The organism is Amycolatopsis sp. M39 (assembly GCF_001651785.1).
GTDB lineage: Bacteria > Actinomycetota > Actinomycetes > Mycobacteriales > Pseudonocardiaceae > Amycolatopsis > Amycolatopsis rubida.
Genome location: NZ_LWSF01000005.1, coordinates 1 through 53,511, shown reverse-complemented (window position 1 = coordinate 53,511; position 53,511 = coordinate 1). Strand labels below are relative to the sequence as shown.

Sequence of the window (53,511 nt, the reverse complement as noted above, 5' to 3'; positions counted from 1 at the left end):
CCCGAACCGTCAGCACAATCAACCTTCGGGGTGCCCCACGCCAGCCCCCAAAGGCAATGTCGCCCCCAGGCGACGAGCCGACTCACCACTCAGCAAGCCGATCCACAAACCCCCGCTGCCCCTTGACCAGCTTCTCCCGAGCCACCTCCAGCGAAAACCACTCCACCCGATCCACCTCGGGAAACTCCCGCAGCACCCCGGACCGAGGCGGCCACTCCATCTCGAACACCCCGGGAACCACCGCCTCAGGATCAAGCTCCCCCTCCACCGCCCAAGCGGTCACGACCTTCCCGGACTGCCGAACCTCCCCCAGCGCAACCCATTCTCCGGGAGGCACCGAGACCCCCAGCTCCTCGGCAAACTCCCGCCGGGCAGCGACCTCAGCCGCCTCCCCCTCCTCGATCTCCCCTTTGGGCAACGACCAAGCGGCCGCATCCTTCTTGGCCCAGAACGGCCCGCCCATATGCGCGAGCAGCACCTCGATCCCGCCCGCGCCCCGCCGATAAACCAACACCCCAGCACTACGCCTGACCACCATCCCCCCACCCTGCCAGCCGCACTGACCAGCCCAAACACCGCCTCAGAAAATTCCCGGCGAGGTGTCGATCCCAGCCGGCCGCGTTCGACGCGTAGGCAGAAGGCACCCCACAGCCACCCGGGAGGGACCCGAAATGACCACCACCGCCCCCAAGACCGCGGCCGCCACCACGACCGAGGCCACGAAGTCCCTGGCAGACCGAGCCCGCCCGATCGTCCTGGCCCTCTTCCGCGCCGTCGTGTCGTTCCTCTTCCTCTGTCACGGCCTGATGGGCTTCGGCCTCTTCGGCGGCATCGACAACGCGGGCGGCGCGGTTCCCTTCGGTCAATGGCCCGGCTACTGGGCCACCCTGATCGAGGTCGTCGGCGCGCTCTTCGTCTTCGCCGGCCTCTTCACCCGCGTCTTCGCGACCGTGCTCTCCGGCGTCATGGCCTACGCCTACTTCACCGTCCACGCCCCGGAAGGCCTGCTCCCCCTGCACAACATGGGCGAACCCGCCGCGCTCTACGCGTGGGTGTTCCTGGTCATCGCGGTGGTGGGGCCGGGGGCGGCAGCGCTGGACGGGCTGCGGCGGCGCTGAAAGACGTCGTGAGTGGCAATCCCGGTGCTAACCGGGATTGCCACTCACGAGCATCGCCCGCCCGAGCGCATGCTCCATCACCACAGTCAGCACCTGCTTGGTCGAATCCCGCTCCCGCGCGTCGCACAGCAGCAACGGCACCTGCGGATCCAGATCCAACGCCCCGCGGACTTCCTCGGTCCCGTACCGGTAAGCGTCGTCGAAGCAGTTCACCCCGACCACGAACGGCAACCCGCGTTGCTCGAAGAAATCCACTGCGGGGAAACAGGATTCAAGCCGTCGCGTATCCGCCAGCACCACCGCGCCGAGCGCGCCGTCGGCCAGTTCGTCCCACATGAACCAGAACCGGTCCTGCCCCGGCGTGCCGAACAGGTAGAGGATCAGTTCGGGGTTGATGGTGATCCGGCCGAAGTCGAGCGCGACCGTCGTGGTGGTTTTGCCTTCGACGCCGGACAGGTCGTCCACGCCCTCGGACGCGGCGGTGATCACCTCTTCGGTGCGCAGCGGCGGCACCTCGCTGACCGAGCCGACCAGGGTCGTCTTGCCGACCCCGAACCCGCCCGCGACGAGCACCTTCACCGCTTGCGCGGTGAGCGACCGGCGGGGCTCAGAGTTTCCGGATGCCATCGAGAACCGCCTGGAGTACGTGGGGGCTGGGGGCGTCGGTCACCGGCGTCGCGGTGCGGAACAGCACGAGGTTGCGTTCTATCAAATCGCTCAGCAGCACCTTCACCACCGGCAGCGGGAGGTCGACCCGCGCGGCCACCTCGGCGACCGAAACCGGGCGCTGGCACAGGGAAAGAATGCGCGAGTACTCCGGTTCGAGGCCGGGCGTCTCGCTCGCGGCGCGCAGCGCGACGACGAGCGTGATGAGGTCGAGCCCGCGGGTGTCGGACCGGGTCCGCCCGCCGGTGACGGCGTAGGACCGCACCAGCGGACCGGCCTCGTCCTCGTACCAGGACTCGCGGCCCTTCGCCGTCATGGCGAGGTCCGCTGGACCGCTCCGGCCCGCGGTGCCGCGGTGAGCACCGCGCCGACCCGCTTGACCATCAGGTTCATCTCGTAGGCCACGAGCCCCATGTCCGCGTCGACCCCGGCCAGCAGCGCGAGGCAGGCGCCCCGGCCGGCCGCGGTCACGAACAGGAACGCGTGGTCCATCTCGACCATCGTCTGGCGCACGTTGCCGCCGCCGAAGTGCCGTCCGGTGCCGCGGGCGAGGCTCTGGAACGCCGACGCGACCGCGGACAGGTGCTCCGCGTCCGCCTCGGACAAAGTGCCCGACCGGCCGATCAGCAACCCGTCCGCGGACAGCACCACCGCGCGGTCCGCGCCGGCGACCCGCTGCACGAGGTCGTCGAGCAGCCAGTCGAGCTCGTTGACGCCGTTGTTCGCCATCAGTCGCGATCTCCGTACCTGTTGTCGTGCCCGGGATCGGCCTCGCGGGCCCGCCGGGTGCCCTGTTGGAAGGCGCTGAGCCGGGCGCGGGCCTGCTCCGGCGAATCCTCGCGGACGTCGTCGGATTCCGCCGCCGGCCGGTCACTGCGCAGCTGCGGAACGAGGTTCTGCTGCCGGCGCCGCTGCGGCAGCGGAGGACGTCCGGGCGGACGCGGCGGCGCGGCCCGGCCGTTTTCGGCCGCCGGACGCGGCACCCGGCCGTTGTCCGCGGGCGGGCGCTGCTCGCGGTTTTGCGGCGGACGGACCGGCGGCGCCTCGGCGGCCGGACGCATCGCGCGGCGGGTCGGCAACTCCGGCCGCTGCTGCTCCGGCGCGACCCGCGGTTCCGGTGCGACCCGCGACGGCTGCGGCAGTTCCGCCTGCTGCGGTTCCGGAGGCGCCTGCTTCCGTTGCGGCGATTCCGGTCGCCGCGGGTCAGCCCGCGACGGCTCCGCCGCGAGCCGGGAAAGCTCCGGCACCCCGTCCGAGTCCGCGGCGGATTCCGTCTCGGCGGCCGAAGGCTCCGTTTCGCTGATCGGCGCGAGCAAATCCTTGCGCACCAACACGATCGCCCGGGTCCCGCCGTACGCGGATTCGCGCAGGTGCACCGAGATCCCGTGCCGCGACGCCAGCCGCGCGACCACGAACAGGCCCAGCCGCGGTTCGTCGGACAGCGCCATGATCCCGAAGTCCGGCGGGTCGGCGAGCATCGCGTTGAACTCGTCGGCCTGTTCCTGCTCGATGCCCAGCCCCTGGTCCTCGACCTCGATCACGACGCCCTTGCCGACCACGTTGCCGCGCAGTTCGACGCGCGCTTCCGGCGGCGAGAACGACGTCGCGTTGTCGATCAGCTCGGCGAGCAGGTGCACGAGGTCGCCGACGACCGGCCCGCGCACCGCGACCTCCGGCAGCTTCGCCGTCTTCACGCGCGCGAAGTGCTCGGTTTCCGCCGCCGCGCCGCGGACGAGTTCCACCAGCGACACCGGATTGCGCCACTGCCGTCCGGGCTGACCGCCGCCGAGGATGATCAGGTTCTCCGCGTTGCGCCGCGCGCGAGTGGAGAGGTGGTCGAGGCGGAACAGCGTGTCGAGCTGGTCCGGGTCCTCCTGCTTGCGCTCGGCGGCGTCCAGCACTTTCAGCTGCCGGTGCACGATGACCTGGCTGCGGTGCGCGATGTTGAGGAACACCGCCTTCGTGCCCTGCCGGGTCTTGGCCTCTTCGACCGCGGCGGCGAGCGCGGACTGCTGCGCCAGGTTGAATGCCTCGGCCACCTCGCCGATCTCGTCCGTGCCGTGGTCGAGCAGATGCCCGCCCTCGTCGAGGTCGACCGGTTCGCCCGCGCGCACGCGGCCGACGAGTTCCGGCAGCCGCACCTCGGCCGCGTCGAGGGTGTCCTCGCGCAGCCGGGCGAGCCGGGAGATGAAGCGCTTCGACAGCCGCAGCGCGACCAGCACCACGGCGAGCGCGAAGAGCACCGCCGCCGCGCCCGCGATGATCGAGTTCCGCAGCGTGTCGTCCGCGTCGGTGATCGCCGCGTTGGTCGCGTGCGCGCTCTGCGCGGCGAACATCGTCATCAGCGTGGTGGCGACCTGCTTGGCGTCGGTGCGCCACTGCTCGATCGGCACCGGAAGCTGTTTCGCGCCGGACAGCAAGGCGTTCTCGACCTGCGTCACGGTCGTCCACGCGGGACTGGAGACGAGCTTGTCGTAGTTCGCCCGCACTTCGGGCACCATCTGCGGCACCGACTGTTCGAGCTGCGCGTGGTACGCGCCGATCTGGCCGAGGTACGCGCGCTGCTCGTCGCCGGACAGTCCGCCCGCGGCGAGCCCGGCCGAGGCCAGTGCGTCGCTGCGCTGCATTTCCTCGGCCGCGGTGAAAATCGGGATGGCGGACAGCCGGGCGTAGGCGTTGTCCGCGCCGCGCGCGGCCTGCGCGAGGCCCGCGACGCCCTGGGTGAACTGGTCGATGATCTGGTTGTAGAAGGAAAAAACCTCCAGCCGCGGCACCTGCCCGGAGTCGACCCGCTGGCGCAGCTGCGGCAGTTTCGCTTCCAGCCCGGCGAACGTGGCGATGTTCTGCTTGACGCTCGCGGGCACGTTCGAGTCGCTCGCGAAGTTGCCCTGCAGCACGGAGGTGATCTGCGCGGCGGACGCGTCCGTCTTCGGCCGGGTCGCCAGCAGGGCGGCGCGCGCGGCGTCCTGTCCGGCGAGCACGCTCATCGACAGCTGCCGTTCCTGTTCCGCGGCGAGCAGGAACGGAATTCCGGGGCCTTCCGAACCGCGAATCTTCCGCGCGTAACCACGCGCCTGCGCCGCGTCGAAAATCAGGTACCCGGCGAGCGCGATACCGACCACCAGCAACGCCACGCTCGGAATCAACGCGATCGCCAGCACACGAGAGCGAATAGACGACCCGCGGCCGTTTCGCCCGGAATTCTGCTTCACCGTGATCCGTTTTCCTTCCGGCCCTGCCATGGTATTCGGGTCCGCGGTGTTTTCCTTGCACCGGTCCGACCAGCCGGATCACAGTTCACCGTGGTCTGCGTTGCCCGCGACGACGGTAAGCAACCCGGACGGGCGAGTCAAGTCCGGACCCGCGTTGCCGTCATCCTCTTGTTACCTGCTAGTAACCCGCTGCGGTGCTTGGAAAACTGATCACCACCGGACGTGACCTTGGTCGCATCGGCTCCGCCGCCCGCCCGCCGGGCTCCGGCGCGTGAGGTCCGTCACGACCACTCGCCCGCGAAAACCAACCGGAAACTTACGCGCATTTTCGCAGCAACAGCGGAATAGAACGGAAAACCGAGATCGATTTCCGGAATTCAGCGCCGGACACCATTCGGCGGCCGGTGCGCGGAAAGCCGCGGCACCGGTGCCGGGTCGGTTTCCTCCGCCCCGTCCGGGCGATCGCGGCCGAGCAGATCCTGCAGCATCTCCCGGCACGCCCACGCCAGCACCGCCACCGCCGCGATCAGCACCGCTACCAGCGTCGATTCGACCGGATAGCGCCCGATGAAGTCGCCGAAACGCGCGAGCAGGAAGCCGAGAGCCACGCCGACGAGCAGGGTCACGACATACGAGAGCGGCACTTCCCGACCGCGGGTCTCGATCATTTCGGCCCCTTCCGCCCCGGATCCGCGCGGCGGCATCGCTTCCCGATCAGCTTCCGCCCACGAAAAAACAAGCACCAAGCATACCCGCCGGGCGGCGCGCGGCACCCCCGTCGATCACCCAAAGGGGCGAGCACGATACCGATTGTTCACCCAGGACCCGCGAATCCGGCCGGATCCGCGCGAATCCGCGCGGATATCGCGCGAATTCTTTTCAGCGCACCTCGCGCAGCACAGTCACCGCCCGCAGCACCTCGGCGTAGGTCGTGTACAGCGGGGCCAGCCCGAACCGCAGCACGTCCGGCGGCCGGAAATCCCCGAGCACCCCGTGTTCGTGCAGCGCGTTCATCGTCTGCTGCCCGCCCGCGTCCCGCACCGAAACCTGGTGCCCGCGCGCGTGCTCGCGCGGCGTCGGAATGTCGGCTCCCGGCAGCAGTTCGTCCGCGCACCGGAAAAAGAAATCGCCCAGCGCCAAGCCTTTCGCGCGCAGCACGGAAAGGTCGACGCCCTCCCAGACGTCCAGCGCGGCGTCGAGCGCCAGCATCGACAGGATGTCCGGCGTGCCTGCCCGGGCGCGTGCGATCCCCGCGCCGCCGCGGTATCCCGGTTCCATTCCGAACGGATCCGCGTGCCCGGCCCATCCGGCGAGCGGCTGATCGAAGTCCGCCTGATGCCGCCGTGCCACATAGACGAACGCGGGCGAACCAGGTCCGCCGTTGAGGAATTTGTACGTACAGCCCACCGCGAAGTCGACGTCGCACGCGTCCAGCTGAACCGGAATCGCGCCGACGCTGTGGCAGAGATCCCACACCGCGAGTGCGCCCACCGCGTGTACGGCGTCAGTGACCGACGGCATGTCGTGCAGCCGCCCGCTGACGTAATCGACGTGATTGACGAGCACCGCGGCGGTCCGCTCGCTCACCGCGCCCGGCAGTTCCGCCACCGGCACGCGTCGCACGGTGTGCCCGGTGAGCCGAGCCGCCTGGTCGGCCACGTAGCCATCGGTCGGGAAGGTCGCCGCGTCGACCAGGACCTCGTCGCGACCGGGGTTCGCCCGCACCGCCGCGACGAGCACCTTGAACAGGTCCACACTCGTCGAGTCCGCCACCACGACCTGTCCGGCAGCGGCCCCGACCAGCGGCGCGATCCGCTCCCCGACCCGCTGCGGGGCTTCCCACCAGCCCTCGGTCCACGACCGGATCAGCCGCCGCCCCCACTGCTCGCGCACCACCTGGCGCACCCGCTCCGCGACGTGTTTCGGCGGTGCGCCAAGGGAATTCCCGTCAAAGTAGGCGACTTCCGGGTCAAGGTCGAACTCCGCGCGTTTCGCGGCGAGCGGGTCGGCGGCGTCGAGTGCGGCGGCCTCGTCGGCAAGGCTCTCGCCGCGCACGGCGGATTCGGTCATCGACGCTCCTCAGGCTCCGGTTCGCCCCATTCATAACAGGAGCAGGCCCTGTCTATCGAGCGCCGAGGCTGGCCGGGATTCTCTATCGGCCGCCGCGCCGACGACCTACAGTGACCTGACCAGGCACCACCGGAGGAGGTCAGCGTTGACCCAGTCGATCGCCGAACAAGCCGAGGGCCGCACCATTCCGTCGCTGCTGCGGCGCAATGCCGTCGAGTACGGGGACCGGCCCGCGCTCACCTCGCTCGATCTCGAAGGCCGTCCGACGCTCACCTGGAGCGAGTTCCGGACCGCGGTCGCCGAGGTGTCCCGAGGGCTCGCCGGGCTCGGCCTCGCCGCGGGCGACCGGATGCTGATCATGGCCCCGAGTTCGCCGGACCACCTGGTCGCCGACCTCGCCGCGGTGCACCTGGCGGCCATCCCGTGCACGGCGTACGCGACGCTCAGCCCGGAGCAGATCCGCTACGTCGCCCGGCACAGCGCCGCCCCGGTCGTCGTCCTCGCCGGCGCCGACGAGCTGTCCCGCTGGCTGCCGGTGCTCGACGACCTGCCCGCGCTGCGCCGCGTGGTGGTCATGGACGAATCCGCGATCCCGGACGGCGACGACCGGTTCGTCGCGTACTCCGCGGTGCGCGAAACCGGCCGCGCCGCGCTCGCCGCCGACCCCGAAGCGTTCGACCAAGCGTGGCAGGCGATCCGCCCGGACGACCCGCTCGCGATGATCTACACCTCCGGCACCACCNAGGGCGTCGTGCTCTCCCACCGCAACGCGATCCACGAGGGCATCGCCGTGCACACGCTGCACAAGGCCCCGATGCACCCCACGAACATCGCGTACCTGCCGCTGGCGCACATCGCCGAACGCGAGCTGTCGATCTACCTGCCGATCGTCGCGGCGGGCCACGTGCACACGGTCGGCGATCCCTCCGGTGTGGTCGCGGCGCTCGGCCAAGTGCATCCGCAGAGCTTCTTCGGCGTGCCGCGGGTGTGGGAGAAGATGGTGGCGGGCTTGAAGAACATGCTCGCCGGCGTGCCCGAGGACCGGCGCGAGGCGCTCATTTCGGCGAACGAACTCCTGCAAGAGGGCTACAAACTGCGCAGCGCGGGCGAGGAACTGCCCGCTGACCTCGCCGAGCGCATCGCGAAGACCGACGAGACCGTGCTCGCCCCGGTGCGCGGGCTGCTCGGACTCGACCAGTTGCACATCGCGTCCAGCGGCGCGGCCGCGTTGCCGCTGGAAGTGCTGTACTTCCTCGCCGGGCTGGGCGTCGAGATCCGCGAGGTCTGGGGCCTGTCCGAGACCACCGGCGCGGCGACCGCGAACAGCGCCGACGCGTTCCGTGCGGGCACCGTCGGCCGTCCGATCGACGGCGTCGAGGTGAAGACCGGCGAGGACGGCGAACTGCTCGTCCGCGGTCCGATCGTGTTCCTCGGCTACCTTCAGCCGGACGGCACGATCGAACCGGCCACCGACGCCGACGGCTGGTTCGCCACCGGCGACATCGGCACGATCGACGACGACGGCTACGTCACGATCACCGACCGCAAGAAGGAACTGATCATCACCTCAAGCGGCAAGAACATCGCGCCGACCCGGATCGAGGGCTTGCTGAAGGAACATCCGCTGATCGGCCAGGCGGTCGCGATCGGCGACGCGCGGCCGTACCTGACCGCGCTGATCGTGCTCGACGACGAGATCGCGCCCGGCTGGGCAGCGGCCAACGGCGTCGAAGCGGCCGGGATCGACGCGCTCGCCGCGCACGAGGCGGTCCAGGCGGAGATCGCGCGGGCCGTCGAATCCGCCAACAGCAGGCTCGCGCGGGCCGAGCAGATCAAGCGCTACCACGTCATCACCACCGCGTGGACGCCGGAGACGGGCGAGCTGACCCCGACGCTCAAGCTCAAGCGCCGGGTGATCAACGACCGCTACGGCACCGACATCGCCGCGCTCTATTCCTCGTAAGGTTCACGAGGCCTGCCGGGACCACTTGCGCAGCCGCGGCGGCACGCGCTTCTCCAGTCCGTAGTTCTCCAGGTGAGCGGAAAACACCTCGTCGAACGCCTGCTGCACGGTCTCGGTGTCCCAGTCCGGCCGTTCCAGGATCGGCTGCTTCAAATACGGCTGTCCCATCACGTGCAGCTGCGGCCCGTTGCACCGGATCATCTGCCCGGTGATGCCGTGCGATCCCTCGCCGAGCAGGAAAAGCACGAGGGGCGCGATCTTCGCCGGCGTGCGCTCCGGCGGGCAGGCCCGCAGCGCGCGTTCGGATTTCCAGACCATCCGGGTGTGCGCCACCGGGCACACCGCGTTCACCCGGATCCCGGAGTCGTCGAGGTCCAGTGCCCACGAATAGGTCAGCGACGCGACCGCGCCCTTGCTCGCCGAGTACACCCCGAGCTTGCGCTGCCCGAGCGACGCGCCGGAGGAGATGTTCACGATCGACCCGCCGCCGCCCGCGCCGACCATCGCCCGGATCGCGGCCAGCCCGGTGTACATCACGCCGAGCACGTTCACCTCGACCAGCTGGCGGGCCTGCTCCGCGTCGTCCTCCCAGGGCAGCGCCTCGTAGTTGAGCCCCGCGTTGTTGACCAGCCCGTCGATCCGGCCGAACTCGGCGACGCACTGGTCGACGATCGCCTGCGCCTGCGCCGGGTCGGCCACGCTGTACCCGTTCGCGACCGCGCGCCCGCCGTGGCCGCGGATGGTCTCTGCAGTGCGCTCGGCCAGGTCGGCGTCCACGTCGTTGACCACCACCGCGCCGCCCGCCCTGGCGACGTGCACGGCGAACGCCTCCCCGAGCCCGCGTCCGGCCCCGGTCACGACCACGGCCTTGTCCTGCAACAGTCTGTCCACGCTCACTCCCCGCTGGTGCGCCCGGCGCGAGGACGGCCGCTCCGCCGGGTCTCTCCCAGTGTTGGACCGTTCGGCCCAGTCGCACCGGTCGATGGCGACGAACGGTGGTCGCGCTGCGCCGAACGAGGAAAGCTGATCAGTGCCACGGATACCCCGCGGCAGGTCAGTCGGAACAGCTCCGCCTTCCGGCCACCGGATTCTTCCCGGCTGTTCACCCTGGTGTGATCGGCGGCATACTGAGGGTGCACGCCCTGGCCGGAGCAGTGACACTCCTGGCCAGGAGTGTCATCGGCAAAGGCAGAATGCGAGCAACCGGCATTCACTCGATCGGGGAGGGGGCAGTGGTCATCTCGTGACGACCGAAGCGACCTCTCGGCTGACGGCACCGCTGCGAAATGTCGAATACCGCGTGCTCTGGGCGGCCGAGGCCATCTCAAGCGCGGGCGACCAGCTGGCGAAGGTGGCGTTGTCCATCCTCGTCTACCACCGCACCGGTTCCGCGCTCTGGGCTGCCGTCGTCTACGCGCTGACCTTCCTGCCCGCGCTCGCCGGCGGGCTCGGGCTGTCCTTCCTCGCCGACCGCTACCCGCGCCGCGCCGTGCTGAGCGCGAGCGCCGCGGCGCAGGCGGTGCTGGTCGGGCTGATGAGCCTGCCCGGGATGCCGCTGGTCGCGCTGTGTTTGCTGCTCGTCGCGGTGCAGCTGGCCGCGTCGCCGGCGAACGCGGCGCAGAACGCGATCACCCGAGAGGTCTTCACCGACGACCAGTTGTACCTGCGCAGCCAAGACCTGCGCGGGATCACCACCAACACGGTGCAGCTGCTCGGCCTGGCCGGCGGCGGCGTGCTGGTGACGGCGGTGGGCACGTCGTGGGCGCTGGCGATCGACGCGGTGAGTTTCGCGGTGGCCGCGGTGATCGTGCGGGTGTGGGTGCGCGACCGGCCCGCCGCCGGAGGCGACCACAGCACCTGGTTCTCCGCGACACGCTGGGTCTTCGGGCAGCGCAAACTGCGCGTGCTGATCGCGTTGTCGTGGCTCGTGGGGCTGGCCGTGGTGCCCGAAGGGCTGGCCGCGCCGCTGGCCCAGCAGCTGAACGCGCCGTCCGCGGCGGTCGGCTGGCTGCTCGCCGCCGACCCGCTCGGCTTCGTCGCCGGGGCCTATCTGCTGTCGAAATTCGCGTCCGCCGAGGTCCGGCAGCGGCTGCTCGGCGTGCTGGCGACGACGTCGCTGGCTCTGCTAGCGCTGTTCCTGCTGCAGCCGAATCTGGTGATCGCGCTGGTACTGCTCGCGCTCGCCGGTGCGATGGGCGCCTACATCATCACCGTGACCGCGACGTTCTCCACCTGGGTGCCGAACGAACTGCGCGGCGGCGCCGGCGGGCTCTATCGCACGGGGCTGCGCGTGGCGCAGGGCATCGGGGTGGCTCTCGGCGGGGTGGTCGCACAGGCGACCGGGTCCGCCATGACCGCCATCGCGCTGGCCGGGCTGGCCGGCGTGGCTCTGGCGATCCCCACCGCGTTCTCGTGGACCCGGGTGCGGCACGCGGTCGCGGCCGGGGCCTGATCGTGGGCTACGGGACGAAACCGCGGCCGGGGCCGAGGCACCGGCCGAATGGGTCCGGATACGCCGGACGGGAAGTCGATTCACGCTTCACGGTCACGCACGGAACACACCTCCGTTCGCATGGTCACGAATCCGTCGTGGATCGGTCACGGAACTCACGCTTCACGGTCACGCACAGCTGTCCACCTCCACTCGCTGACAATTCACCGGAAAATGACAACAGCTCGATTCACGCTTCGCGGTCGCGCACGGGAAAACACCTCACTCGGGGGGACGGCGGGGACGCTCCTCCGCAATTTACTTCATGGATACAGCAGTTGTCGCGGAAGGCATCTCCGGGTTCGGAGACTACGACCGAATACAGCGTTCGAAGTCGGTGAGTGAGATGATACCGGCAACTGATAACGGCGCAGAACCGGGAACCGTCCGGCAACCGCATCCGACACCGGAGGAGGCACGGCCCGATGCCCGGAACCGAACCGGCGCGCGGTGACCGCCGCGGCCCCGGGGAGGAACCGCCCGCCGCGACGGGCTTCGCGGGACGGCTGCGCGCGCTGATCGCCGCGAATCCCGTTTCCTCCTGGGATCTCTGGACGAAACCGCGCCGGATGGTCGCGTTCCTGCTCGCCTGGGACGCGATCGCGGTGGCGCTGCTGACCGTCGGAGTGGTCGCGTCGCCGAGCCCGGACTTCGTGGACTGGGGCCGGTTCGCGATCCTCGCCGGCTGCGCGACCGTGCACATCCAGCTCACCCGGCGGCAGGAGGAACGGCGGCGCAACCGGGTCACCGCGGTCCACATCGACCTGACCGGCATCTGGGTGTTCCCGGCCGCGCTGCTGCTGCCGATCCCGCTGACCCTGCTGCTGATCGCGCTCCTGCGGATCCAGCGGTGGTTCAACTCCCGGCGACCGCCGCACAAGTTCGTGTTCACCTCGTTCACGCATGCGGTGTCGGCATTGCTGGCGCATCTGCTGTACCAGACCTTCGCGTCCGCCGAACTGGCCCGGCTTTCGCCCGCGAACTCGTTGCAGGTCTTCGGGATCCTGATGCTCGTCGGCTTCAGCTACGCGGCTTTGCAGGCCATCGTGATCGGCGGCCTGCTCGCCCTCGGCGGCACGTCCGCGCCCACGCTGCGCAACGTATTGGGCACCAAGGACGACAACCTGCTGGAGCTGTCGACGATCAGCCTCGGCACCATCGCGACGATCCTGCTCGTGAACATCCCGCCCGCGATCGTGATCCTCGTGCTCATCACGGTGCTGGGCAACCGGCTGGCGGAAATCAACCAACTGCAGTCCGAAGCGCGCACCGATCCGAAAACCGGGATCTTCAACGTGCGCGGGTGGTCGGAGTCCGCGGAGCGCGCGCTGGCGAGGGCCGCGCGCGGCGGGGAAACCCTGGCGCTGCTGATGATCGACCTCGATCACTTCAAGTGGATCAACGACACGTACGGCCATCCGGCGGGCGACGACGTGCTCCGCACGGTCGCGCAAACTCTCGACGAGATAACGCGCCCCAAGGACATCATCGGCCGCTTCGGCGGCGAGGAGTTCCTCATCCTGCTGCCCGATGCGGACACCACGGCGGCGAAGGTGACCGCGGAACGCATCCGTACCGCAATCGCCGATCAGCGCATCGTGACGACCGACAAACGCGGCGGTTCCGCATTGATCAGCGGCCGCACCGCGTCGATCGGCGTCGCATTGCTCGGGGTGAACGGAACGACACTGGAACAGTTGCTGCAAGCCGCCGACGCGGCCGTCTACACCGCGAAGGAAGGCGGCCGGAACCAGGTGCGCTTCGCGGATGCGAATCTGCCGTCCGAGTGATCCACAATTCCGCTCACCGGCACCGTTTGCGATTAATCGCGAAACCGATTCAGCAACTGTCCGCGACGGCCCGCGCCCCGTTCCTCCGCCGGATTGAACCGCCGGGTTAATTGTCGGCGGGACCGCTCACCGCGCCGGCCGGTTTTTCGGGCCGGATCGGATCGCCCGGGATTGCCTGACCCGGATGGCCGAGACCGGAAATCCGCCGCGGCTCCCCCGTCCTCGACGACGGCTCGGCCAGGCTCGACCGCGTTCCGTCCATCCCGGACCGAACCCTCCCGGCCCACGCCCCCGTGCCACGGCGACGCGGAGCACCCCGCCGGGCCGCTTGGGCGCCCTGCTCCAGCAGAGGTCCGTGAGGGGAACCTGAGGGAATCTGATTTCCTCACGGACATCCCCCAAGCGCCCGCCGGACCGCCAGGGCTTCGCCCGCCGCGGAGAAACCCCCACCACCACATTGGGCGCGTTGAGCAGGGCCAGCGGCGCACCGCACCTCCGCCGAGAGCGGCAACCGAGACAGGGTGGAGCACCCCAGGTAGCTCCCGATGCGCCCAGCGCGACCAACGCCGCCTCGGCCCGGCCCGGGGGCTGCCCCCACTCGGGTGAGGGGGACAGCCGCCTCCCGCGGCGCGCGCCGGGCTGGCACCCTGGTGCGCATGCCAGCCACCGACGACCGTGCCCCGGCCGCCGTTCGTGTTCGCCGACCTTGGGCGACGTCCGGCTGGCTGCTGCTCGTCCTGCTCGTGGTGTTCGGGTTCGGCCTGATCGCCTCGCGACCCGCGTCCCCGCCCGACCAGGGACCGCCGACCGGCGGCGTGCTCGCGGCGCAGAACGCGGTCGCCGCGCTCGCCCACCCCGGCGGGGAGGCCACAGCCCTGGCTCTCCTGCCCAAGGACTTCACCGCGGTCACCGGCGTGCGGCCCGGCGCGCTGCCCGCCCGCGACGGCACCGTCCGCGCGGCGCACCTCGACGGCGGCTGCTCGGCCCCGTGGGGCGACGACAACACGAAGTGGGACTTCTCCGTCCCGTGCAAGGCGCATGACCTCGGCTACGACCTGCTCCGCTACGCCAACGACAAGGGCCACCCGCTCGGCCAGTCCGCCCGCGCCGCGCTCGACGACCGGCTTGAGCAGGACATGCACCGCACCTGCGAGCTGAACCCGATGAACTCCGAGCGCACCTGCCAGCTGGTCGCGTCGGTGTTCACCGGCGGGCTGGTGGTCAACTCGTGGCATCAGCGCTGGGGCCCGCCGGTCGGCGACCCGATCGGCCCGATGGTCGCCGGCGTGCTGGTGATCGGCTGCCTGCTCGTGATGCGCCTGCGCGGCTGGCACACCGCCCGCCGCACGACCCCGCGGCCGCGCCCGCCCCGCGGCATCCCCCGGCCGTGGGCGGTGCTCGGCATCGCCGGGGCCGTGGGGCTGATGGTCGGCGAGTCGGCGACCGCGCTGGCCGGCTGGGCGGGCGCGCCGCAGGCCACCTGGTGGCCGCTGACCTGGCTCGCGCAGCTCACGCCGCTGCTCTTCTTCGCGGGCGGGCTCGCCAACGCGGCGGGCTGGCGGGCCGAACGCGACCGCGGCTACCGGCATTACCTCGCCGAACGGTCCAGTCCGCTGCTGCGCCCGGCGTTGATCTTCGCCGTGGTCGCCTTGATCGTGCCGCTGGCCCTGGAACTGCTCGGCATCCCGGCCGGAACCAACGCCACCGTCATGCGGATCGCGCTGCACCCGCTGTGGCTACTGGGCGTCTACCTGCTGACCGTCGTAGGCGCGCCGATGCTGCTCGCGCTCTACCGCCGTACGCGGCTGTGGTCGGTCGCGTTGCTGACGGCTGTCGTCGTGGCCGGAGAACTCGCCGCTAGCTGGACGGACGTGTCCTGGCCGCGTTACGCCGCCACGCTCGCCTTAGCGCTCCTCGCGCAGCAGGTGGCGTTCGCGTACGCGGATGGTGTCCGGCTTCGCCGCCCAGTGCTCGCCGTCGCGGCCATAAGCGGCGTCGCGGCTCTCGCGGTCGCAGTGTTCGCCTTCGACGCTTCGCCGGTACTGCTCGGCAACCCGGGCGCGCCTGCCGCGTTGTCCGCGCGACCGTGGACCGTGCTGCTGCTGGGTGTGTCGCAGCTCGGCCTCGTCGGGCTCCTCGCGACACCACTGCGTCGCTGGGCCGCGCGCGACCGCGTCTCCCGCACCGCCGCGCTGATGCTGCGTGCCCCGATGAGCCTGTACCTGGCGTTCCTTGCCGCGATGCTGCTGCTCGTCGCCGTCGTCTACCTGCCCGGCCCGATCGCGAACGGCCTGAATTGGCTCCTGCAGCCACGCATGCTCGCCGCAGTGGCTCTGCTTCTCGTCCCCGCGGCCCTGGTCTTCTGGTGGTTCGAACGCCACTCCGGCAAACCCGGTACCGAGGCACCCGTCGCACCGCGTTCGTACACGCCGACCGGCCGCCGTCCGGTGCTGCTCACTCGCGCGGCCGCCGCGCTGGGCATCGGCTACGCGATGCTCGGCGTGTTCGGTCTCGCACTGGCCCGCTTCGGAGCCGAGGCCGCCGACGCCGATGTACTCGGCTTGCGGCTGGACCCGGTCCAGAGCCTCGTGCACCTTCTCCTCGGCGTCCTGCTGCTGCACGCCGTCCGGACCGGCGGGGCGGCGACCTCCCCCGCGACGTGGTTCGCCGCCGCACTGACCTGTGCGCCGTCGCTCGTGGCGGCCGCCGGCGGCGAAACGCACGGCTCGACGGTCGTCGTCCTGCACCTCCTGACCGCGGTGTTCGCGCTGGTCGGAGCGGGTTCGTGCCTGGTGCCGACGAGACGGACGGCTCCCGCGGCACCCTGACCCGCGACACGCGTACCGCCGACCGGGCGAAAATGCTTCGGATACCGGAACATAGGTGGTGCACACCACACCGCCCGGGGGAGGTGCGAATCCGTCGCAACCCCCGCCCGGCACCATGCGTCTCCAGAAGCGGACGACCAGAACGACGAGAAGGAGCCGGCCCGTGGACTACCCGCCTCGGAACGGGCAAGGCGATCGCCGCCCCGCCCGCTCGTGGCAGGACCAGCCCGGTCGGGGACCGGTACGGCGGTCCGGGCCACCGCGACGCGAACCGCGGGACTCCGGCCCGTCCCGGCGTCCCGGACCGCCCCCGCGCCGTCCGTACCGGGGTTCCCGCCGCAACGGGCTGCGCGGGGTGAAAATCGCCCTCACCGTGGTGTCGTTGCTGGTCATGGGACTCACCGGGTACGCGTGGGCGTCGCTGCAGGGGCTGGTCAACGGGCTGAACTACTCCGACGTCATCGGCAACGGCGGCGGCGGTGACAAGCCCGCCGACGGCGCCCGCGACATCCTCCTGGTCGGCCTCGACAGCCGCACCGACATGCAGGGCAACCCGCTCTCCCCGGAACTGCTCGCCCAGCTGCGCGCGGGCGAATCGGACGGCGAGCTGAACACCGACACGCTGATCCTGGTCCACATCCCGAACGACGGCAGCAAAGCCGTCGCGCTCTCGCTGCCGCGCGACTCGTACGTGAACATCCCCGGCTACGGCAAGCACAAGATCAACTCGGCGTACGCCAGGGCGATGCTGCAGGCGCGCAAGGACCTGCAGGCCCAAGGCGTCACCGATCCGAAGGAACTCGACGTCAAGGCCAACCAGGCCGGGGCGCGGCTGCTGATCTCGACGATCCAGGAGCTGACCGGGTCCACCATCGACAACTACGCGGCGATCAACCTGCTCGGCTTCAGCGACATCACGAAGGCCATCGGCGGCGTGGACGTCTGCCTGAAGAACAACGTCGACGACGAATACTCCGGCGCGAAGTTCACCAAGGGCCAGCACACCATCTCCGGGGTGGAGGCGCTGGAGTTCGTCCGGCAGCGGCACGGACTGCCGCGCGGCGACCTCGACCGCGTGGTGCGCCAGCAGGTGTTCATGGCGGGCATGGCGCGCAAGGTGCTGTCCGCGGGGACGCTGACCGACCCAGGCAAGCTCAACGCACTGGTCGACGCCATCAAGAAGTCCGTGGTGCTGAACCAGAACTGGGACATCTTCAACTTCGCCCAGCAGATGAAGGGCCTCACCGGCGGGCAATTGGAGTTCCGCACCATCCCGGTCGACAACGTCGAGTACCGCACGCCGGACGACGGCGTCGCGGTGAAGGTCGACCCGGAGAAGGTGAAGACGTTCGTACAGGGCCTCGCCGGTCCGCAGGCCGGAGCCGACGGCGCCCCGGCGCAGCAGCAACCGCAGAAGCCGGACGAGTCGCATAAGGACACGACGGTCGACGTGCGCAATGCCTCGGGCCGCACCGGTCTCGCGGCGAGCGTGTCCAAGCAGCTGGTGGACAAGGGATTCACCGCGGGCGACACGGACAACGCGTCCTCGCGCAAGACGACTGTGATCTGGGTCCCCACCGGCGGCGAAGCGGCCGGGCAAACGGTCGCCGACACGCTGGGCACCAAGGCGACGGTGCAGGAAGACAAGAGTGTGCCCAAGGGCCACGTGAAGGTGTTCCTCGGTTCGGACTACGAGCCCTCCGCCGGCGCGTCGAGCGGAACCGGTGCGGCGCAAGCGCCTCCGGCGCAGCAGCAGGCCGCACCTCCGTCGACGCCCACCGGTCCGGGAAGCGACGACCAGCCGATCACCGCCGACGGCGTGCCCTGCGTCAACTGACGCGTTGCTCCATTCGGGGCAAGTAGAAATTTCTCCCGAAACCCGCGTAATGAGCGGCTGCTTCGGCACTTTCACCATCGGGACGCAAGCCCGCGTCCGTGAAGTTGGTTGAGGGGCAGGGGCCGTGATCGACGCTGAGCACTACCAGCGAGTGCTGGGAGACGAGCTGCGCAAGCTCAGGCGTGGCCGGGGATGGACGCGCAAGGAGCTGAACGCGCATCTGCAGAGCGAAATCTCGCTGCAGACGCTGGCGACATACGAACTGGGCACGCGGCAGTGTTCCGTGGTGCGCCTGGTCGAACTGTGCGTGGCGATGGACGAGCTTCCGCAGGATTTGCTGGCGAAGGTGCACAGCCGGGTCTTCACCGAGGAACCGGGCCGGGTCCGCGTGGACCTGCGCCGGGTCGTCGCGGAGGCCGGTCCGGAGCTGACTCCGTTGCGACGTTGGGCCGAAGGACGGTTGCGGCAGAACGGAGTCGCGTTGCCTGCCCGCGCGGGCACCGCCGCCCGGCCCTCCGTTCCCGTATCCGGATCTCCCGCCGCGCCAAGCCCTTCCGCTCCCGCGGCCTCGGGCCAGCCCGCTTCGGCGAGCGCCTCGACCGACGAGGTGTCGTTCGATTTCGCCGCGCTGGAGCGGATGGCCGAACTGTGCGGCCTTCCGACGGCCGAGCTGGTTTCGCACCTGCGCAAGCTCGCTCCCGCCTGACCACAGACCACGAGAGGGCCTTCGCGACTCCTCCCCTGCCGCGAACGTCCCCCTCGTACTCCTCAGCTTTCCTTTTCCGCTCGCCGACAATGCTGCCCGCGTCCGGCCAGAGTCCACTGTGGAGCATCCGCTCCCTGCTGAACGCTGCCCGCTGGGGCCCACGTACTACGAGGGGAACTTTCGCGACTCCTCCCCTGCCGCGAAAGCTTCCCCTCGTACTCCGCAGTCCACTGTGGACTACCACAGAGACCACGAGGGGGACCTTCGCGGCTCCATCCCCCGCCGCGAACGTCCCCTTCGTGCCCCCTCAGCCGAGCAGTTCGTAGTCCTCCCGCCGGACCGTCCGGGTGTCGAGCCAGTACCGCCAGGTGAAGCCCGGCCACAGCGTCCGGTTCACGCCCTTCGCGTCGAGATACCAGCTCTTGCAGCCGCCCTTGGTCCAGATGCCCTTCTCGAGTTTGTGCTGCACCTGCGCGTTGAACCGCTCCTGCACGTCCTCGCGCGGGTCCAGCGCCCGGTCGCCGGCCAGCCGCAACGCCTGCGCGATATAGGAAATCTGCGCCTCGATCATGAAGACCACCGAGTTGTGGCCAAGCCCGGTGTTCGGCCCGAGAAGGAAGAACAGGTTCGGGAAGCCGTTGACCGTGATCCCGAGATGCGTCCGCATCCCTTCGCTCGCCCACTCCTTCGCGAGGTTCCGCCCGTCCCGGCCGACAATCTCCAGGCTGTCGAACGCGTCGGTGACATGGAATCCGGTGCCGTAGACGATCGCGTCCACCTCGTGCTCGACGCCCGCCTGGTCGACGATGCTGTGCTCGCGCACCTCGGCGACGCCGTCGGTGACCACGTCGACGTTGTCGCGGGCCAGCGCCGGGTAGTAGTCGTTCGAGATGAGCACGCGTTTGCAGCCCATGGTGTAGTCCGGGGTCAGCTTCGCGCGCAGCTCCGGATCCGACACCGCGCGGTCGATGTTGCTCTTCGCGAGCCGCTGCCCGATCTTCATGATCCACGGCTGGCCGTTGAAGCCGATCGCGCGCGCTTCCAGGGTCCAGTAAAGGACATTCCGGTACAGCCGCTGCACCGGCGGCACCGCGCGGAACAGCCCGCGCAGCCAGCCCGGCATGTCGCGGTCGGCCTTCGGCATCACCCACGGCGGCGTGCGCTGGAACAGCGTCAGCTCGGCGACCTCCGGCGCTATCTTCGGCACGAACTGGACCGCACTGGCCCCGGTGCCGACGACGGCGACGCGTTTGCCGGAGAAGTCGAAGCCGTGCTCCCACTCGGCGGAATGGAACGCGCGGCCCTTGAACCGCTCGATGCCGGGCAGGTCGGGGATCATCGGCCGGTGCAGCGCGCCGACGCCCGCGACCAGCGCCGGCGCCACGAACTCGTCGCCGCCGCGGGTGCTGACGTGCCAGCGGTTCTCCTCGGCGTCCCAGCGCGCGCCGGTCATCTCCTGGCCGAAGCGGATGAAGCGGCGCAGGTCGTACTTGTCCGCGACCCCGCGCATGTACTCGTAGATCTCCGGCTGCGGCGAATACGCGCGCGACCAGCCGGGGTTCTGCTCGAAGGAGAAGGAGTACATGTGCGACGGGATGTCGCACGCGCAACCGGGGTAGCTGTTGTCCCGCCAGGTTCCGCCGACATCCTGGGCCTTCTCAAGCACCACGAAGTCGTCTCGGCCGTCCTTGCGCANCTTGCGCAGCTGAATCGCCATGCCGAGCCCGGAGAACCCGGTGCCGACCACGATCACGCCGGTCTCGGTGCGGTTGCCCATGCGTCCTCCCGTTAACTGTTACCCGAAGTCCAGCTTACTCGGAGTAGGTTACTGGCGGTAGAGTGTGCGCCATGACCACCGCCAAGCGCAAGCGCATGCCCCGAGCCGAGCGGGAACGGCAGATGATCGAGGTCGCCGAGCAGGTCTTCGGCGAGCGCGGCTACGCGATGGCGTCGATGGACGAGATCGCCGAGCTGGTCGGTGTGTCCAAGCCGATGCTGTACGAGTACTTCAACTCGAAAGAGGGCCTGCTGCTGGCGTGCATCCGGCAGTCGCGATCAGCCCTGCAAGAGGCCACCGAGCAGTCGATCATCGGCGCGGATTCGGCACAGGAGGCGCTGCGGCGCGGACTGCTGGCGTTCTTCGTCTTCATCCGCGAGCGCCGCCAGGCCTGGTCGCTGCTGCGGCACGAGATGGCCCTGATCGGCACGCCCGCCGCGGACGAGATCGAAGAGACCCGCCGGCAGCAGACCGACCTGATCACCGCGTTGATGAGCGGTTACTTCGACAGCGAGGACACCCTGCGCGCCGAAGCCTCGGCCGAGTTCGTCGTCGGAGCCTGCGAGCGGCTGGCCATCTGGTGCGAGCGCTTCCCGGAGGTGACCCCGGAGAAGGCCACCGAGTACGCCATGGATCTGCTGTGGGCCGGGTTGTCACAGCGAGCGATCTGATGTGCACGTGAAGATGACCGTGCATTAGGCCATTCGGTCGTCACTCAGCGCACATCTCGTCCCGTTACTTGTGACACAGAGTTTTCTTGCGGTATCGATGACACGGTAGAAAGACACACTGAGTGTCGCGCCAGCGGCCGGCAAGCAGGAATCGCGTCATGAGTTTGCGGTGGCCGGGTCTCGACCTGTGACGCATGCTGATGACGAGAGGGGTGAGGCAGTGGTGGAAACGATCACGGCGACGTACAAGCACGACAACGACGACTGGACGATCACCGTCAGCGGCCGCGGCAAGGAGCTGACCGGCAAGGCGCCCGGCATCATCGCCGCCCGCGACCGGGCCGACCAGCTCGTGGAGCAGCTCGCCCCGAACGAGCGTCCCACGGTCGTGCACCTGCTGAACGGCAACGCACTGGAGTTCACCAGCGCGTACATGGCCGCCCGCCTGACGCTGCCGGAGATCGAGCCGCTGGAAATCCCGCCGTCGGGCGGTGCCAAGGCGGCCAAGGACGCTGCGGTGCCTTCCGGCTCCGACACGGCTGAGGCTCCCGCACCGGCTGCCCCGGCGGCCGCCGACAAGGCCGAGGCTCCCGCACCGCCTCCACCGGCGGCCGCCGAGAAGGACAAGGCCGCCAAGCCGGCGCTGCCGCCGAGCAAGCAGCTCCCGAAAGAGGTCGAAGACCGCAAGCCGGACGAGGCGAGCCGCCCCGGCGTGACAGCGGGCGCGTCGGCCACGCCTCCGGTCGCACGCGCCTGATCCCGCGGCCGGTTCTTCAGCGCGCGTTTTCGCGGGCTGATTCGCCTGCGCGCGTCTCCACGTTGGCCCGCGTCTTGAGGGCGGTGCCCGTCCACCGAGCAGGCTCGCCTGTTCACACCCGCAAACAGTGGGCGACGTCCAGCGCAACGGGGCAAAACCGCCCCGTCACCCCCAAGGGGTAGCCCAATTCGGCGAACGTCCTGCCGCCAACCGACCCAGGTGAGCGACCGCCAAACAGGTGACCCCTGGTTCAGTGGCACTTCTCACGAAGTTCACCCGGCGTAGCGATCACCGCTGTCCATCCGCCATCCAGGTCGGAACAGCCAGTCTCCGGCAAACCCCGCCGCGCGCTAGTGCATCAGCACCCCGCGTAACCGAGGCCCGCCCGTCAGCGGAACAGTTTCCGCACCAGCAGCACGGCCACCAGCACGCCGGCCCCGATCAGCGGGTACTTGACCTTCGGGTTGTCGAGCTTCGCGCGCACGCCGTCCTTCGCCTGCTCAGCGAGTTTCTGCGGATTGGCTTTCGTGCCCAGCTGGTCGAGGGTCGCCGCCAAAGCGGTCCTCGCCTGCTCGATCTCACGCTCGATGGTCTCGGGATCGCGAGCCACGTGCCCTCCTCGCCGCAGTCGGACTGTAGGCGGTCCACGGTAGAGGACAACCCCCGCGCGACGGCGACTGGCCACGCCGAGCGAACCCGAACGTGGTGCGCGCTACGATCACACCTGGTTCCTGGGGGCCGTAGCCCAATTGGCAGAGGCACACGGTTTAGGTCCGTGCCAGTGAGAGTTCGAGTCTCTCCGGCCCCACCATGTCAGACGTACTAGAACCATCAGCCAGCAAAGCTCGGTCTACTGCTTCTGACAGGGACACACGCAGGTCACAGGCGCCGTGCTCACCGAGTGCGACGCCTGTTTGCTTCTCAGAGCCGCGCTCAAGCGTCTCCCCCAGCTCGGCCGCCTGCGCGGCCTCATAGTGCGCGTATGTCGCCCACAGGACACCGAACGGCTCAGTTAGCTCGTGGCTCGTGACCGTAGGCACGTCCTCTTCGACGTCGACGCACAGGCGGGTAAAGAACGCCCGGTTGAGCACCGTTCGTACTTCCTCGCTGCCAGCCAGGTAGACGTCCTGCGGACGCTCTAGGAGGCTCAACGCTGTGTAGAAGACCTCGCGGCCTGCCTCAAGTTGCGCTTCCGCCTGGTCGAGCTGCTGTCGGATCTTCTGCAACTCGGAGCGGAGAGCTTGCACCTTTGCCCGCAGCTTGTCCTTTGGCCAGTCTTCGTCAGCTGCGAGCTCCAGGAAGTAGTCTTCCTTCTTATCCAGCTTGGTTAGTCGTCGCTCAAACTCAGCCCGCATGTCATCGGACAGGCTTGAACTCGTCGCCACCGCCGCATCTACCGCGTCCCGTACGGCAGAGCGAAACGCACTGCTTAGGCGCAGGACACGGCCGTAATGAGCTTCAACGGCTGCCTCCATGGCGTTCACCGGGATGTACGGCTGCTCGCACACCTTGTCCTCACGTCCGCCACAGAAGAAATAGAAGTAAACGCCGCCAGTTCGCCCCTTCGCGCGCTGCACCATGAAACGCTGCTTGCAGCGGTCACACCAGATTGTGCCCTTTAGATAGTGGTGATGCTTCCGGTGGCGGACACCAGACCCGGAGTGCGATTCAAGTACACGCTGCACCTTGTCGAAAAGCTCTTCCGTAACAAGCTTCGGGTGCCGTCCAGGGTACTCCATGCCTTTGTGAATCACGTAGCCGAGGTAGTAACGGTCGCGCAGCCGCGCATAAAGCGTCTGCCTAGATATCGGCTCATTGGTTCGCGGCATGCGCAAGCCAAGGTCGGTCAGCTTATCCCGCAAATCATCGACATTGTACTTACCTGTAGCGAACAGCTTGAAGGCAATTTTGACGTACTTCGCCCGCTCTTCATCGACGGCAATCGTGTTGACCTTATGGCCATCGATCATCGCGGCAGTATTAATGTATCCCAGTCGGGCGCGCCCGTTCGTTCCACCATTCTTAACTTTGTTGAGCATTTTCACTTTAATGTCTTCGCCGTTACGCTTGACGTCCATCCAGTTCATGACGTCAACCATGGCTTCCATGCCTTCAGCCAAGTAACCTTCGCCGAAGTTCTCTCGCGCAGAAACAAGCTTGACGCCCAACTGGCCCAACTGCTGCTTGACTATCGCCGCTTCAATATAGTTACGGAATATGCGCGATCGCATGTAGATCACGACATAATCTACGTCGCGCTGTTCGACGATACGCTTCAAGAGCTGCTTAAATATTGGGCGCTTGTTCATCTCCTGACCGGAGTAGCCAGGCTCAATGTATTCGTCAACCTTGAGGGCTTTCAGTTCCCGGTTCCTCTTATCGCACCACTCGCGTTGCGTTGGAATAGAGTTACCCTCTGGGTCGATATCCATTGCAGTGTACATCTGCTTCTTGTCAGAGACGCGCAGTAAGTACACCGAGCGCTTCACGGCGCCTTTCTTGTCATCGCTTTCTGTCTGCATAGTCTCCCCTCTACCTATCCGCTGGGACACTAAGATCCTCAGGCTTTTGGCTAACTGCTCGCAAATCTCGTCTCTCCTGGACGGTAACAATCAGTTCGCTCACCAGAGTTTTTAACTTATCTAAGGCTTCCTTTTGTTCTGCTTCGTGTTCCATATTCCCCTCCTCGATGGGCGCTTAGTTATCGGTCGCTTCCTTATGAAAGTAGGCCGCAATGTCCGCGATTGCCTCTTCTGGCATGCCGTATTTCTGTCGTAAGTACTCTTCAAACTCGGGTAGGTTGCGCCTGGAGCGCGCACCCAAATCGGCCAGCAGTTGTGCAAGCTCTAGGTCCAACACCCGGTCAAGGCTCAGCAGCGTGGGGAGCGTCGGCAACTTAGCGCCGGATTCAATGCGTGAGATGGTTGAAACGGCTACACCTGAACGTTCGGCCAACTGCGGCAGATTCAACCCGGCTGCGGTGCGTTTCACCTTGATATGAGCCCCGATAACATTACTTAGCTCGACTTCCATTGTCCCCTCCATTTGGATAGCCCGATTATCCCACAGCGTTTGCACGCGTGCAAATGAACTTTACACATGAAGGCCCTGGAATAGCAGTGCGGCAAGGGCAGCTTGCGCGGTTGCCTTATAGACCATGCGTAGCGCCCCCTGCTTAGCTATTTCGCCTGCGATATCCTCGGCTCGCTCTTCGGTCGCCGTCGCGAATACGACATGCGGTAAAACGCCATGTACGCCCTCTGCGCCGCTCGCCGCAAACGCTTCATAGGTGACAATCTTGCTACGAATACGCCCGAGGTCTTCACTGCCTTGGTCGATTTCCAGCCAGTTAGCGGCTTCGTACTGCTCGTCCTCAACAATGGCTAGCGCATCCGGCCGCAACATGCCGCCGTTGCCGTCGGGCCACCAGCAGTCCGGCTCAGTCGCAAAGGTGTGCACACTACCGATTCCTTGGCGCGACAACTCGACGAGTGATACGAAAGATTCACTGATCGCTAGCGTGTGCCGCAAAAACATCTCACTCGGTGTCCGTGGTGCCCGCGTGCGTGCGCGGAAAGTGCTACCATTGAGGAGATCAGCCATTCGCTGCCCCAATCGCCCGAGGCAGTAGATAAGACCGGCAGAACCAGCACGAACTCCGCCGACGCGGCGCTCAAGTGTGGCGACCAATTCCAATTCAACAAGCCGTTTCATAACGCGTCGCCGAATGTGGGATTGTTGGGATTCTGCATTATGGGCGAAGATCAGGCGTTCAAGCTGCCAGCCGGTCAGCAGGCGAACCCTGGCAAGCTGGCGAATGATCTCCTTGTCTCGTTCACTCAGCCGTTCGGCCAGCTCGGTGACCTTCGCCCAGCTGGCGCGCGCCCCGGTCATATTGCCCTCCGGAGGAGGGCATAAGTCGTTGGCACGAGGGGACGGGTTGTAGGGGTTGACCAGGGGAGATGCGTACAGGCGCTCGACGCGACCATTCGGCCGAGGGGACGTCTCATTTGATCTTTCATGATGTACCTCCTTTTGCTCGTTTGTTGGTTCTCGTAGTGGGCACCGCAATGCGGGCGGCTTGGCCAGCGTCGATGTCCGCGGCAGACACGGCGTACGTTTCCTGACTTCGTTTCAGTACGTCGGCTGTACTGCCAAGGCTCTCCGGCGGCGGCAGTGTCACAGCGGTAATCGGCGCAAGTGTTGCGCCATACACAGACGGGCGGAACGCGATTTCGTGGACGCCGAGCCCCTGCAAGTCATCGGCATGAAGCGGCGCAAAACGGGGCGCAAGCGCTTTTGCGTCCTCGTGTTCAACCTGAAAGACAATCTGACTTCGGGTGGTGCCGAGTACAGCGCCTTTCAGGTCGGGCGGTAACTGGCCAAGGTATTGGTGTGCCAGTATCAGGCCGAGCCCTAGGCCCCGCGCCTGAGCCAGCATATCAGCCAGATCTAAAGGCAGTCGCATGATTTCCTGAAATTCATCAGCGTACAACCAGGTTGGCCGCCGCTTCTCGCGTGGCGTGTCCGCTCGCGAAAGCGTGGCCTGCCAAACGCTGGCCATGACAAGGGAGCCGACGAGTGCCGTTGTCTCAGCGCCAAGCAGACCCTTCTTGAGCGACACCAGGATTATCCTTTTCTTAGTGAAGGCGTCGGCGATGTCGATGCCTTCACTCTGTCCGAGCGTCAGCCGTAGCGGCGTCGATAGCGTGAAGTTGCGCAGCTTGTTGAGTACTGGAGAAATGATGTTCGCGCGTTCGGTGTTACTCAAGTTTCCGTACCAACGCCAGAAGGAACTCAGTGCAGGCGGCAACGGCTGCCTGGTGATGAATCCGCGGAACTGGTCATTAGTGAGCAACTCGGGAAGCTCAATAAGAGTCAGGCGGGAGCCGTCGGCGGCATGAGTGTGGGCGAGCGTCAGAAGACTTGCTCGCAGGATATCTGCTGTGCGCACGCCCCAACTCGATTGATAGACAGAGTGCAAGATGGACAAGATATGCTCGGCGGACAGTTCCCGGCTTCGTTCGTCGTATCCGAGTGACAGCGGATTGAAGCCAACGACCGTATCGGTGTTCGCCGGGTCGATAACGATTACATCGTCTCGGCGGTTCTCCGGCACGTTGTCGATAACGTCGTGCACCAAGTCACCGCGGGCGTCAATTACGATGATGCCGTCACCGTTTTCCATGTCCTGCTTAATCAGGTTGAGCATTAGCGTGCTCTTACCGCTGCCTGTTGGGCCGAGCACCCATAGATGGCGTAGTCGGTCGCTGCGCAGCAATCCAACGGGGCGACGGTCGCCGACATAGTTTGATTCCCCGATGACTAAGCCGCGCCGGGCGACTGTCGGCGGCGTCGGCAAAGTGCGCGCAATCCCGGCAGGCAGGCCCGGTAGGCGCAAACCTTCGGCGGCCATGCCAACAAGGCCGCTCGCTTCCTGCACGTTCAGGGTCAACGGCCAGCGGGTCAGCGGTGGCTGAATGTCGCGAAGGCGGCTTATCGCACTGGTGCGGGAGACATACCAGCGCTTGAGCAATCGCACACCAGGAGCGTCCATGCCACCGAGTGGTGTCCAGACACGGTGGAAGAGTTGGAGCGCACGGCCTCTGCTCGCTGCCTGGACGCCAACACGCAATGACGCCGCGAGCAGCGGCGACTTAAATTTGTTGCGTTGCTCGCGCAGGTCGTCTGCCGTCGTCAGCGTTTCGGTATCAAGCCACCACGGCATAGACATATCCGGCTTCGTTTGCCGGGGTACCGTCCGTGTGGAGCCGCTGAAAATCCATTGCATGACAACCTGTTCGCCTTTGGCGAGCGGCTGAAATGATGAAAGGAGGTGTTGCGACGTTTCGCGCGCGCGGCTTACATCGAGCGGTCGCGTTTCGCCGGTAAGGGTCGCCTCAGCTGCCATATGAAGTTGTGGGCGGTCTTTGAGGTAGTTCGGGACTTCCTCGGTTCGGACGTTCGGTAACGCCGCGCGTAGGCTGGCCAGTACCGGCCGCTGTAGCCGGGTAGGCATGAGAACGATATGCGTAACGGCACCTTGATTGCCTGTCACCTCTAGGGCAATAGGCGTATTCGACAGCAAGTACCAGCGTGGGCTTTCGGTCATGACTTGTACGCGGGCAAGCCACTGTGCAACGTCGGCCGTTGTGGTGTTGCCCGGCAGTTGCAAGCGCAGGGCCTTAAGCCCTCTCCGCCATACGCGACTATCCAGCCAGCGGGCGGCGAGGATAAGCCAAAGCAGCACCAGGCCGCCGCCGATGATGACAAGCGCGGCATTCATTGCCGCCCGTCCTCTGGTGTTTCGTCCGCCTGCTGGTCGCGCTTCTCGCGTTCCCAGATTTCGCGGCCGAGTTGAATGATTGCCTGTGCCACGAGTTCGACGTCCGGATTTTTCCGGGGCGCACCGCGGACACGTATTCGACGGGCTTTGCGCATAGTAAACCTCCTTCACGTTATGGTTTGGGTGGCTCACAAATTGCACGCGTGCAAAGCTGTGCCATGACTTCTTATATTTGCACGCATGCAAAAGTTCAAGAGAGTGTGTAAATTCGGCTACACCGATAAAACCACGGTGGCTAGAGGTCGAATGCCAACACGGAATTATTGTTTTATCTACAGCGGTTTGCTTACTCCCATGGCTGTTCGGGCGACCTGTCGCGCTATCGCCTGCGGAGGACAAACGTGCACAGCGCGCCGACCACCACGAGCCCAATGACCATAGGAGTGACGGGCTGGAGCAGTTCCCACGCCAGCCGCCCGGCGACGGCGACGCCCACCACCATGAGCGCCGCGCTGCCCGCCTTGCCGCGCCACGAGCCGCCCGACTGTTGGCTCACGACGGCCGGTATTCCTCGTGCTCGGTGGAGTTGCGGAACGGGTCCTCGGCCAGCGTCTCACGCGTCATGCAGGCGCAGCGCCGTTCCATGGCAATACGCAGTCGTTCCGCCAGCGCGGCCAGTCGTTCGCTGATCTCGTCCTGTTCGCCGACCGTCACGGCCTGGAGACTTTCGACTTCCTCCAGCCGTTCCACGGTGGTCTCCAGTAGCTTGGACAGCCGCCGGAGTTTCACCGGCATGTCACCGGTTACGTCTTCGGTCATCTCTTGCTCTTTCCTTTCTCGTGCACGCCCATTGAGGTGCGCGCATCACGTATCCATTGGTAGCCGCGGCCGATTAAAAAGGCAGCAACGACCGCGACAACAAAGAGCGTTGTGCTTACCACTGCTCAGAATTTCCTAGAGGTTGTGACCATCGGAACGGCGTTCCCGAAGAAACACGTCCATGTGGTCTTCAGCGGCATTAGCCGTTTCCCGGATGCGGGCGGCTGTCTGCATGGCTTCGGCTTCGGCCTGGAGGTGCAGGGCAACCGGCGTGCGCCGGAATGACGGCAGCCGGACGCCAGCCGCGCCCAGCAGTGCCACCACGGCGAAGATCAGCAGCAGGAGCCCCGCCGGAAGCCAGATCACAGCCCCGGCCTTTGGCCGTAGCGGCTGATCTCGCTCATACCCAACTCAGCCACCAGCCGCCGGATACGGCCGTACTCCTCGGCGACCATCGGGTCGTCCGCGGCCGCCCGTGCTTCGTGACGGCGGAGCTGGTCGAGGCCGGACATGAGCACGTCGCCCAGTGCCACGGTGTTGCGCACGATGCTGGCGCTGTGCACGGCCTTGACCTGCTCGGCGCTGATGGCGTTGTTCCCCTGCTTGAAGATGGCGCGGCCTTGGCGGTCGAGCCGCGCCAGGGGTGCGGGCTGCTGCCACGGTTCGATGTTGGTCATTCACGTTCTCCCTGGTGTGTCTGACGCCTGTATCTCTCGGTGAGCGCGGCGTACACCAGGTAGCGTCCAAGACCGGAGCGAAGGAGACAGGCCCTCTTAGTCCCCCAGTTGTCGGGAGCCGACCGGTCAAAGTGGGGTAGTTGGAGGGGTTGGCTTGGTACTGAGAGGCGAACGGGCAGCATGTCAGCGGAGAGCGAACACACCTCGTCGGCGCCAGTGGCGCAACCGTCGAGCCGGGCTGTGCTGGGCGAACTCACCAAGCTGAAGTCTCGCAAAGGCATATCTATGCTGCGTATTCAGGAATCAGCAAAAGACCTTCAGCGCTTGCGTGTGACGCTGGACGAGGCCGCGCATCGCAACCTCAGCGCGGAAGATCATCACGTCGCCGCGTTCTTCGCACTCCAGTGCACTGTTGAGCGTGCTATTGGTCGCCCTGATTGGGCGTACATTCTCCGGCATACCTTGAACTTCAAAGGAGAAGCCAACAACTTAGAGGACAGGCGCATAACTCTGCGTTCTGAACTGGCCTCTTTTGGCAACTCATACGACAAGCTTGAAGGAGAAGCATACGCGGAACTGGCAGGTGTTCTGATCGCTAGCAGCCGTTCATGGTGTCGCGATGAAGAAACGCTGGCAAATCATCCGGTAAGTATCGATGTGCAGCTGACATTACAGGCGGCAGACCTGCGCCTACTTCTAACATTCTTGAGTGTTGATTCTCGCGAAAATATTTTGAGCGATATTCGCGAAGAGATTGCCAGGCGCCTGCCGCGAGGCGTGACCAGAATGGTCGAAGTCGGTAATATACCTCCATCGTCGGACGGCCTCGATATTGCCGTTGATCGGCTTATCTTATTTGCATTAACGCAACTATGGAACAGCGGTGTAATCAACGCGGCCCATACTCTAGTTTTCGAGGATCTAGCCCGGCTATTCAGGACGCGCTCCGGCCGCTCTAATCTGCGCAATCGCGGACAGGTGCCAAATTTCAAATACCGCGAGCCTGTTGTCATCGTGACCGAAGATGGCCAAGCGTTTACGATGACACAGTACTTTTATCAACTGAAGCAGGCGGGTATTCAGCACGTAGCCGAGTTCCTGTTAACGCTAGAGGAACAAGATAGATGGTCAACCGAACTGACTGGAGGGGTTCCGGGTCTTAAAAAGAAAACAAACAAAGACCGAGGCCAAAACTGAAGCTATACCTAATCCTCAATGGAAGGTAGCGGAACATACGGCTCAGACGGAACCCAGTTATTGTAGGCGTCATTCACAAATCCGCCCAGAAGCCGGAAAGGTGCCTCATCTTCAGGCGCTATACCTCCTGCAGCCATAAGCCACAGCCGGTCATAGAGACTGCGTGCATCTACTTCCAGGCTACCACTCTCTAGCTCGATGAATTTCACCTCAGGCAGGGACCCGGGCCGGGATTCTCTGCGCATGGACATTAGCATTTCATAAGCCGTGTCTTGCAGCTCCGCAGATGCATGCACCTCTCCGGCGTAGTCCCAGAGATCGTTAATGACGCCAATTACTTCGGGTAAATCTTGTGAGTGATGGGAATTGAACTCTGCCACGATAGTTACATTAAACAACTTTTCCGTAGTAATTGCAAACTTTTGACGCTTCGTTCCTCTTGCCATGCAAGCCCAGCTTGCAAATCCTTTGCATAGGCGCATAATAAGATCACCTGACCCAAGCACTCTTACTGCGCGCCTGTCGCGCAGATATCTAGGCCGCCGGAGACTACCCATGCCTAACTATCCGGAATCCATCATCACCAACATGGTGCCTTGCGTCATATGCGAGCACCTTGTTTCTCTCAACGAAGCCACAGGAGGGCCTAGCGACGTTAGCGATGAACCAGCCTACGCCTGCACACGCCACAGCAAAGATATCCGACTATGGATACTCGGGTGGGCCGCGTACAGGCAGAAGCAGGAAGAAGTGCGGCTGGCCGCCAAGTTCGGCGCTGAGTTCCCGCACGTAACCCGCGATGACTTGCTATGAAAAAGGCACCGCAGACCTACGAACTACCCGGCGGGCATTCCGCCAGTTCTGTCATTGCCCGACATCTGTACACCCGCGTTGAACTGGGCCGTGCCATCGTGATTGCCGCCAACCCGGCAGCCATAATGGCGGCAATCTCCAAGCAGTGGAAACAGCTCATACGCGCCGTCGAACGCGAACACGCGGCAACCCTCAAGGCCGACTTGCGGGCTGTACTCGCCGACAAACAGGACCAAATGCAAGCTGTCACTTTCGGCCTGTCCTACCAGCGCCGCACAGCCGCCGTTCTCTGCCTGTCGCCCGAGGAACTGCCTGCCATACCGGCCGACACGCTCACGGTCTACCTCCTTGTCGAGCTACCGGAGGACCGGTTGCAAGCTCTACCCCGGCACTTACCCGACGGCGCGCTCACCGTCAAAGTGGGCGCGTAGTTAATTTTAGTTTCATATTTGTGTGCCATAATGCAGCTCGGGAAGGGTTACGGCGGTGCGTGCCCACGCTCCAGCAACTAACCATGCGGTTTAGGCTTGCGGCCAGGATAAGAGCTTTGGAAGTCGCCCCCCCCCCCCCCCCCCCCCCCCCCCCCACCCCCCCCCCCCCCCCCCCCCCCCGCTTTTTTGAAACGGGGGTGCGGTTACGTCGTGGCCTGGGAAAAGATCTTGAAGTCTTCCTATACCATTCTTGATCTGACCCGGCCGCGGCGACCTCTACAAAGTAAACGAGGCGCAGCCATGTCTGACCAAAGTAACAAGACAAAGAACCCGCTCGACATAGAAACGTTCACAATCAAGCCAACGGTGCTCAAGACCGTCCGGCTCGGCAAGTTCCGCGTTGGCGACCCGGAGCCCAAGTTTCGGGTTGTCTATCACACGCATGATCTAGAAAACCCGAACGTCATCAGTCATCACGACGTGTCCGTCTATCACAAAGACGGAACATACGAATTGTTCCGACATTTTCAAAGCTATAGCCAGCAGGTACACACCTTGACCGTGCGATTCGCAAGCGCGCAGGCTAAGTCCCTGGAGCGCGAGCAGGAATCTTAGCCCTTAAGCGACAGTTAAGCAGTTACCCGTCGGCCCGCTTCATCTCTTCATACGCTTCCCGCAGCTCCCGCCCTTCCGCGAGCTTCCGGGCTTCCACGGCCCGGACCACTTCAGCAGCTCGCCAGTGGTTCGAGGGAACGACACGGCCGGACGCGATTGCTACCTGCGCTGCGCCAACGGCTTCGTCCATCCGGTCACTGGCAACGAGCGTTAGCGCGAGGTCCAAGTTGGCTGACGCTACGCGGCGGGGCCATCTGCCGTTGTGCTCCTGGCGGTGCAAGCGGTTGAGAATTTCGCGTGCAAAGCTTTCGGCCGCTGGGTCGCCAGCCCAGGCCAGCGTGGTAGCCATGTATGCCACGGACTTGTTGGGGTCATAGCGGTAGTGGTGTTCCGGACGCTCGGGAACCTTCAGCGGCTCAACCAGGTGGTTGACCCGTTCAATCGCCCGGTACATCTCCGGCTTATCGCCGAGCCGGGCTAAGGCCCGCCCGACTTGGGCGGCAGACTGAATCTCGATTGAACTTCCGCCCGGTGCGAAATCTTCGGCGTCACGTGCCAGGCTGAGCGCGCCCTGGTAGTCGCCGTCAGTCAGCAGCCACCAGGCTTCGGTTTCCAGGCCCCAGGCCCGAATTTCGTTGTGCTCGGCGTGTTTCGCCAAGCTGTCTGCCGTCCGGAGGCGTGATCTGGCTGCCCGAGGCTGCTTCAAGTCAATGTGTACCGTGCCCGCCAGCAGGGATAGCCAGCCGCCGACTACCAGCAAGCGGCGATGTTCGGCCAAAGTCATCCGCCCGTCCAGCAGTCGCCGGACGTAGCCCAAGTAGCCGCGGAGCTTCGTCACGAGCTCAGCCGGTGCGGTGGTGGCGTAGGCGATTGCCAGGTCATCCACGATGTTCTCGAGCTGGCTGAGCGTCTCGCTACCGACGTCACTTGCCGCAATGCGGCTAGCTAATTCCCAAGCTGCTGCTTCGTCATCCTCAGCAGTAGCGCCACGGGGGCGCAAGGCAGAAGCTGCGGGTAAGGGCACCACAACCGAGGATTCGCTGTGTAGCAGTACGTCCAGTTCACGACGCGGCGTATCGAGCAGACGAGCGAGTTTCGGCCGTAGGTGCGGCGAGGGCTCAGTACGGCCGCTCTCCCAGTTACGGACGGTTTTAACGTCAACACTGAGCGCTTCGGCAAGAGATTCCTGGGTGTACCCCGCGCCTTTGCGTACGCGGATAAGCCGTTGCCGCTTACTGGCCACCTCGTCACCCCTCTAGTTACCGTGTTGCCGCAGTTCAACGGTACCTATTGCCGGTTCGTTTCCGCTGCGTGTCCGCCTCGCTACCTGGCGTTAGCATACCGTAGCGATCAGGGTTGCCCCTAGTTGTGGCGCACCAGATTTCCCCGCCGGGGGCGCCAAGTGGCCGTGCTCGGGAGGTTCCATGAACGCCAGTCCGGAAGCAGTCATCTATCTCAACGTGGCTTATATCCATCCGGTCATCGGGAATATGTGGCACCGGGCGGAGTTCCTTGCTGTGCCGCTACCTGGTCAATTCCTTGCAATGCTGTGCGGGAAAACCGCTACCGCCACGTTTGAGGACTACCACGAACGCGGCAAGCGCGCACCGCTTGTTGAGTGTCCGCACTGCAACGTGGAGTATCGCCGCGCGCGGGGGATTCCCATCCTGCCCGAGCATCCGGGACTAGCGAAGCTTACCCGGCAGCAGCAGCCCCCCTTAAAGCGTCGGTCGTAAGTTTCGCGCAGTCTCCGACCATCCCGGCCGACCATTGAAAGTGGACTACTACCGATGCGCGGCAGCGCCATGTACACACCTCGGCTGCGTATCCTTGGCGCGGAACTTCGCGCCGCCAGGGAAGCAGCATGCTATGGCCTCAACGAACTGGCCCGTAAAATCGGGGTGGATAATGGCCTGCTCTCTAGTTGGGAGCACGCCAAGCGTTGCCCTAGCAGCGAGGACGTGGCAAGTATTCTAGGAGCCCTTGGCGTCGCTGGTGACACCCGTGACCGCATTATGGCGCTCGCCCGCGGAATTACGGCAGCAGACTGGATTACTTACGGCTCCCCGACGACGGGCAGTCACCAGGACGCCATCCGCGCCCACGAACGTGATTCCGTCGCAGTGCTCGCCTGGCACCCGATTTTTATTCCGCCACTTGTGCAGGTTCCGGCATATACCTGGGCTGTGTTTTCTAGCGAACAGGTGCCATCCGGAGTAATCAATACGCATGCGGAGACGCTGTTGAGCCGCCGCGAAGAACTAGCGCAGCGCCGCACACCAGTTGAGATCTTCATAGGAGAGCAGGCGCTCTATGCTGCTGTGGGCGACCATGCCACCCAAAGCAAACAACTGGACTACCTCACCAACCAGACACTCCCTCGGCACTGGAGCGTGCGCGTTCTGCCGGTAAATAGCGGGTGGGTGTTCGATGGGTTTACCCGGTACACCATGGCTGACGCCACAGCTGTCACCTACTGCGCCCACCGCACCGTTGGCGTGTTTCTGTCCGACCAGAGCAACCAGGGGCAACCTGCCCCATACCAGCACGCGGCGGACTGGTTGCGGGCTAAAGCGCTGGAACCGAGCCAGTCGGTGAGGTGCATCGCGAGTGCAACAGGGCGAGCAGTACCTGCCTCTTAGCTGCTATCCATGGCCAAAAAACGAGCCTGCCCGTGTTGTGGGCAGGCTCGTTTTATTCGGCTTACTTGCCTTTGTGTTTCTTCACTAGTCGCCACACGCTCACTTCGCTGATGCCGTACTTCTCCGCCACGGCCGCCTGCGTCATGGTCTGCGTGTCCCGGATGATCCGCGCTAGCTGCTTGGGTGTGAACTGCTCCGTGAGCGGCGGGCGTTTGACCCACTGCTTCCGCTCCCGCGCAGGCGGGGGCAGGCTCCGCACACTGTGCCTACCCGTGGCGTCGGTTGTGGCCTGCGCCCGCCCTAGTTGCCTCTGTACTTCGCGCAGGTCAGCGAGCACGTCGAGGCGGTTGGAGTAGTGGGTAATTAGGTCCACCCCGGCCGCCACCCCCGCACCTTCAGCGCGCCCCCGTGCCCAGTGGGCTTTGGCTGTCCTCAGGCGTTGGTGCGCGGAGCCGGGTCAGCACAGCGTCAATCGCAGGCAACCCCGCCGCGCGCAGCGCTCGCCCGCGAAGCCAGCTGCTCCCGTGCCCGCGTCAACGCAGCGATCCGCTCGTCCAAAACCGCCAACCGCCGATCCACCAGCGCCACCGCGCTCGAGGACAGCCGCCGTGCGGGCAGGTCTCCCTGCAGGCACGAGCCCAACGGCCGGATGTCTTCCATCGTGAGCCCCGAGTCGAGCAGGTAGCGGATGTTCGCCACCCGCTCGATCGCGGACTCGTCGTAGTGCCGGTACCCGTTGCGGGAGCGGGCCGCGGTCAGCAAGCCCTGCTCCTCGTAGAACCTCAGCGCCCTGGTCGTCACGCCGGTGGCCTTCGCCAGCTCTCCGATCCGCACCGACCCGAGCGTACGCCGCTAAGCGATCACTGCGCCGCCGTCGACGGGCATCACGACGCCGGTGATGTACTCCGCTCCGGGGCTGGCGAGCTGCACGATCCAGTGCGCGACTTCTTCCGGACGGGCCAGCCGCCCCAGCGGCACCATTTCCCGCAGCATTTCGTGCTGCGCCTGGGCTTGTTCGGCGGTCAGGCCCTCGCGGGCGTAGATCTCGGTGGCGACCGGGCCGGGTGCTACCGCGGTGACGCGGATGCCGCGCGGGGCGAGTTGCACTGCCCAGCTTCGGGTCAGCGACTCCAGCGCGGCTTTCGTCGCCGCGTAGAACTCCCGGCCGGCCATCGGCCAGCCGCGCTGGCCGATCGCGGTCGTCACGTTGACCACCACACCCTCGCTCAGGTGCGGCAGCGCGGCCTGCACCAGATGGACCGGCGCGAGCAGGTTCGTCGCCACCACCCCGACGAACGCGCCGGGCTTGATTTCGCCCAGCGCGGCCGGTTCGACGATGCCGGCGTTGTTCACCAGCACGTCGATCCGGCCGAATTCGGCAAGCGTCGCAGCGATAATCGTCTCCGCGGCACCAGCCTCGGTGATGTCGGCGGCGAACGGGCGGATCCGCGAGAAGCCCTCCGCGGTTTCGGCGAGCCGCTCCGCGGTGCGGCCGACGACGAGGACGTTCGCGCCTCGCCGGGCGAACTCGCGCGCGGTGACCTGTCCGATGCCCGTTCCGCCGCCGGTGACGATCACGGCCTTGCCTTCAAACTGTCCTTCACTCATGTCATCCGACGCTAAACATTGCCGTATGCGTGAAGGTCAAGCCGCTCAGCGCACGCGGTCGTAAACCAGGGCCACTTCGCCGAGGTCTCCGGTCTCCTGGTACGCGACTGTCCACTTAGTACCCGGAAGGCCGTCGTCGAACAGCCGCGGGCCGCCGCCGGCGATCTGCGGGCAGATGGTCAGGTACAGCCGGTCGACCAGGTCCTCGGCCAGCAGCGCCTTGATCACGCTGACGCTGCTGTTGACCAGGATGTCGCCCTCGCCGTCGGCCTTCAGCGAGGCGACGACCTCGGCGGCGGGCGCGTTCACGATGCGCGTGCGCTCCCACGGCGACTCGGCGAGCGTGCTCGACAGGACCACCTTTTCCGTGTCCACCAGCCATTTCGCGTAGCCACGGTCGCGTGGGTCGGCGTTTTCGTCGGCGGCGACGGCCGGCCAGAAGCCGAGGAAGCCTTCCGCGTTGCGGCGGCCGAGCAGCGCGGTCGTCGCGTTCGCCCAGATGCGGCTCATCTGGTTGCGGGCGGTTTCGGTGGTCATGTACGGGATGATCGCGCTCATGTCGCCGGGGCCTTCCGGGCCGTGGCAGCGGCCGTCGAGGGTCAGGGCGAGGTTGGCGGTGACCCGACGCTCGGTCATGACTGGGTGTCCTTTCGAGTGATGACTTCGGTGAGATGGTCGAGGACCTGTCCCCAGCCGGTTTCGATTCCGGCGACGGCGGACACGGCCCCGGCCGTCGTCGCACTGATCTCCAGCCCCAGCCGCAGCCGGGTGCCGCCGTTCGCGGCGGCGGCGAGAGCGAGGTCGTAGTGGCCGCTGAACGCGACGGCTCCGGCCGTGTCCAGCACCGACAGGTCGAACACGAGCCGCTCGGTTTCGCTAGCGGCCCGGACCTGCCCTTCCGAGCGGTAAGTGCCTTCGGCGTCGCGGTAGGCGAGAACGACACGCCCGCCCGGCTCCGGTTCGAGGACACACTCGGTGACAGTCAGGGACGGCGGGACCCACCACGACGCCAGCAGCCCGGCGTCCGTCCAGTGCCGCCAAACCGTTTCCGGCGGCACCGGCAGCTCGCGCTCGAAGGAGAACGCGCGGCCGTCAGCCCAGCGATCCTCGTCCGCAGCCGCGGTTTCGGCTTCGATCGCCGCGCGGTAACGGTCGAGCACGTCGCGCTCCCCCGCATGCGCCTCGATCGTCGCGGCCAACTTGTGGAGCTGGCCCGCGAACTCCCGCAGCGGAGCCGCTTCGGCCGCGTAGACCCGCCGCTGCCCGAGCGGGGCCATGGTGACCAGGCCGGCGCGGGCAAGGGTCTGCAGGTGCTTGGTCGTCTGCGGCTGCCGCAGCCCGGTCAGCTCAACCAGTTCGCCGACCGATCGCGGCCGCTGCGCGAGCAGTTCGACCAGCTGCCACCTGGTGGTGTCTGCGAGTGCGGAGGCGATCCCGTCCATACCGCAAAGTATTCATCACATCGAATATTCGTGTCAAGGAATTCTTCTTACCTCGGCAGCAGCCGGGCGGCGAGGTTGCGGACCGCCAGGCCCCGTTTCGTGCGCGGGACCAGCATCGAAGCCGCCACCTGAACCCCGCGCTGCTTGGGCTTCACGCGCGCTCGATGGGCCGCCTCGTAGCGCGCGAACGCCTCGGCGGGAGCACCGTCCGCAAGCGCCGTGGCGAGGGTGCGCGCCCCGACGATCGCGAGACTGGAACCGTCGCCGAGCAGCGAGACGCAGGACGCGGCATCGCCGACCAGCGCGACCCGGCCGCGGTGCCACGTCGGCGGATCAACCACGGCGACCGCGTCGAAGAACACGTCGTCGGCTGCTTCGAAGCGGGCCAGCAACTCCGGGACTCGCCAGCCGAGACCGCGATAGGCGGCGGACACGATTTCCTTGCCCTGCCCGGAGTCGGGCGCGCGGAAGATGAACGCGACCCCGGAATTGCCCCGCACCGGATGGATCGCCACAAGCCTGCCGGGGGTGTTCAGCAGGACCACGTCCTCCGGATAGCCGGACGGCTCGCCGAGTGACACCGTCCCGACATACAGCCCGGCGTGCCGGACGAACTTCTCCTCGACGCCGAACACGAGCCGCCGCACCGCCGAGTGCACCCCGTCCGCGCCGATCACCAGGTCAAACCGGCGCGGAGCAGCGTGCTCGAAGGTCACGTCGACCCCGCCGTCGTCCTGCTGCAACGCGGTGACGGTGTCGCCGAAGAGAATCTCCGCGTCGCCGCGCGCCGATTCGTACAGCGCGGAGGCGAGGTCGGCTCGCGGGACCTCGATTTCTTTGCGCACCGCCATTCGCACTGTGGTCACCGAACGCCCGCGCGCGTTGAGCACTCGCAGCCGCTTCGCGTGCGTCGCGACTTCGCGCAGCCGCGGCACGACACCCATCGCGTCGGCCACCTCCATCGCGCCCGCGCGGACGTCCACCGGGTTGCCGCTGCTGCGCTGCCCAGTCGCCCGTTCCACGACGGTCGGCCGGAAACCGTTGCGCGCCAGCCAGAACGCGAGGGTCGAGCCAGCGATCCCGGCACCGCACACGAGCACGTCACGAGTCATGCGTCCGAAGATAACCGCACTCAGTGCAGATTTGCAATGAGTGCCGGTTTGCACTCGATGCCGTATACTTGCGCCATGTCGCTCCGTGAACGCAAGCGCGCCCGCACGCGCCAGGCCCTGATCGACGCGGCCATGGACCTCTTCGAGCGCAACGGCTACGACGAGACGACAATCGCTGACATCGCCGCCGCCGCCGAGATCGGCACGCGCACGTTCTTCAGCTACTTCGCCAGCAAGGAAGAACTGCTGTTCCCGGACGCCGAGAGCCGGGTGCAGGCGTTGCTCCAGGCTCTCGCGAACCGCGCCCCGGACGACCGGCCGATCGACCTGCTGGTCCGCGTCCTCGCCGACGGCGGCGAGGTCAGCAACGACATCATCGGCAAGCTGACCCCGTTGCGGATGCGGCTGCTCCAGACCGTGCCCGCCATCCAGGGCCGGGCGCTGCAGATCCAGTTCAACGCGGAGCGCCGGATCGCCGAAATCCTCGCCGAAGCCTTCCCCGAAGAACTCGACGACCTCACCGCCCGCACGTTGACCGGCGCGTTCGCCGGCGCGGTGCGCGGAGCGTCGCAGGCCATGCTCGACCGCACCGGCGAGCTGCCTCCCGAGCAGCGAGCCGAAGCGACCCGGCAGGCCATCGTGACGACGCTCGCGCCGCTGCTCAAGCGTGACTGACGTGCTCCGCGCACAGGCACGCCACCGCGGTGTCGATCCACTCGCGGCCTTCCCACTCCGGATGCCGTTTGATCAGCCCCTCCCGCACCTCCGCGATCACGGTCGCCTCGTCCATCGCGGCATCGCGGCGGCACCAGGTCTCGTCGCGCAGCAGTTCGAGGTAGGCGCGCAGGTCGTCGAGCAGTTCCGGACCGCTGATGTCGCCGTGGCCGGGCACGACGATTTCGGGTCGCTGCCGCGACAGCTTCCGCATGACCTCGATCCAGCGGATCCCGGACACGTCGGTGTCGTGCGGCGGGAACCACGGGAAGATCGCGAACTGGCCGGTCTCGGCGAGGTCGCCGGTGAACAGGACGCCCGCGTCCGGGACCGTGACGACCTGGTCGCCCTTGCTGTGCGCGCGGCCGGTGGCGCGCAGCTGCACGACGCGACCGCCGAGATCGAGATCGTGCGATGAGTCGTAGACGAGGTCCGGGGCCGGCAGTTCGACGCCGTCGAGCTGCCGCGCGACCGGCTCCCCCAGACCGCTGAACATCTGCAGGTAACCGGGGCCTTTCGCGGCGAGGTCGGTCGCCTGCGCGCGGTTGACCAGGTAGGTCGCGGCACCGGAGAAGGTCTGCGCGCCGAACGCGTGCTCGGGGTGGAAATGCGTGGTGGTCAAGTAAATCCGGCGGCCGCGCGCGTACTCGGTGGCGAACCTCAGCACGGTTTCCGCGTTGCGCGGTCCCATGCCGGTCTCGACGACGAGCACGGAATGCGTCCCGCCGATGACGCCGACGTTCGGCACCAGCTGCACGCCCTGGTTCGGGACCACGACGAGGTCGCGGGCGAGTTCGCGCACCTGGGAGGTCTGCACGACGGGATCGGGATACGGGTAGTCGGCCATCGCCGGGGCTCCTCGGAAAGCACGGAATCAGTGACGGTTCCAGTCCAGCGCCGCGCCCGCGCGGTGTCCAAGACCGATCCGCTTTTCCCGATACCGCACGGGTATTGTCGCTGGTTGTGGATCTCCGTTCGCTCCGGTACTTCGTCGCGGTCGCCGAGGAACGGCACTTCGGCCGGGCGGCGGCGCGGCTGCACATGACCCAGCCGCCGCTGAGCCGCGCGATCAAACAGCTCGAAACCGGCCTCGGCGCGATTCTGCTGGAGCGTTCCCCGTCCGGAGTCACGCTCACCGCCGCCGGAACCGCGCTCTACGACGAGGCCCGCACTCTGCTCGCGGGAGCAGACCAGGCCCGCGCGCGGGTCGCCGCGGCCGCCGGGCCGGGAACGCTCACGCTCGGCACCCTCGCCGACAGCTCGGAACCGCTCGGGATCCGGCTCGCCGGCGAGTTCCGCGAACGGCATCCGGGCGTCCGGATCAGCGTCCGCGAGTCCGATCTCACCGATCCGGCCACCGGCCTGCGCGCCGGGCTCGTGGACGTCGCGCTGACCCGGATTCCGTTCGACACCACCGGAATCCGCACGCACGTGCTGCGCTCCGACCCGATGGGCGTCGTCCTGCGCGCGGATGATCCGCTGGCCGGACGCGCCGAGGTGCGCCGGGAGGAACTCGCCGACCGGGCGTGGTTCCGGTTCCCGGACGGCACCGACCCGCGGTGGCGGGAGTTCTGGAGCGGCGGCACCGGCGGCCCGGTCGTGCGGACCGTGCACGAATGCCTGCAAGCCGTGCTGTGGAACGGAACCGTCGGGCTCGCCCCGCTCGCGCACTCGTTTCCNCGTGGTCGCCTGGCGCGAGGACTCGACGCCGCCGCTGGTCCGCTCGTTCGTCGAACTCGCCGTGCGCATCGCCGGGCGCGACGGCCGCGAAACCCCCGCGAACCCGTAGGCTGGGCCCGGACATCGGGGAGGTGCAGGCGGTGCCGGAACGCAATCCGCTGCGGATCCTGCGCAAATGCGCGGACTGGTTCGAAAACCGCGGCGTGTACATCCCCGGCGAGGAAAGCCGCGCGGTCGACCCGGTGCGCGACTTCGGCTGGCTCATGGTCGCCTGGGGCGCGGGGGTCGCGGTGTTCATCCTGTTGTTCGCGTTCGCGGTCTGAATCCCTACCTGCGACTGTTGACATCGGGGTGATGACTGTCACCCGGAGTGCTCTTTCGATCACGGATCGGCCACGGGTGTACACCAGGTCCGCGTCTTCCGCACCGTGACGGCATTACTGCCGCCAGAGTGGAGCGGGTCCGCCCGGCAACTACGCCGAACGGCACACCGCCCCACCCCGACTGGAGTACCCCCGCGATGGCGCCCCCGCGCACCCCGAAACTGCTGGTGACCGCCTGCCTGCTGTTCTCCGTGGCAGCCTGTGGCGGCGTCAACGCTCGGGAAGGCTCCGCCGCGCTGGGCGTCGGCAACCCGGCGGCGCAGCCCGCGGCCGAGCAAGCCTCCGGCGACCTGCAGTTCGGCGCCAACCACCGCTTCGCCAGCGGGATCACGGTCTCGCTGTCGGCTCCGCAGTCCTTCCAGCCGAGCCCGGCGGCGTACCCGCGCAGCGCCCGCGCGGCGGCGTTCTACATCCAGGTCACGAACAACGGCACCGACCCGTACCGGGTTTCCGGGCTCTCGGTCACCGCGACGGTCGCCGGGAAGCCGGCGAAGCAGGTCGTGGACGCCACGCAGGGGCTTGGCGGCGTTTCCGACGCGGGGAAGGACCTGATGCCGGGCCGGTCTACGCAGGTCACGCTCGCTTTCGCGGTGCCTGCGGGCGGCGCCCGGATGGCGGTGCGAGTGCGGCCGAGCACGGGCGAGCCCGCCGTCGTCACCTATTGCGGAGACGCCTGAATTACTCTCGTCCCCATGACCGACCAGCGACTTGCCGTGGGCGACGAAGCGCCCGGATTCACCCTGCCGGACAGCACCGGCAAGAACGTCTCGCTCAGCGACTTCCGGGGCCAGGCCGTGGTGGTGTACTTCTACCCGGCAGCGGGCACGCCGGGGTGCACCAAGCAGGCTTGCGATTTCCGGGACAGTCTCGCGGAACTGAATGACGCGGGGTATCAGGTGCTGGGAATTTCGCCGGACAAGCCGGAGAAGCTGGCCAAGTTCGTCGAGGCGGAGAAGCTGACGTTCCCGCTGCTGTCCGATGTGGACAAGGAAGTGCTGTCCGCGTGGGGTGCGTTCGGGGAGAAGAAGAATTACGGAAGGATCGTGCAGGGGGTGATCCGGTCCACGTTCATTGTGGACGCGGACGGGAAGATCGCCAAGGCCGCCTACAACGTGCGGGCGACTGGGCATGTGGCGAAGTTGATCCGGGATCTGGGGATTTCCGCCTGAATGAGTTCCCGAAGCGCGGAGAGGCCGGGCTGGTCTCTCCGCGCGATCGGTCAGCGACGCACCGGATAGCGCAGGTGCAGTACCCGGTCGCCCTGGACCACCTCGGGGTTCTCCAAGAGGTGCTGTGCGTTGACTGAGCCGAAGTAGCGTTTGCCGGATCCGAAGACCACCGGCACCACGTCCATGCGCACCTCGTCAACCAGGCCCGCGGCTAATGCTTGGCCGCCGACGTCGCCAGCGGCGATCTCCATGATGCGGTCGCCTGCCAGCTCTTGTGCTTTGGCCACGGCTGCCTTGACGCCGTCGACGAAGTGGAACGGCGCCGTGGGGTCCCAGCCTTCGGGCGCTGGGCGGTGGGTCACGACGACCACGTGGTCGATTCCGCTCGGCGGCTTTCCATCCCAGCCGTCGGTCAGGTCGAAGACGTGGCGGCCCGCGACGGTCACCCCTATTTGGTCCCAGTACGCACGGGTGTAGTCGTACGAGGCCTGCGACACCTTCAGCACGCCACTCTCGTCCAGCGGGACGTCGCCGCTGGTCAGCCAGTCGAACAGCGGACCGGGCTGGTCGTTTTCATCGGCGATGAAGCCGTCCGCCGACACTGAGCTGTACATGACGACCTTGCCCACGGGGGTTCTCCTCTGCTTCGGATGGCCCCAAATTAGCGGGTCGCGCGCGGTCGCTCTTGTAAGAAATCAATCGGCGGGCAGCGGCCAGCCGTCCAGGGTGTGGCCGGGATGTTCGCGCAGGAACCGCCGCCGGACTTCGAGGTATCGGGTCGGCGTGAAGCCGGTGAACGCCCGGAACTCGTGGCCGAAGTGGGCTTGGTCGAAGTAGCCCGCGCGACCGGCGAGGTCGCCCCAGTCGATCGGTCCGGCCGGGTCGATCGCGAACACGGTGGCGGTGAAGCGGTGGGTGCGGGCCAGCCGCTTCGGGGTGACGCCGACGAGTGCTTTGAACCGTTGTGCCAGGTGGGTGCTGCTGACCCCGGCTGCCTCGCTGAGGTCGCCGATCGCTGCCGCGCCGCTGGTCGCCGCGATGACGCTGCTCGTGTGGCGAACCAGGCCCAAGCCAGCGGTCTCGCCCAGCCGCCGCATCAGTCCGGCTTCGAGAAGCGCCAGCATTTCGTGCGGTCCGGTGCCCGTGGCCAGGCGGTCTCGCAGTTCGGCGATCGTCACCGGCCGGTCGCACAGTTCGGCTGCGGGCATCGGCAGGAACGGTGCCACGCCCCACGGTTTGAAATGAACGCCGACGGAACGGGTCTCGGACGGGTAGCCGAATTCGTAGGCGCGGGTGGGCATGGTGATCACGCAGCCGTCGGCGTGCTCGCCTGTCTCAAGGTCGGTGCGGATCCGGAACGGCGCTTCGAGATTGACGATGAGCAGCAGGCGGCAGCGTCAGCCGGGCGTACGGCGGCGTGCCCGCCAGGTAGTAGACGTCGATCGGCCCGTCCAGCGGCGGTCTCGGCGCTCGGGACACGCACAGCATTGCCGAGAGCCGCCAGCCAGCGCTACTCACGGGGGAAGCGCAGGGTGAAGGTGGTGCCGCGCCCGGGAGTGCTGGCGGCGGTGATTTCGCCGCCGTGGGCTTCGGCTAGTTTGCGGACGATTGCCAGACCTAGACCGCTGCCGCCGGACACTCGGCTGCGGGAGGGATCCGCGCGCCAGAAACGGTCGAAAACCCGGGGCAGATCTTCGGGAGCGATGCCGGTTCCAGTGTCGGTTACTTCGAAAATTGCGTCGTTTCCGACCTGCCTCGCGGTGACGGTAACCGAGCCGCCGGGCGGGGTGTGGCGGATCGCGTTCGAGACCAGGTTGTCCAGTGCTTGGCGCAAGCGCACGGGATCCGCGGTGATGGCGGGGTTTTCCATGGGCGGGACGGACAAGCGGACGTCGGCGGATTCGGCGCGCGGGGCATGCGCGGCGGCGAGGTGGGCCAGCAGGGTGTTGGCGTCGACGGGTTCGGGGTGGACGCGCAGCGCACCAGCGTCGGCCAGGGCCAGGTCTTGCAGGTCGTCCACGATGTGCTGCAGGTGGACCGCCTCCTCCAGCAGGGAGGCGACCAGGTCGTCGTCGAGCTGGCTGATGCCGTCCTGGGCGGCTTCCAGCCAGCCTCTGATGGTGGAAAGCGGAGTGCGCAGTTCGTGCGCGACGTCGCTGACCATCGCCTTGCGGGCGTTCTCCAGCTCTTCCCTCGCCCGCGCCATCTCGTTGAACGCGGTGGCCAGGCGGGCGATCTCGTCCTTGCCTTTGACGCGGACCCGGGCGCCCGTCTCGCCTGCCTTCAGGCGCTGGGCCGCGCCGGTCAACGCGCGCAGCGGGCGGATCAGGCGGATCGACGCCAGTGCGGTGACGATGACCGTCAGCAGGAGGATCGCGGCGGTGACGGCGACCAGTTTCGTGCGGTTTTCCGCGGAGAGGGTGAAGCCGGTCGGCGGCTGGTCGGTGCCCTTTTCGGTGATGTAGAGCCAGGCCGCGGGGGCTACGTAGGGGGTCAGCTGCTCTTTGCGAGCTGACGTTACGCAGTTGGTGATGGTCTGGTCGGTGGCTTGGACGACGGGACCGTCGAAGGTCCACAAGAGACCCAGTTTGGCTACCGGGACGGTGCTGTCGTTCCGGCCGAGACAGGCGTCGATCAGGCCGGACAGCTTGTTCAACGCGGCTCGCTCGGTCTCGGTGGGGCGCTCCAGCAGAGCGGTGCCGCATTGGGCGGTGCCCGCGGGCGCGATCACCCTCGGGTGGCCGCTCGGGGAGACTTCCAGGCTGCCCAAGCCGGTTCTGCGCTGGGTGCAGGACAGGACCTTGCCCGCGATTTCCTGGAGCTCTTCGCGTTCGTCGGCGGGGAGCCGGTAGGGGCCGACCGCGTCCGGGTCGATGCGGTCCGGGGTGGATTTGATGCCCAGCCGGGTGTCGACCGCCAGCGGGTCGATGACGGCGGACGGCTGCGGCGGGAGTTTGCCCGGGTGCTGTTCCGAACTGGCGATCAGCTTCCCCTGCGGGGTGGTCAGGACGATTTGGCGGCCGGTTTTCTCCGCGTAGTCGTCGATCGTCTTGGTCGCGCCGGACCACGCGGGATGAGTCGCCGCGTACGAGAGGAGGGCCTGGTAGATCGTGCCGTCGTCGGCGAAGAGCTGGCCTTGTTCCCGTTCGATGGCACCGGAAGTGGTCCGGGAGGCCAGCCAGGCGGTGGCGGCGATGGCGCACACCGCGATGGCGGCGGTTACCGCGAAGAGGCGGAAGAGAAGGCTACGGGGCATCGGACTTCGCGGTCAGTTTGTAGCCAACGCCGTAAACCGTCAGGAGCTTCGCGGGTTTTCTGGGATTGGCTTCGATTTTCTTTCGGAGATTCATGACGTGCACGTCAATGGCGCGCTGAGTGATGTAGCGGTCGAAGCCGTGCAGATGTTCCAGCAGTTGCGCCCTGGTGAAAACCTGGTCCGGACGAGCGGCCATGATCTCCAGGATCCGGAATTCTCCCGGAGTCGTTTCGACCGGGTTTCCGCTTACCGCGACCTCGTGCCTTTCCTTGTCGACGGTCAGGGTGCCGACTTTGATCGGACCGTCGCTGGCCGAGTTCGTTCTCCGCAGCAGGGTCCGGACCCGCGCCATGAGTTCGCGCGGGCTGTAGGGCTTGGTGACGTAATCGTCCGCGCCCAGGTCGAGGCCCTGGAGCAGGTCGTCCTCGGTCGAGCGGGCCGTGAGCATGAGGATCGGCAGGTCGGACGAGGCCCGGATGGTCCGGCAGACGGTCAGGCCGTTCATGCCCGGGAGCATGACGTCCAGGATCAGGAGATCGGGTTCCGCCGTGCGGATTTCCGCCAGTGCGGCCTCGCCGGTGGGCGCGACGAGCACGGTGTGCTGCTCGTGTTCCAGGTAGCGGCGGACCAGTTCCGCTTGTTTGGGATCGTCTTCGGCAAGGACGATATGGGCGCACATGCTTGCCGAGACTAGCCGCAGGCCTGCCCCGGAGCCACCAGTGCGGCCCCGGGGCAGGCGCGGCAGTTATGCGTCGGCCAGTTTCCGCAAGGCAGGCAGAAGTGCGCGCAATGCCTTTCCACGGTGCGAAACGGCGTCTTTTTCCGTCGGGGCCAGTTCCGCGCTGGTTTTCGTTTCGTTTTCCGGCACGAAGATCGGGTCGTAGCCGAAACCGTTGGTTCCGCGCTTTTCCCGCGTCAGCGTGCCGCGCCAGTCGCCGCGGACCGTGGTGGTCTCGCCGGAGGGAAGGGCCAGTACGGCGGCGCAGACGAAGGCCGCGCCCCGGCGCTCGTCCGGGGTGTCGGTCAACTGCGCCAGCACCAGGTTCAGGTTCGCTTCGTCGTCGCCGTGCTTGCCGGACCAGCGGGCCGACAGGACGCCGGGCATGCCGTTCAACGCGTCCACGGTCAGGCCCGAATCGTCCGCGATGGCGGGCAACCCGGTGGCGGCCACCGCGTCGCGCGCTTTGGCCGCGGCGTTGCCCTCGAAGTCGGGTGCGGTTTCCGGAGCTTCCGGGAACTCCTCGACGTCGTTCAGGCCGAGCACCTCGATGCCCTGAATGCCTTCCGCCTCCAGGATCCGGCGCAGCTCGCCCAGTTTCTTCGCGTTCCGGGTGGCCAGCAGCAGCTTGGTCACTTCTGGCCCTTCTTCCGGTCCGGACGCGGTTCCGGCAGCTCGCCCGGGTACGGCAGCGCCAGCGCTTCGTTCTGCAGCCGGGTCAGTTCCGCGCAGCCGGCCAGCGCCAGGTCGAGCATGGTGTCCAAAGTGGACCGAGCGAAGGTGGCTCCTTCACCGGTGCCCTGCACCTCGATGAGGGTCCCGGCGTCGGTGGCGACCACGTTCATGTCGACCTCGGCGCGCGAGTCCTCCTCATACGGCAGGTCGAGGCGCACCCGGCCGTCCACGACGCCGACGCTCACCGCGGCCACCGAGGACGACAGCGGCTGCGGGTCGTTGAGCCGGTTCGCCGCGCCCAGCCAGGTGATCGCGTCCGCCAGTGCCACATACCCGCCGGTGACCGCGGCGGTGCGGGTGCCGCCGTCCGCCTGGATCACGTCGCAGTCGATGACGATCGTGTTCTCGCCGAGCGCGGCCAAGTCGATGCACGCGCGCAGGGAGCGGCCGATCAGCCGGGAGATCTCGTGCGTCCGGCCGCCGATCCGGCCCTTGACCGCTTCGCGGTCGCTGCGGGTGTTGGTCGCGGACGGGAGCATCGCGTACTCCGCGGTCACCCAGCCGAGACCGGACCCGGCACGCCAGCGCGGCACGCCCTCGGTCACGCTCGCCGCGCACAGCACCCTGGTGTTGCCGAACTCGACGAGCACCGACCCGGCAGGCCACTTCTGGAACCCGCGGGTGAGCTTCACTTCGCGGAGCTGGTCGTCGTTCCTGCCATCTTTTCTCACCACGGGGAGCACTCTAGGACCTACCTCTGACACTTTCGCGATCAGAGGTCGTAGACCGCGCCCTGCGTCACCAGCTCGGCGTCCGGGAACACCGCTTTGGCCTCGGCCAGGACAGCGCTCCGGTCCGTCCACGGCGCGACATGAGTCAGCAGCAGACGGCCGACACCGGCTTCCTTGGCCAGTTCTCCTGCTTCTTTCCCGGAGAGGTGCACGCCTTCCGGACGGTCGGCAGCATCGGTCCAGGACGCTTCGGAAAGCAGGACATCGACACCGTCGGCCAGTTCGCCGAGGCCGCGGCACAGTCCGGTGTCGCCGGTGTACGCGAGGATGGCACCGCCGTACGCGATGCGTAGGCCGAATGCAGGCGTCGGGTGGTACACAGCAACAGCGGTCACGTCGAAGGGACCGATCTCAATCGTCTCTTCGCGCAACTCATGGAACTCGTAGACGTCCGACAGATCCACAGCGGCTCGCTCAGCCGCGTCGGCCGCGTACGCGTGCGCGAGGCGCGAAGGCGCGTCTGCTGGTGCGTACAGCGGCAACCGTTGCGGCCGCGCGGGGTACGGCGGCGCGGGGTGGTAGCGGCGAAGCACCGTCAGGGAGTTGACGTCGGCGCAGTGGTCGGCGTGCAGGTGCGAAAGGAGCAGCGCGTCCAGGTCGAACGGGTCCAGCACGGTCTGCAATTGGGCGAACGCGCCCGAGCCCAGCTCAAGACCGAGCCGGTAGCCCTCCGCCTCCAGGAGGTACCCGGACGCGGCTGCGTTCGGCCCGGGGATGCTGCCCGAACACCCGAGGATCGTCAGTCGCACCCCGTCAGCCTATAATCCGGCCACAGTCACGGCCTCATGACTTCGCTGCAACGGTTACGTACCGCTTCAGGGTCGGCCTGCTTTTGGTCGAATTGGCACCTGTGTTCAGCGGTGCCGCGGCGTCACGCGCTCACCGGGTCCAGCGCACCCGGCGCGAAGCCCATGAACCGCTGCGCCAAGCGGGCGAACGGCTCCGGCGAACCGGTGGCGAGGAACTCGTGTTTCGGTGGCTCGTCGCGTTCGGCGAGCAGGTCGAGTTCGGTCAGCACGCGGTAGAGGTCCTTGGCGGTTTCGTCGGCGCTGGAAACGAGCGTGACGTCCTGTCCCATCACGATCTGCAGCACGCCGGACAACAGCGGATAGTGCGTGCAGCCGAGGATGAGTGTGTCGACTTCGGCTTCGAGCAACGGCTGCAGATAACCCTGTGCCAGACCGAGGATCTGTCGGCCGGTCGTGATGCCGCGCTCCACGAAGTCGACGAAGCGCGGGCAAGCGACGCTAGTGAGGCGTACGTCGGGCGCGGCGGCGAAGGCGTCGTCGTACGCCCTCGAACGCACTGTGCCCTCGGTGCCAATCAGACCGACGCGTCCGCTGTGCGTCGCGACTGCGGCTCGGCGCGCGGCTGGTAGGACCACTTCGATGACAGGTACGTCGTAGCGTTCGCGCGCGTCGCGAAGGCAGGCCGCCGACGCGGTGTTGCACGCGATCACCAACGCCTTCACGCCGCTCTCGACCATGTCGTCGAGGGCGGCCAACGCGTACTCGCGAGCAGTGGCGATGGGCAGTGGACCGTACGGGTTGCGCGCGGTGTCGCCGACGTAGCGCAACTGTTCGGCAGGCAGCAGTTCGAGAATCGAGCGTGCGACGGTGAGCCCGCCGACGCCGGAATCGAAAACACCGATGGGCGCGCCTGGAGAACTCACATCCCGAGGTTACCCGGGGTCGTCGGCTCGATCTTCCGGGATTTGACGCGTTCCCCGCGTGAGGTCAGCCACGCGGCGAGGATGCCGGCCAGCGCGCCGAAGAGGTGGCCCTGCCAGGAGATGCCGGGGTTGCCGGGCAGCAGGCCCCAGAGCATCCCGCTCCAGATGCCGAGCAGCACGACGGCGACCGCGATCTGCGCGAACGACCGGTGGAACAGGCCGCGCACCAGCAGGTACGCGAGCCAGCCGAAGGCGAGCCCGGACGCGCCCACGGTGTAGGTGTTCGCCGGTCCGACCAGCCACACGCCAAGCCCGGAAACCAGCCAGATGATCGCGGTGACCACGGCGAACCGGCCGATGCCCGCCGCCATCGCGAGGAAGGAGAAGACCAGTACCGGCACCGTGTTGGAGAACAGATGCGACCAGCCCGCGTGCAGCAGCGGCGCCCAGAGGATGCCGTCGAGGCTGGACGCTTCCCGCGACAGGATCCCGCCGTGCGTGAACTCTCCCGGGAGGATCACGTCGAGGAGTTCCACGAGGTACAGCACGGCCACGAACCCCAACGCGACGAACGCCGCGGCCTTGGGATCGGGCGGCAGGATGCGCTTCGCGGCGTCGACCGGCTTGCCGCTGCCAGCGGCGGGCGGCGGCGACGTCGGCGGGAGGGGAGGCAGTGTGCTCACGTCCTCAGGCTACGTCGGGGGCGGGCGGGCGGCCTCGGGAGAAATCCCTGAACTTCGCTCCGCCGCCCCCCTCACGACCTCCGGTGCTCGGNGGTGCTCGGCAGCGGGTCGTGAGGGGAACCCTGAGGGAATCAGATTCCCTGAAGGTGGCCCGCACGACCTCGCCCACGGAAGTGCGGCGGCGAGGTCGTGCAGGGGGCCGTCAGGAGGGCAGCCGGGCCGTGGCGGGTTTCCGGAGCAAGTTTCCGTAGGCAGCGGCGAACAAGGCGGAAAGCAACGCGGCCACCGCCGCCACCGCGAAACTCCATCCCGGGCCGCCCGCCGGCAGCACCACCGCGCCGACCGCGCCGGCGAGGCTGCTGCCCACCACCCGGACCAGCGCGTTGATCCCGCCTGCCGCGGCCGTCTTCGCGGGCTCGACGTGCTCGACCGCCATCGTCCCCAAGGCGGCGTAACCGAGCCCGATGCCCAGCCCCAGCACCGCCGCGACGGCATAGAGCCCAAGCCCGTCCCCCGGCAGCGTCGTCAGCCACAACGCGGCCACCAGCACCACCGCCGAACCGCCCGCGACCAGTGCGGGCGCGCTGAACCGGCGCATCAACGCACCGGCCAGCACCGAAACCACCAGCATCAAGACCGTCGTCGGCAGGAGATAAAGCCCCACCTGCAACACCGACGCGCCGAGCACACCCTGCGCGTACGCGGAAAGCGTCATGATCGTGGCGAACAACGCGAAGCCGAGCAGGAACGACGCCACCGTCGCGCCGATCGTTTTTCGGTGCAGCAGCATCGGAATCTCAATCAACGGCGTCTTCGTGCGCCGCGCCGTCGCGATCCACACCGCCGCCAGCACCACGGCCGCGACCAGGAGCCCGACAGTCGCCCAGCCCCATTCGGCGCCCTTGCTGATCGCCAGCAGCAGGCAGATCAGCCACCCCGACACCAGCACCGCGCCCAGCAGATCCGGCGAACCGCTCCGGACCTCGGCCGTCCGGTCCTCCCGGACCGCGGCGACCAGTGCGAACGCCACCACGCCGAGCGCCGCCAGCACCCAGAAGACCAGCTGGTGATCGCCGCCGGCGAGCCCGGCGAGAATCATCCCGCCGCCGCTGCCCGCGCCGATCGTCGCGCTCAGCACGCCGATCGCGGTCGGCAACGAGCGCGCCGGCAGAACGTTCCTGACCTGGCCGATCGCCAGCGGCAGCACCGGCGCGGCCGCCCCTTGCAGGATCCGGCCGACGACCAGCAGCGGCAGCGAATCCGCCACCGCCCCCAGCACCGATCCTCCGACCAGCGACGCGAGCACGACCAGCGACATCGTGCNAGCGGAATCGCGACCGCGCCCGCCAGCAGCCCGGCGGTCAGCGCCCACGACACCGAACTCAGCGGCACCCCCAGCTTGAGCTGCAGCCGCGGCAGCAACGGCACCACCACGGTCATCTGCAAAGTCCCGACCGCCACCGCGAACGCCAGCGCGGCGACCGTCCCCCAGTAGTTTTTATACATGTATAAAAAGTAGCATGGCGGCATGCCAGCGCGCACCGGCCGACCGCCGAAGATCTCCAAGGCCGATATCGTGGCCGCCGCTCACCGGGTCATCGACTCCGACGGCGTCGACGCGTTGACCATGCGCCGCCTCGCCCGGGAGGTCGGCAGCACGGCGATGGCGCTGTATCACCACGTGCGCGACAAAGAGGACCTGCTTCTTCTGCTGCTTGACGACTACGCGCACCGCGAAATGCCTCGGCCGGAGAACCTCCCCGAGGAACCGGCGGAGCGGATCGTGGCTGTCGCGAGCGCGATGCGGGACGGGCTGGCGAACTGCCCGTGGATCGTGGAGGTATTGCGCTCTGACGACCTGCTGTCGGTCGGAGGGCTGTGGTACCCGGAGAAAATCGTTGCGGCGGCGGGAAAAGCCGGGCTGCCGATCGAGGCGGCGGTGGAGGTCTACCGAGCGGTGTGGCACTACACGCTCGGCGAGATCAGCTCACGCGCGGCCGCCGCGCGACGACGCGATCAGGGCGGCGACACTTACCGTCAGCGAGTTTTCGCGGAACTGGACGCGACGGAATTCCCGACGCTCGCCCAGGTCGGGCCGCGCTGGGAAACCCTTACCGCACAAGCCGACTACGAACGAGGCGTGCGCGCACTCGTCACCGGATTGCTGCCGTGAGGGGAACCCTGAGGGAATCAGCTTGGGTTCTAGTGGTGGTTGCAACGCCTGAGTTGTGCAGGGGTTGCC

General features: G+C 67.0%; 56 protein-coding genes, 1 tRNA gene and 2 pseudogenes. 21 read left to right on the top strand and 38 right to left on the bottom strand.

The genetic code is table 11. The features are described from left to right. Window positions 1-82: 82 nt before the first annotated feature. Complete coding sequence (locus A4R44_RS14815) at window positions 83-538, bottom strand: NUDIX domain-containing protein (RefSeq protein ID WP_067580338.1); 456 nt, start codon at window positions 536-538, stop codon at window positions 83-85. A gap of 133 nt (window positions 539-671) precedes the next feature. Between A4R44_RS14815 and A4R44_RS14810 the strand changes: the two genes are divergently transcribed. After that, window positions 672-1,118: a DoxX family protein gene (locus tag A4R44_RS14810; protein WP_067580336.1), complete on the top strand. Its 447-nt coding sequence runs from the start codon at window positions 672-674 to the stop codon at window positions 1,116-1,118. A gap of 27 nt (window positions 1,119-1,145) precedes the next feature. Here the strand turns inward: A4R44_RS14810 and A4R44_RS14805 are convergent, their stop codons facing one another. The 6 genes from A4R44_RS14805 to kynU all read right to left on the bottom strand — a co-directional run bounded on the left by A4R44_RS14805 (window position 1,146) and on the right by kynU (window position 7,066). After that, window positions 1,146-1,745 carry an ATP/GTP-binding protein gene (locus A4R44_RS14805; protein WP_067580334.1) on the bottom strand — a complete coding sequence of 200 codons (600 nt, stop codon included), beginning with the start codon at window positions 1,743-1,745 and terminating at the stop codon, window positions 1,146-1,148. After that, complete coding sequence (locus tag A4R44_RS14800) at window positions 1,726-2,100, bottom strand: DUF742 domain-containing protein (RefSeq protein ID WP_067580332.1); 375 nt, start codon at window positions 2,098-2,100, stop codon at window positions 1,726-1,728. Before A4R44_RS14800 ends, A4R44_RS14805 begins: the two co-directional genes overlap by 20 nt. Beyond that, window positions 2,097-2,513, bottom strand: a complete 417-nt coding sequence (locus tag A4R44_RS14795; protein WP_067580331.1) for a roadblock/LC7 domain-containing protein — start codon at window positions 2,511-2,513, stop codon at window positions 2,097-2,099. The genes A4R44_RS14800 and A4R44_RS14795 overlap by 4 nt, the downstream gene beginning before the upstream one ends. Next, entirely contained in the window at window positions 2,513-4,996 is a 2,484-nt protein-coding gene (locus A4R44_RS14790; RefSeq protein WP_067581208.1) for a nitrate- and nitrite sensing domain-containing protein, read from the bottom strand. Before A4R44_RS14790 ends, A4R44_RS14795 begins: the two co-directional genes overlap by 1 nt. Before the next feature lie 377 nt (window positions 4,997-5,373). Beyond that, entirely contained in the window at window positions 5,374-5,664 is a 291-nt protein-coding gene (locus A4R44_RS14785) for a hypothetical protein (RefSeq protein ID WP_157904876.1), read from the bottom strand. Window positions 5,665-5,875: 211 nt separating this feature from the next. Then, a complete protein-coding gene (gene kynU / locus A4R44_RS14780; RefSeq protein WP_067580327.1) occupies window positions 5,876-7,066 on the bottom strand; it encodes a kynureninase in 1,191 nt (396 codons plus the stop codon). 145 nt (window positions 7,067-7,211) lie between these two features. On the opposite strand from kynU, the gene A4R44_RS14775 reads away from it, so the two are divergent. Then, window positions 7,212-9,029, top strand: coding sequence for a long-chain fatty acid--CoA ligase (locus A4R44_RS14775; protein WP_067580325.1), 1,818 nt, complete (start codon window positions 7,212-7,214; stop codon window positions 9,027-9,029). Window positions 9,030-9,032: 3 nt separating this feature from the next. On the opposite strand, the gene A4R44_RS14770 is transcribed toward A4R44_RS14775, so the two are convergent. Then, window positions 9,033-9,920, bottom strand: a complete 888-nt coding sequence (locus A4R44_RS14770; RefSeq protein WP_067581206.1) for an SDR family NAD(P)-dependent oxidoreductase — start codon at window positions 9,918-9,920, stop codon at window positions 9,033-9,035. A 352-nt stretch (window positions 9,921-10,272) separates the two neighbouring features. Here A4R44_RS14770 and A4R44_RS14765 point away from each other — a divergent pair, with 352 nt between their 5' ends. From A4R44_RS14765 to A4R44_RS14745, 5 genes are all read left to right on the top strand, one after another. Next, complete coding sequence (locus A4R44_RS14765) at window positions 10,273-11,481, top strand: MFS transporter (protein WP_095213349.1); 1,209 nt, start codon at window positions 10,273-10,275, stop codon at window positions 11,479-11,481. A gap of 464 nt (window positions 11,482-11,945) precedes the next feature. Then, window positions 11,946-13,310: a GGDEF domain-containing protein gene (locus tag A4R44_RS14760; protein ID WP_093573014.1), complete on the top strand. Its 1,365-nt coding sequence runs from the start codon at window positions 11,946-11,948 to the stop codon at window positions 13,308-13,310. Between the two features lie 656 nt (window positions 13,311-13,966). Further along, window positions 13,967-16,138, top strand: a complete 2,172-nt coding sequence (locus A4R44_RS14755; RefSeq protein ID WP_067580323.1) for a phospholipase A2 — start codon at window positions 13,967-13,969, stop codon at window positions 16,136-16,138. 391 nt (window positions 16,139-16,529) lie between these two features. After that, window positions 16,530-17,975, top strand: a complete 1,446-nt coding sequence (locus tag A4R44_RS14750; protein ID WP_198545311.1) for an LCP family protein — start codon at window positions 16,530-16,532, stop codon at window positions 17,973-17,975. A 124-nt stretch (window positions 17,976-18,099) separates the two neighbouring features. Beyond that, the gene (locus tag A4R44_RS14745) at window positions 18,100-18,681 is read left to right on the top strand and encodes a helix-turn-helix domain-containing protein (protein ID WP_067580319.1); all 582 of its coding nucleotides are present in this window, start codon (window positions 18,100-18,102) and stop codon (window positions 18,679-18,681) included. 307 nt (window positions 18,682-18,988) lie between these two features. On the opposite strand, the gene A4R44_RS14740 is transcribed toward A4R44_RS14745, so the two are convergent. After that, a complete protein-coding gene (locus A4R44_RS14740) occupies window positions 18,989-20,458 on the bottom strand; it encodes an NAD(P)/FAD-dependent oxidoreductase (protein ID WP_067580317.1) in 1,470 nt (489 codons plus the stop codon). 71 nt (window positions 20,459-20,529) lie between these two features. On the opposite strand from A4R44_RS14740, the gene A4R44_RS14735 reads away from it, so the two are divergent. Continuing rightward, complete coding sequence (locus A4R44_RS14735) at window positions 20,530-21,129, top strand: TetR/AcrR family transcriptional regulator (protein WP_067580315.1); 600 nt, start codon at window positions 20,530-20,532, stop codon at window positions 21,127-21,129. A gap of 220 nt (window positions 21,130-21,349) precedes the next feature. After that, complete coding sequence (locus A4R44_RS14730; RefSeq protein ID WP_067580313.1) at window positions 21,350-21,886, top strand: hypothetical protein; 537 nt, start codon at window positions 21,350-21,352, stop codon at window positions 21,884-21,886. A gap of 388 nt (window positions 21,887-22,274) precedes the next feature. Here the strand turns inward: A4R44_RS14730 and A4R44_RS14725 are convergent, their stop codons facing one another. Continuing rightward, on the bottom strand, window positions 22,275-22,496 hold the full coding sequence (locus tag A4R44_RS14725) for a DUF3618 domain-containing protein (RefSeq protein ID WP_037358573.1): 222 nt from the start codon (window positions 22,494-22,496) through the stop codon (window positions 22,275-22,277). Between the two features lie 124 nt (window positions 22,497-22,620). On the opposite strand from A4R44_RS14725, the gene A4R44_RS14720 reads away from it, so the two are divergent. Beyond that, window positions 22,621-22,697, top strand: a tRNA-Leu gene (locus A4R44_RS14720). Here the strand turns inward: A4R44_RS14720 and A4R44_RS52335 are convergent. The 9 genes from A4R44_RS52335 to A4R44_RS14700 all read right to left on the bottom strand — a co-directional run bounded on the left by A4R44_RS52335 (window position 22,654) and on the right by A4R44_RS14700 (window position 29,668). Beyond that, window positions 22,654-24,318 (bottom strand): recombinase family protein, encoded by a 1,665-nt coding sequence (locus A4R44_RS52335; RefSeq protein WP_369805900.1) that lies wholly within the window; start codon window positions 24,316-24,318, stop codon window positions 22,654-22,656. The two genes, A4R44_RS14720 and A4R44_RS52335, sit on opposite strands and share 44 nt — an antisense overlap. 265 nt (window positions 24,319-24,583) lie before the next feature. After that, on the bottom strand, window positions 24,584-24,919 hold the full coding sequence (locus tag A4R44_RS45610; RefSeq protein ID WP_157904875.1) for a helix-turn-helix domain-containing protein: 336 nt from the start codon (window positions 24,917-24,919) through the stop codon (window positions 24,584-24,586). A gap of 60 nt (window positions 24,920-24,979) precedes the next feature. Beyond that, entirely contained in the window at window positions 24,980-25,780 is an 801-nt protein-coding gene (locus A4R44_RS45605) for a replication-relaxation family protein (RefSeq protein ID WP_095213347.1), read from the bottom strand. A 124-nt stretch (window positions 25,781-25,904) separates the two neighbouring features. Then, window positions 25,905-28,172 (bottom strand): type IV secretory system conjugative DNA transfer family protein, encoded by a 2,268-nt coding sequence (locus A4R44_RS45600; protein ID WP_095213346.1) that lies wholly within the window; start codon window positions 28,170-28,172, stop codon window positions 25,905-25,907. After that, a complete protein-coding gene (locus A4R44_RS47910; protein ID WP_157904874.1) occupies window positions 28,169-28,327 on the bottom strand; it encodes a hypothetical protein in 159 nt (52 codons plus the stop codon). The genes A4R44_RS45600 and A4R44_RS47910 overlap by 4 nt, the downstream gene beginning before the upstream one ends. A 224-nt stretch (window positions 28,328-28,551) precedes the next feature. After that, window positions 28,552-28,728, bottom strand: a complete 177-nt coding sequence (locus A4R44_RS47905) for a hypothetical protein (protein WP_157904873.1) — start codon at window positions 28,726-28,728, stop codon at window positions 28,552-28,554. Continuing rightward, window positions 28,725-28,991 (bottom strand): hypothetical protein, encoded by a 267-nt coding sequence (locus A4R44_RS14710; protein WP_067580309.1) that lies wholly within the window; start codon window positions 28,989-28,991, stop codon window positions 28,725-28,727. Before A4R44_RS14710 ends, A4R44_RS47905 begins: the two co-directional genes overlap by 4 nt. Window positions 28,992-29,126: 135 nt before the next feature. Beyond that, a complete protein-coding gene (locus A4R44_RS14705; protein ID WP_067580307.1) occupies window positions 29,127-29,357 on the bottom strand; it encodes a hypothetical protein in 231 nt (76 codons plus the stop codon). Continuing rightward, complete coding sequence (locus A4R44_RS14700; protein ID WP_067580305.1) at window positions 29,354-29,668, bottom strand: hypothetical protein; 315 nt, start codon at window positions 29,666-29,668, stop codon at window positions 29,354-29,356. Before A4R44_RS14700 ends, A4R44_RS14705 begins: the two co-directional genes overlap by 4 nt. A 240-nt stretch (window positions 29,669-29,908) precedes the next feature. Between A4R44_RS14700 and A4R44_RS47900 the strand changes: the two genes are divergently transcribed. Then, complete coding sequence (locus A4R44_RS47900) at window positions 29,909-30,865, top strand: hypothetical protein (protein ID WP_157904872.1); 957 nt, start codon at window positions 29,909-29,911, stop codon at window positions 30,863-30,865. An 8-nt stretch (window positions 30,866-30,873) separates the two neighbouring features. On the opposite strand, the gene A4R44_RS47895 is transcribed toward A4R44_RS47900, so the two are convergent. Beyond that, on the bottom strand, window positions 30,874-31,311 hold the full coding sequence (locus A4R44_RS47895; protein WP_157904871.1) for a hypothetical protein: 438 nt from the start codon (window positions 31,309-31,311) through the stop codon (window positions 30,874-30,876). A 363-nt stretch (window positions 31,312-31,674) separates the two neighbouring features. On the opposite strand from A4R44_RS47895, the gene A4R44_RS14695 reads away from it, so the two are divergent. Beyond that, entirely contained in the window at window positions 31,675-32,109 is a 435-nt protein-coding gene (locus tag A4R44_RS14695) for a hypothetical protein (RefSeq protein WP_157904870.1), read from the top strand. A 210-nt stretch (window positions 32,110-32,319) separates the two neighbouring features. After that, window positions 32,320-32,724, top strand: a complete 405-nt coding sequence (locus tag A4R44_RS47890) for a hypothetical protein (protein ID WP_157904869.1) — start codon at window positions 32,320-32,322, stop codon at window positions 32,722-32,724. A gap of 22 nt (window positions 32,725-32,746) precedes the next feature. On the opposite strand, the gene A4R44_RS14690 is transcribed toward A4R44_RS47890, so the two are convergent. Beyond that, window positions 32,747-33,967 carry a helix-turn-helix transcriptional regulator gene (locus A4R44_RS14690; RefSeq protein ID WP_067580301.1) on the bottom strand — a complete coding sequence of 407 codons (1,221 nt, stop codon included), beginning with the start codon at window positions 33,965-33,967 and terminating at the stop codon, window positions 32,747-32,749. Window positions 33,968-34,148: 181 nt separating this feature from the next. On the opposite strand from A4R44_RS14690, the gene A4R44_RS47885 reads away from it, so the two are divergent. Continuing rightward, a complete protein-coding gene (locus tag A4R44_RS47885; RefSeq protein WP_157904868.1) occupies window positions 34,149-34,460 on the top strand; it encodes a hypothetical protein in 312 nt (103 codons plus the stop codon). A gap of 54 nt (window positions 34,461-34,514) precedes the next feature. Beyond that, window positions 34,515-35,366, top strand: coding sequence for a Scr1 family TA system antitoxin-like transcriptional regulator (locus A4R44_RS45590; RefSeq protein ID WP_095213344.1), 852 nt, complete (start codon window positions 34,515-34,517; stop codon window positions 35,364-35,366). Between the two features lie 61 nt (window positions 35,367-35,427). Here the strand turns inward: A4R44_RS45590 and A4R44_RS14685 are convergent, their stop codons facing one another. The 6 genes from A4R44_RS14685 to A4R44_RS14660 form a co-directional block, all read right to left on the bottom strand. Then, window positions 35,428-35,751, bottom strand: coding sequence for a hypothetical protein (locus A4R44_RS14685; RefSeq protein WP_067580299.1), 324 nt, complete (start codon window positions 35,749-35,751; stop codon window positions 35,428-35,430). Window positions 35,752-35,834: 83 nt separating this feature from the next. After that, a complete protein-coding gene (locus A4R44_RS14680; protein WP_067580298.1) occupies window positions 35,835-36,200 on the bottom strand; it encodes a MerR family transcriptional regulator in 366 nt (121 codons plus the stop codon). Window positions 36,201-36,218: 18 nt separating this feature from the next. Next, on the bottom strand, window positions 36,219-36,974 hold the full coding sequence (locus A4R44_RS14675) for an SDR family NAD(P)-dependent oxidoreductase (protein WP_067580296.1): 756 nt from the start codon (window positions 36,972-36,974) through the stop codon (window positions 36,219-36,221). Window positions 36,975-37,019: 45 nt separating this feature from the next. After that, window positions 37,020-37,610, bottom strand: a complete 591-nt coding sequence (locus tag A4R44_RS14670; protein ID WP_067580294.1) for a dihydrofolate reductase family protein — start codon at window positions 37,608-37,610, stop codon at window positions 37,020-37,022. Continuing rightward, a complete protein-coding gene (locus A4R44_RS14665) occupies window positions 37,607-38,416 on the bottom strand; it encodes a metalloregulator ArsR/SmtB family transcription factor (RefSeq protein WP_067580292.1) in 810 nt (269 codons plus the stop codon). Before A4R44_RS14665 ends, A4R44_RS14670 begins: the two co-directional genes overlap by 4 nt. A gap of 47 nt (window positions 38,417-38,463) precedes the next feature. Continuing rightward, window positions 38,464-39,528: an FAD-dependent oxidoreductase gene (locus A4R44_RS14660; protein WP_067580289.1), complete on the bottom strand. Its 1,065-nt coding sequence runs from the start codon at window positions 39,526-39,528 to the stop codon at window positions 38,464-38,466. Between the two features lie 75 nt (window positions 39,529-39,603). On the opposite strand from A4R44_RS14660, the gene A4R44_RS14655 reads away from it, so the two are divergent. Continuing rightward, window positions 39,604-40,203, top strand: a complete 600-nt coding sequence (locus A4R44_RS14655) for a TetR/AcrR family transcriptional regulator (protein WP_067580287.1) — start codon at window positions 39,604-39,606, stop codon at window positions 40,201-40,203. Here A4R44_RS14655 and A4R44_RS14650 read toward each other — a convergent pair. Continuing rightward, window positions 40,190-41,089, bottom strand: a complete 900-nt coding sequence (locus A4R44_RS14650) for an MBL fold metallo-hydrolase (RefSeq protein ID WP_067580285.1) — start codon at window positions 41,087-41,089, stop codon at window positions 40,190-40,192. The two genes, A4R44_RS14655 and A4R44_RS14650, sit on opposite strands and share 14 nt — an antisense overlap. A 116-nt stretch (window positions 41,090-41,205) precedes the next feature. On the opposite strand from A4R44_RS14650, the pseudogene A4R44_RS14645 reads away from it, so the two are divergent. The 4 genes and pseudogenes from A4R44_RS14645 to bcp all read left to right on the top strand — a co-directional run. After that, window positions 41,206-41,949: pseudogene (locus A4R44_RS14645) on the top strand (LysR family transcriptional regulator); the annotation flags it as partial. 113 nt (window positions 41,950-42,062) lie between these two features. Next, window positions 42,063-42,245 (top strand): hypothetical protein, encoded by a 183-nt coding sequence (locus A4R44_RS14640; protein ID WP_037358542.1) that lies wholly within the window; start codon window positions 42,063-42,065, stop codon window positions 42,243-42,245. A gap of 197 nt (window positions 42,246-42,442) precedes the next feature. Next, window positions 42,443-42,982 carry a hypothetical protein gene (locus tag A4R44_RS14635; RefSeq protein WP_067580281.1) on the top strand — a complete coding sequence of 180 codons (540 nt, stop codon included), beginning with the start codon at window positions 42,443-42,445 and terminating at the stop codon, window positions 42,980-42,982. Window positions 42,983-42,997: 15 nt separating this feature from the next. Further along, on the top strand, window positions 42,998-43,474 hold the full coding sequence (gene bcp, locus A4R44_RS14630; RefSeq protein WP_067580279.1) for a thioredoxin-dependent thiol peroxidase: 477 nt from the start codon (window positions 42,998-43,000) through the stop codon (window positions 43,472-43,474). A 50-nt stretch (window positions 43,475-43,524) separates the two neighbouring features. Here the strand turns inward: bcp and A4R44_RS14625 are convergent, their stop codons facing one another. From A4R44_RS14625 to A4R44_RS14580, 10 genes and pseudogenes are all read right to left on the bottom strand, one after another. Further along, window positions 43,525-44,103 (bottom strand): dihydrofolate reductase family protein, encoded by a 579-nt coding sequence (locus A4R44_RS14625; protein ID WP_067580277.1) that lies wholly within the window; start codon window positions 44,101-44,103, stop codon window positions 43,525-43,527. A 66-nt stretch (window positions 44,104-44,169) separates the two neighbouring features. Continuing rightward, window positions 44,170-44,962, bottom strand: a pseudogene (locus A4R44_RS14620) (helix-turn-helix domain-containing protein). Between the two features lie 22 nt (window positions 44,963-44,984). Next, window positions 44,985-46,730 (bottom strand): cell wall metabolism sensor histidine kinase WalK, encoded by a 1,746-nt coding sequence (locus A4R44_RS14615; protein ID WP_067580275.1) that lies wholly within the window; start codon window positions 46,728-46,730, stop codon window positions 44,985-44,987. After that, a complete protein-coding gene (locus tag A4R44_RS14610; RefSeq protein WP_067580273.1) occupies window positions 46,720-47,409 on the bottom strand; it encodes a response regulator transcription factor in 690 nt (229 codons plus the stop codon). The genes A4R44_RS14615 and A4R44_RS14610 overlap by 11 nt, the downstream gene beginning before the upstream one ends. A gap of 66 nt (window positions 47,410-47,475) precedes the next feature. After that, window positions 47,476-48,084 carry an RdgB/HAM1 family non-canonical purine NTP pyrophosphatase gene (gene rdgB, locus A4R44_RS14605; protein WP_067580270.1) on the bottom strand — a complete coding sequence of 203 codons (609 nt, stop codon included), beginning with the start codon at window positions 48,082-48,084 and terminating at the stop codon, window positions 47,476-47,478. Continuing rightward, entirely contained in the window at window positions 48,081-48,857 is a 777-nt protein-coding gene (gene rph, locus A4R44_RS14600; RefSeq protein WP_067580269.1) for a ribonuclease PH, read from the bottom strand. Before rph ends, rdgB begins: the two co-directional genes overlap by 4 nt. Window positions 48,858-48,895: 38 nt before the next feature. After that, entirely contained in the window at window positions 48,896-49,663 is a 768-nt protein-coding gene (locus A4R44_RS14595) for an MBL fold metallo-hydrolase (RefSeq protein WP_067580267.1), read from the bottom strand. Between the two features lie 122 nt (window positions 49,664-49,785). After that, on the bottom strand, window positions 49,786-50,586 hold the full coding sequence (gene murI / locus A4R44_RS14590) for a glutamate racemase (protein ID WP_037815260.1): 801 nt from the start codon (window positions 50,584-50,586) through the stop codon (window positions 49,786-49,788). Continuing rightward, window positions 50,583-51,269 (bottom strand): rhomboid family intramembrane serine protease, encoded by a 687-nt coding sequence (locus tag A4R44_RS14585; RefSeq protein ID WP_369805897.1) that lies wholly within the window; start codon window positions 51,267-51,269, stop codon window positions 50,583-50,585. The genes murI and A4R44_RS14585 overlap by 4 nt, the downstream gene beginning before the upstream one ends. A 202-nt stretch (window positions 51,270-51,471) precedes the next feature. Next, window positions 51,472-52,587 carry an MFS transporter gene (locus tag A4R44_RS14580; protein WP_198545290.1) on the bottom strand — a complete coding sequence of 372 codons (1,116 nt, stop codon included), beginning with the start codon at window positions 52,585-52,587 and terminating at the stop codon, window positions 51,472-51,474. Between the two features lie 210 nt (window positions 52,588-52,797). On the opposite strand from A4R44_RS14580, the gene A4R44_RS14575 reads away from it, so the two are divergent. After that, window positions 52,798-53,442, top strand: a complete 645-nt coding sequence (locus A4R44_RS14575) for a TetR/AcrR family transcriptional regulator (RefSeq protein WP_067580265.1) — start codon at window positions 52,798-52,800, stop codon at window positions 53,440-53,442. The last annotated feature ends 69 nt before the right edge of the window (window positions 53,443-53,511 follow it).

Excerpts from the sequence above, each read along its gene's own strand:
- A4R44_RS14750 (WP_198545311.1), top strand. The coding sequence starts at position 16,530 with ATGGGACTCACCGGGTACGCGTGGGCGTCGCTGCAGGGGCTGGTCAAC.
- A4R44_RS14655 (WP_067580287.1), top strand. The coding sequence starts at position 39,604 with ATGTCGCTCCGTGAACGCAAGCGCGCCCGCACGCGCCAGGCCCTGATC.
- A4R44_RS45610 (WP_157904875.1), bottom strand. The coding sequence starts at position 24,919 with ATGGAAGTCGAGCTAAGTAATGTTATCGGGGCTCATATCAAGGTGAAA.
- A4R44_RS14735 (WP_067580315.1), top strand. The coding sequence starts at position 20,530 with ATGACCACCGCCAAGCGCAAGCGCATGCCCCGAGCCGAGCGGGAACGG.
- A4R44_RS14635 (WP_067580281.1), top strand. The coding sequence starts at position 42,443 with ATGGCGCCCCCGCGCACCCCGAAACTGCTGGTGACCGCCTGCCTGCTG.
- A4R44_RS47895 (WP_157904871.1), bottom strand. The coding sequence starts at position 31,311 with ATGGCAAGAGGAACGAAGCGTCAAAAGTTTGCAATTACTACGGAAAAG.
- bcp (WP_067580279.1), top strand. The coding sequence starts at position 42,998 with ATGACCGACCAGCGACTTGCCGTGGGCGACGAAGCGCCCGGATTCACC.
- A4R44_RS45600 (WP_095213346.1), bottom strand. The coding sequence starts at position 28,172 with ATGAATGCCGCGCTTGTCATCATCGGCGGCGGCCTGGTGCTGCTTTGG.
- A4R44_RS14675 (WP_067580296.1), bottom strand. The coding sequence starts at position 36,974 with ATGAGTGAAGGACAGTTTGAAGGCAAGGCCGTGATCGTCACCGGCGGC.
- A4R44_RS14815 (WP_067580338.1), bottom strand. The coding sequence starts at position 538 with ATGGTGGTCAGGCGTAGTGCTGGGGTGTTGGTTTATCGGCGGGGCGCG.
- A4R44_RS14785 (WP_157904876.1), bottom strand. The coding sequence starts at position 5,664 with ATGATCGAGACCCGCGGTCGGGAAGTGCCGCTCTCGTATGTCGTGACC.
- A4R44_RS14695 (WP_157904870.1), top strand. The coding sequence starts at position 31,675 with ATGAAAAAGGCACCGCAGACCTACGAACTACCCGGCGGGCATTCCGCC.
- A4R44_RS14760 (WP_093573014.1), top strand. The coding sequence starts at position 11,946 with ATGCCCGGAACCGAACCGGCGCGCGGTGACCGCCGCGGCCCCGGGGAG.
- kynU (WP_067580327.1), bottom strand. The coding sequence starts at position 7,066 with ATGACCGAATCCGCCGTGCGCGGCGAGAGCCTTGCCGACGAGGCCGCC.
- A4R44_RS52335 (WP_369805900.1), bottom strand. The coding sequence starts at position 24,318 with ATGGATATCGACCCAGAGGGTAACTCTATTCCAACGCAACGCGAGTGG.
- A4R44_RS14660 (WP_067580289.1), bottom strand. The coding sequence starts at position 39,528 with ATGACTCGTGACGTGCTCGTGTGCGGTGCCGGGATCGCTGGCTCGACC.
- A4R44_RS45590 (WP_095213344.1), top strand. The coding sequence starts at position 34,515 with ATGCGCGGCAGCGCCATGTACACACCTCGGCTGCGTATCCTTGGCGCG.
- A4R44_RS14755 (WP_067580323.1), top strand. The coding sequence starts at position 13,967 with ATGCCAGCCACCGACGACCGTGCCCCGGCCGCCGTTCGTGTTCGCCGA.
- A4R44_RS14615 (WP_067580275.1), bottom strand. The coding sequence starts at position 46,730 with ATGCCCCGTAGCCTTCTCTTCCGCCTCTTCGCGGTAACCGCCGCCATC.
- A4R44_RS14670 (WP_067580294.1), bottom strand. The coding sequence starts at position 37,610 with ATGACCGAGCGTCGGGTCACCGCCAACCTCGCCCTGACCCTCGACGGC.
- A4R44_RS14575 (WP_067580265.1), top strand. The coding sequence starts at position 52,798 with ATGCCAGCGCGCACCGGCCGACCGCCGAAGATCTCCAAGGCCGATATC.
- A4R44_RS14665 (WP_067580292.1), bottom strand. The coding sequence starts at position 38,416 with ATGGACGGGATCGCCTCCGCACTCGCAGACACCACCAGGTGGCAGCTG.
- A4R44_RS14580 (WP_198545290.1), bottom strand. The coding sequence starts at position 52,587 with ATGTCGCTGGTCGTGCTCGCGTCGCTGGTCGGAGGATCGGTGCTGGGG.
- A4R44_RS14700 (WP_067580305.1), bottom strand. The coding sequence starts at position 29,668 with ATGACCAACATCGAACCGTGGCAGCAGCCCGCACCCCTGGCGCGGCTC.
- A4R44_RS47910 (WP_157904874.1), bottom strand. The coding sequence starts at position 28,327 with ATGCGCAAAGCCCGTCGAATACGTGTCCGCGGTGCGCCCCGGAAAAAT.
- A4R44_RS14795 (WP_067580331.1), bottom strand. The coding sequence starts at position 2,513 with ATGGCGAACAACGGCGTCAACGAGCTCGACTGGCTGCTCGACGACCTC.
- A4R44_RS14610 (WP_067580273.1), bottom strand. The coding sequence starts at position 47,409 with ATGTGCGCCCATATCGTCCTTGCCGAAGACGATCCCAAACAAGCGGAA.
- A4R44_RS47885 (WP_157904868.1), top strand. The coding sequence starts at position 34,149 with ATGAACGCCAGTCCGGAAGCAGTCATCTATCTCAACGTGGCTTATATC.
- A4R44_RS14810 (WP_067580336.1), top strand. The coding sequence starts at position 672 with ATGACCACCACCGCCCCCAAGACCGCGGCCGCCACCACGACCGAGGCC.
- A4R44_RS14800 (WP_067580332.1), bottom strand. The coding sequence starts at position 2,100 with ATGACGGCGAAGGGCCGCGAGTCCTGGTACGAGGACGAGGCCGGTCCG.
- A4R44_RS45605 (WP_095213347.1), bottom strand. The coding sequence starts at position 25,780 with ATGACCGGGGCGCGCGCCAGCTGGGCGAAGGTCACCGAGCTGGCCGAA.
- A4R44_RS14805 (WP_067580334.1), bottom strand. The coding sequence starts at position 1,745 with ATGGCATCCGGAAACTCTGAGCCCCGCCGGTCGCTCACCGCGCAAGCG.
- A4R44_RS14710 (WP_067580309.1), bottom strand. The coding sequence starts at position 28,991 with ATGACCGAAGACGTAACCGGTGACATGCCGGTGAAACTCCGGCGGCTG.
- A4R44_RS14650 (WP_067580285.1), bottom strand. The coding sequence starts at position 41,089 with ATGGCCGACTACCCGTATCCCGATCCCGTCGTGCAGACCTCCCAGGTG.